Below are 54,949 nucleotides of genomic sequence, written 5' to 3' on the forward strand. Positions count from 1 at the left end.
GGGCTTGTCACCAGCAAGCATGAGAAGCTTAAATCAGAACAGACTTCCATGAACCTTGATCATTTGTCTGTAGAGAAAAAATATCCTCCAGCACGGGGCAATGTTATTCCTGGACATGGATCGGCTGTGGAAGATAAAGCAACGGAGATGAGCCGCCCTATTGCAGAAGCAGAAAATAGTTTCGGAGAAGGGACCGTTATACCGAACTGGCGGAATGCCTTCCTTGCGGCAGAGGACGGGGAAACGGGAACCGAGACGAATGCGACTGATGGTTCAGCGGAAGAAGAGGCATCGCATGATATCGACAAGAAGCAGCAAGAAATTACATCATCCTGCGCAAGTGTTGAAACGGTCCCGAGTCCCAATGCTAAGGAATCCAGGGTTCCGCCGCTCTACCCCATCGGGCAAATGCACGGTACGTATATTCTTGCCCAGAATGACAGGGGTCTGTACATCATAGACCAGCATGCTGCCCAGGAGCGGATCAAATATGAGTATTTCAAAGACAAAGTCGGAGAGGTAGCTTCTGAGCTGCAGGAGTTGCTCGTACCGCTTACGCTCGAATATTCAGCTGATGAATGCATTAAAATCAATGAGCACCGGCAAGAGCTTGAAAAGGTAGGCGTTTTCCTTGAGCCATTTGGACTTAACAGCTTCATCATACGTTCACACCCCCAGTGGTTTCCGGGCGGGAAAGAGAAGCAGCTGATCGAAGAGATGATTGAACAACTGCTTGCAATGAAAAAGGTCGATATTAAAAAGCTCAGGGAAGAAGCAGCGATCATGATGAGCTGCAAGGCTTCAATCAAGGCGAACCACCATTTGCGCAATGATGAAATCCAGGCATTGCTGGATGAATTGAGGCGATCGTCGGATCCTTTCACCTGTCCGCATGGACGCCCAATCATCATCCATTATTCGACTTATGAGATGGAAAAAATGTTCAAAAGAGTCATGTGAAAGAAGCAGCTTTCCTCTGTGGGATGCTGTTTTTTTCTTTGGCTATGTTAAAGACAAGTGTTGATTTTTAATACCTGTTGGTTGGAACGGAAGGCACGCAGATTCCTCGTTTTGGGAATCATTCTTCTGATTGTCCCTCGGCAATGGTTGGCTAGTGCGTCCTATAACATTTGTCAGTCAGACTGATTTTTTTTAGCGACCTGATGTGTTCCTTGAAGAGCAGCAACAGGCTCACCAAAAGTCCAGCTAAGCTCCATATAAGACGGATATCTGGATTCCTATGGCAACCTTAAAAAGGATAGTCTAAATCCTGCTTTAGCAGTATAGTAGAGGGAGAAGGAAGAATGGAGGTGCTCCATTGGTTTTCTCATTGCTATTTATATTCTTGCCAATTGTCATCCTTGTTTTTATCATAGCTTATGCAACGAAAAACAAAGAAAAAGGGGGTGAAACCGTGATCAGGCATTTATACACTTATCTAGTTCTATTCGCTACACTGATGATGGTTATTGGAGGAGGAGTTTCCATTTTTATGGCAGCGGCCGATTTGGTTAGTCCATCAGGGTATTATCAAAGCTATACAGACTATAAACAAATGACCCTGAGTGGAAAAATGGAAGGCGCAAAGACAGAGATGAGCGAAGAGGAGCTTCTCAACAGCTATGAACTGTATAAGAAAGAAGAACAACAAAGGCAAAAAAACGGGGCTATCAATCAAATCATCAAAAGTCTGGGCTTCATCGTCATCCCACTTCCTGTATTCCTTTATTTCAACAGACTTAGGAAGCACTATGTAGAAGAATGACAGGTGGTGCACACATCTGTCTGGAATCAGCACTGAAACGCTCCCCTGCATTTTGTTTATCCCTAAAGTCAAAAATCTTAAAAAGCCGTGTTGATTCCTGAAGGATGGTATCAACACGGCTTTTTTTATGTTTTTTCTTCTCTTTTTAATTCTATTCCCTGGATCGGCTGCGCTATTCGTGCTGGAGTGACCGTAAATGTCACTCGTACCTTGACATTCCTTACCAGTAAGACATGATGATGCATGGTGAGTTTTTAACCTTACAACTCTATTTTACAGCTGGCTGTAACTTATGGATGTACTTCAATGCCTTTCCGGTGCCGATGGCGACTGCCTCAAGAGGGTTAGGGGCAATATGGACGGGAACAACGATTTCTTTACTTAGCCAATCCTGCATGCCATTAAGCAATGCTCCACCGCCAGTCAAAATGACTCCCCGATCCACTATATCACCGCTCAGCTCTGCTGGGCAATCCTCCAAAGTTTTACGGATTGCTTCAAGGATATGAAGAAGGGATTCCTTGATCGCTTCTCTGATTTCATATGAATTCAACTGCACTGTCTTTGGCAGGCCAGTGACAAGGTCACGGCCGCGGATTTCCATTTCCAGCTTCTCATGGTCCACGAGGCCATATCCGATTTCCATCTTGATTTTTTCTGCTGTTCTTTCCCCAATCAACACATTATATTCCTTGCGGACATACTGGATAATATCCTCATCCAGCCTATCACCGGCGACGCGGATAGAATGGCAGGCAACAACACCGCCGTAGGATATGATCGCTACTTCAGTCGTACCTCCGCCAATATCAACGACCACATTGGCCACAGGCTCATCGACTGGCAGCCCGGCACCGATGGCAGCTGCAACAGGTTCTTCGATAATATGTACTTTTTTTGCTCCGGCATTGCGGACGGCGTCATGAATCGCCCTCTGCTCTACGCTTGTTGATCCTGATGGTGTGCAAACAACGACATTAGGTTTGCGAATCGCATATCCTGCCCTTTTTGATGCTTTCTTCATGATTTGTTTAAGCATTTCTGTTGTCACGTCGAAATCAGCAATGACTCCATCCTTCAGCGGGCGTATGGCCACAATATTGCCAGGTGTCTTGCCAATCATTTCTTTCGCTTCCTTGCCGACCGCAAGCACGTTCTTTGTTTCAGTATCAATCGCTACGACTGAAGGTTCATTTAAGGCAACGCCCTTATTTTTGCTATATACAAGTGTATTGGCTGTTCCTAAATCGATTCCGATTTCTGTAGTAGATATCATCTGATTTCACCCAGTTCTCTATAAAATAGTAGTTCCACCCATAGACTTCTATTAAATTACCATGAATAAGGGGGTAAAAAGGCTTTTGTTACGGAATCGTTAACTAATTGTAAAAGTTGAGGAAAAGTTTTCAAATAATGGAGGATATCAATGTCAAAATCCGGATATAATGAAGGGATGTTCGAATCATTCGCTTTGGCTAAGCAATTGTTGCCTGTTGATTTTCTCTCCGATCACCATTGGCCTTTAACCGCGCCTAATGGTAAGATGGAGTAAAGTGCATGCTGCAATCAGGCAGGCAGGAACGTAATCAGGAAAAGGCAGTGTGAAAGGCTTTGGAAAAAAAACAAAAATTGATTGTTTTGATTGGGCCGACAGCTGTAGGCAAAACCAGTCTCAGCATTGAGCTGGCAAAACGATTCAATGCGGAAATCATCAGCGGGGATTCAATGCAAATATACAAAGGGATGGATATCGGCACTGCAAAAATCACCCAGGAAGAAATGGAGGGAATCCCTCATCACCTGCTTGATATTAAGGAACCTGAGGAAAGTTTTTCTACAGCAGAGTTCCAGGAGCTTGTCCGCGCGAAAATCGAAGAAATAAGTACCAGGGGCAGGTTGCCAATGATTGTAGGAGGAACGGGCCTCTATATTCAGTCCGCCATTTATGACTACCATTTTACAGATTCGCCCTCCGACCAGTCGTTCCGCGAAGCGCTTGAAAGGCAAGCCGATGAGGATGGACCGGAAGCTTTGCATCAAACATTGAAGGAAGCAGATCCCGAAAGCGCAGCACGCATCCACCCGAATAATATACGAAGGGTCATACGTGCCCTTGAAGTCATCCATTGTACTGGGAAGACAGCAAGTGAAGTACAGGGAGATCAGTCTCCAGAGCTTTTATATAATACAGCGCTTGTCGGTCTGACCATGGATCGTGAGCTTTTGTATGAACGCATCAATTTGCGTGTTGACAGAATGGTAGAGCAAGGGCTTCTTCAGGAAGTAAAGCATCTTTACGATAAAGGGTTAAGGGATTGTCAATCAATCCAGGCAATCGGCTATAAGGAGCTATATGATTACTTTGATGGAAATGTGACTCTCCAACAAGCAATAGAAAATTTGAAGCAAAATTCACGCCGATATGCCAAAAGGCAGTTGACCTGGTTTCGAAACAAGATGAAGGTGGAATGGTTTGATATGTCAGAGTCAGAAGACATTGAAAAAAAATTCGCTGAAATTTCAAAGTTCATTGAAGGAAAGCTTGAGATAAAAGCGAATACATAATTATAGAGATAAAAGAGGAGGATCCGCCCATGAAACAAGTGAACATTCAGGACCAATATTTAAACCAGCTTCGGAAAGATAATGTCAATGTTACCGTATTCCTGCTGAATGGATTTCAATTGAGGGGACAAATTAAAGGTTTTGATAACTTCACCGTTCTATTTGAATCCGAAGGAAAACAGCAGCTCGTTTTTAAGCATGCAATCTCAACTTTCGCACCGCAAAAAAATGTCCAGCTTGATTTCGAAAGCCAATCTTGATGAAAGCATGGTGCCCGGCCCACTGCGTTGAATACGCGGGGCCGGGCACTTTTTATTTTTGCCGGGATTAGCGCTGTTTTTGAGCTTCAATTTTAAAATGAATGACAGCCCGGGGGGATACATATAAATTAAGGAGTGTGGAATAAAGTTCTAAACACATAAACAGCATCGATGCGTATACTGTTTTTTAGAATGAGAGGTGAAATCTTTGGACCAACCGCTTCGGAAGAAAAACAACGGTCAAATCAGCATTGTACTGAATGCTCAGAGACGGAAAACGACAATGAAGGAATTGCCCGATTCGCAGCTGGTTCCAAAGTCAATCCCGCAGGAGCATGCAGCACTGAAGGAGATAGAAACCGAACTAGAGTCGCTTGTAGGGATGGAAGAAATGAAGAAGATGATCAAGGAAATTTATGCCTGGATATATGTAAATAAAAAACGGGAAGAATTGGGGCTTAAGGCTGGAAAGCAAGCGTTGCACATGATGTTCAAAGGAAATCCGGGAACGGGCAAGACCACAGTAGCTAGAATCATCGGGAAACTGTTCCAGAAAATGAATGTCCTTTCGAAAGGGCATTTGATCGAGGCGGAAAGGGCGGATCTTGTCGGCGAGTATATTGGGCATACTGCACAAAAAACAAGGGACTTAATCAAAAAAGCGCTTGGAGGCATCCTGTTCATTGACGAAGCTTACTCATTAGGCCGAGGAGGGGAGAAAGACTTCGGCAAGGAAGCCATCGATACGCTTGTCAAACATATGGAGGACAAACAGCATGAATTCATCCTCATACTGGCAGGGTATTCAAGGGAGATGGAATTTTTCCTTACACTTAATCCCGGTCTTCATTCACGTTTTCCTCTTGTGATCGATTTTCCGGACTACTCGATTGATCAGCTAATGGAAATTTCCGACCGCATGCTTAAAGAAAGAGAATACAGCCTAAGCCATGAAGCTGAAAGGAAATTCCGCGATCACCTTATGCAGGTGAAATCTTCACATGGCAAAACGGGTTTCTCAAACGGCCGGTATGTCCGGAATGTCATTGAAAAATCAATTCGGGCGCAGGCGATGCGGCTGTTGATGCAAAACCAATATGACCGGCATGAGTTAATGACAATCCGCAGCAATGATCTTATTTTTTCTGAGGAGTAGAACTGTTAACTGAAATGCTTCTTTTTCCACAAGGCTGTGTTAAAGCTGAATGTTGTTTTTTAAAGAGTTGATTGGAACGGAAGGGACTGACTCCTCGAAAATGCTAATGCATTTCCTTCGTGCGTGGGCGAATTCGCCGGAGCCTTTCAGTGTCCTGCGGGATGCAGCGGCAAGGTGGAGACCCCGCAGGCGCCCTTAGCGCCGAGGAGATAGGGAAGCTGAAGCGCTTTGGTCAGCCCCGACAAGCGCTGGCCGACTAAGACCGCCGCGTCCTGCGGCAACGTCGGCACTAGGACGTCCTGTCCGTCGAAGGGCCTGACAGTGAAGTCACTCTTTGACTTCATTGGCAGGAGCGAAGCGACTCGGACGGGCTAGTCGCTGAAGCTGGACCAGCTCCACTGACGCCCAGCGGAAAGCATGTCCCCGGAGTGGAAATCAACACCCAAGCCAATGTAAAATAATCACCATCCGTCTCGACGGCAGGGCAGGAGTTAGCTTCAAAAATTCTCCTGCCTTTTAGCGTTACTCAACCATTCTTGAGTTTACATAGCCGAGAAGGATCACATAATCAATTACCAATATGGGAAATGAAACTTGGGTTCTGGATGATTAAAGAAAACAGCTCCCAGCATAGCCATACCCATCACGGAATGATAGGAACCAACTAATTGGCAAGCTTATCTTTGTCTTTTACACGTTGCTGGTGATATCAAGACAATAGCCAAGTCTGCTTTTTTACACCTGCCAGGTAAGCTAAAACAAACTATCAACAGATTATGGAGGGGATCTATTTTTCATTTGTTGCTCGGCGTTTGTAGTAGAGAATGGGAGCAGGGAAGCTTTTAATAAGGTGTATACAGGTTATTCCACTCCTTGTGACAGATGAAAATAACGTCAGCTAAAGAGTTGACATTGTTTTAAGTGGATGCTAATATACCCTTAGGGGTATAAAATTTACTTAATTGGAGGAATTTGAAAATGAACGATATCACAGTCTACACAACGAATACTTGTCCTTATTGCACAATGCTGAAAAATTTCCTGGATGATCAAGGCCTGCCATACAAGGAGGTCAATGTCCAGCAGGATCCAATTGCTGCACAGCGACTGGTGGATGCAACTGGACAAATGGGCGTTCCGCAATCAAATGTTAACGGCCGTTGGGTGCTAGGATTCGATCCTAATACCATCATGTCCTATGTAAGAAAGTAACCTGCGATCTTGTATATTGGGATGGTAAGGAAAAGAGAATGGGCTTCCGAAAAAACGGAAGTCCATTTCTTTTGTTTCATTCCGCTTCAATCGAGCCTATTTTCCTGACCGGAAGCTGCCATTTGAAGGTGTAGGACATGACGCGAAATGCCGTGATGACGGTAAACAGTACATATAATTCAACGGGGCTGTCCGCCATGCCGAGGCCAATCATCAGTCCAGCCAGCACAGCCCATACGGCATATATATCCTTCTTAAAGACAATCGGCTTCCGTCCAGCCAGCAAGTCGCGGATGATGCCGCCTCCGCTTCCGGTCAATACCGCCGCTACTAACACAGCGCTGAGCGGATGGCCCATTCTCGAAGCATACATTGCGCCCTGGATGGCAAACGCCGCCAGCCCGATCGCATCAAAGAAATTGCCCCAGCGCTGCCAATGCCTCAACAGGTTGCCGGGAAAAATAAAAACGATTGTAATCGACAACAACGCAAGATGAAAGAATAATCCTTGGTCCCAAAGCGCGGAAACCGGCACGCCAATTAGCAGGTTGCGGATTGCCCCGCCCCCAAAAGCAGTGACAATCCCAAGTATATATACTCCAAAAATATCATATTCTTCTTCCATTGCAATGATAGCGCCGCTAATCGCGAATGCTACCGTTCCAATCATGCTGAGTACTTCCCATGTCATTTATGTCATTGCTCCTCTTGTGAAAATCGTCCATGGATACTAAAATAGGAAAATGGAAACATATTGATTTTATCATGGCTATTCTATTATACAAGTTTGATTGAAGCATTTTGCCGAATTTTTGTTTGTTCCCGTTATTTGATATGATGTGTGTAGCTGAAAAACGAAAGAAGGGGTCTAGTTGGAACAAGAAAAGTTGCTTGAAAAAGTAATCCTTGTCGGCTGCCAGACGACGGAAGAGGATGACCTCCGGTTTCAATATTCCATGGAAGAACTCACCTCGCTCACAGAAACAGCAAAGGGGAGGGTTCTTGTCCAGGTTGTCCAGAAGCGCCCGAAAATCCACCCGGCTACCTATATCGGAAAAGGAAAGGTGGAAGAAATCCAGGCGCTCGAGGCAGAACTGGAACCAGACCTGATCATATTCAATGATGAATTAACACCAAGCCAAAACCGGAATCTCTCGAGCAGTCTGAAGGCGAGGATCATCGACCGTACCCAGCTGATTCTCGATATTTTTGCTCAAAGAGCCCGTTCGAAGGAAGGAAAGCTGCAGGTAGAACTTGCTCAGCTGCAGTACCTCCTCCCGCGCCTCGGCGGAAAAGGAATCGAGATGTCCCGTCTTGGCGCCGGAATTGGTACGAGAGGCCCTGGGGAAACAAAGCTAGAGGCTGACAGGCGGCACATCCGGAGGCGAATAGATGATATCAAAGCCCAGCTGGCGGTGATCGTCCAGCACCGGGATCGGTATCGCGAACGGAGGAAGAAAAACAAAGCGTTCCAGATTGCGCTCGTCGGCTATACGAATGCTGGGAAGTCCACGCTGTTCAATCGGCTGACCGAGGCGGAGTCGTATGAAGAAAACCAGTTGTTCGCCACACTTGACCCAATGACAAGAAAATCGATCCTTCCCAGCGGTTTTACCGTACTGATGACCGATACGGTTGGGTTCATACAGGATTTGCCGACGACATTGATTGCAGCCTTCCGTTCCACATTAGAGGAAGTAAGGGAAGCGGACCTGCTGCTCCATATTGTCGATATGTCAAACCAGGACTATTTTTCGCATGAACTTACGGTCAACCGCTTGCTTGAAGATCTCGAAGTTCACCATATTCCGCAAATCACAGTTTATAATAAACGGGATATCGCACATCAGGATTTTGTGCCGAGCGCTAGAAACGAGACATGTTTCATCAGCGCTTTCAATGAGGAAGATAGGAAAAGTTTGCTTGTCAAAATCGAAGAAGCCATCATCAACATGATGGAGCCTTTCAATGTCATCGTCCCTTCCGATGAGGGAAAGCTGCTGGCACAGCTTAAGAATGAAACGATCCTGCGCGAGCTTTCCTTTGATGAAGGAAGGCAAGGATATCGATGCAAAGGATACTCGTTGGCGGACCATCAAATAACAGGCCAATTAAAACGATTTTCTATTTAATAATGACTTTTGATTAGAATGGAGAGCAAGATGTTTACACAGCTAAAAAACGGACAAAGACTTCAGCAGCTTGTGGGCGAGGTCGAAGAGCAGTTACGTGAAGTCCATAAAAAGATAGATCAACGGATTGATACAAATCAGTTCAGAGTGTTGCAAAGCTTTCAGAGAAACCGTGTCAGCGACTCACATTTCATCCCCTCTACTGGATATGGTTATGATGATGCTGGCAGGGAGACCCTTGAAAAAATATATGCTGAGGTGTTCGGAGCGGAAGCAGGCCTTGTCCGCCCGCAAATCATCTCAGGCACCCATGCCATTTCCATAGCATTGTTCGGCATCCTTCGCCCTGGAGATGAACTCCTGTATATCACGGGGAAGCCATATGATACCCTTGAGGAAATCATCGGCATCCGCGGAACCGGGAACGGCTCGCTGAAGGAGTTTGGAATTTCCTATAACACGGTGGACCTAACTGAAGGGGGAGGAATAGACTGGGATTCGGTCAGGAAAGCGATCAAGCCCAATACGAAGATGATCGGCATCCAGCGCTCGAAAGGCTACGCAACAAGGCCGTCCTTCACCATCGCAGAAATTTCCGAAATGGTGCGCTTCGTCAAAGAAATCAAGAACGATGTCGTCGTCTTTGTTGATAACTGCTATGGAGAGTTTGTCGAAGAAAGAGAGCCTTGCCATGTCGGGGCGGACTTGATCGCAGGCTCCCTGATCAAAAATCCGGGCGGGGGAATCGCCAAAACTGGAGGCTACATTGTTGGCAAGGCAGAACATGTACAGTCATGTTCCTACAGGATGACGTCTCCTGGGATAGGAGCGGAAGCCGGGGCATCACTCTACTCGCTCCAGGAAATGTACCAGGGGTTTTTCATGGCGCCGCATATCGTGGCCCAGGCTCTGAAGGGAGCAGTGTTCACAGCAGCCATACTGGAACGGCTTGGAATGAATTCTTCACCGAAATGGGATACGGAACGAACAGATTTGATCCAGTCCGTCCAATTCGATGACCGTGACAAAATGATTGCTTTTTGCCAGGCTATCCAGTTCGCTTCACCAATCAATTCACATGTCACTGCTTATCCAGCCTACATGCCCGGCTATGAAGATGATGTAATCATGGCCGCTGGTACATTCATCCAGGGAGCGAGCATTGAATTGACGGCTGACGGTCCTATAAGACCGCCCTATGTAGCCTATGTCCAGGGCGGGCTCACATACACGCATGTCAAAGTCGCAGTATGCCTGGCGATCGATTCATTGATCGAAAAAGGTTTAATCGTTTGAAAATAGGTAAATATACAACAGGGCAGCTTGCTAAATGTCCTGTTCTTTTTTGTTCATTTCATGTTAGGTTTCCTAACATATCCTTGACATGAAATTTAACATTGAAATATAATAAACATAATTTAAGGGGGAAGGAGGAGAAATCAAATGGGCGGAAGTGAAATTCGCCGGAATATGCCGCTTTTCAGTATCGGCATTGTCATGCAGCTTACCGATTTGACCGCGAGGCAAATTCGTTATTATGAGGAGCATGAGTTGATTTCTCCGGCAAGAACCGAAGGCAATAAGCGACTTTTTTCCTTGAACGACATTGACCGGCTCCTCGAAATCAAGGATTTGATTGACCAGGGAGTCAACATGGCCGGAATAAAGCAAATTTTTAATGTCAAGCAACAGACGGCGCTTTCAGCTTCTGAAAAAAAGCAAGCTGAAAAAACGAACCAGGAAATCTCCAATGCGGATTTGCGGAGGCTGCTGCGCAAAGAACTTCTTCAGGCAGGCCGCTTTCACAGATCCCCAAGCAGCGGGGACATGTCAAGGTTTTTTCATTAAAACTCTAGGAGGAATCATTGATGGCAAAGTACACGAGGGAAGACATTGTACGATTATCAAAAGAAGAAAACGTAAAATTTATCCGGCTGCAATTCACCGATATCCTTGGCACGATAAAGAACGTCGAAATCCCAATCAGCCAGCTTGAAAAAGCCCTGGATAACAAAATGATGTTCGATGGTTCTTCAATCGAAGGCTTCGTTCGAATTGAAGAGTCAGATATGTACTTGATTCCGGATTTGGACACATGGGTCATCTTCCCGTGGACAGCGGAAAAAGGAAAGGTAGCCCGTTTGATCTGTGACATCAAGAATGCGGACGGAACCCCATTCGAAGGCGACCCGCGCAGTAACCTGAAGCGAATCCTGAAACAAATGGAAGAAATGGGTTTCACAAATTTCAACCTTGGGCCGGAACCCGAATTCTTCTTATTCAAGCTTGATGTGAACGGAGAGCCGACACTTGAGCTAAATGATAATGGAGGGTATTTTGACCTCGCGCCGACAGACCTTGGAGAGAACTGCCGCCGCGACATTGTGCTGGAGTTAGAGGAAATGGGCTTCGAGATCGAAGCTTCCCACCATGAGGTAGCGCCAGGACAGCACGAAATCGACTTTAAATATGCAGATGCCCTGACGGCATGCGATAATATCCAGACTTTCAAGCTTGTTGTTAAAACAATCGCCCGTAAGCATGGACTTCACGCAACATTCATGCCAAAGCCGTTGTTTGGCGTGAGCGGTTCGGGAATGCACTGCAATATGTCATTGTTCCACAACGGCGAGAATTCTTTCTACGATCCATCCGATGAAAAGCTTGGACTCAGCGAAGTGGCTTACCAGTTCATCGCGGGCACACTCAAGCACGCAGCTGGATTCACGGCAGTAACGAACCCGACTGTCAATTCGTACAAGCGACTTGTTCCAGGCTACGAAGCCCCTTGCTATGTTGCCTGGTCAGCAAGAAACCGTTCACCGTTGATCCGCATCCCAACATCGCGTGGCATGAGTACCCGCGTAGAAGTCAGGAGCGTTGACCCGGCAGCGAACCCTTACCTTGCGATGGCTGTATTGCTGAAGGCTGGCCTTGACGGCATCGAGAAAAAAATGACGCCTCCGGCAGCTGTTGATCGGAACATTTATGTCATGGACAAAAACGAGCGAATCGAAGAAGGCATCGATGATCTTCCACCGACACTCGCGGCGGCCCTTGACCACCTGCAGAAGGACGAAGTCATTTGCGAAGCGCTTGGCGGCCACATCCTCGAGCACTTCCTCGAAGCGAAGGAAATCGAATGGGATATGTTTCGTACACAAGTCCATCCTTGGGAGAGAGAGCAATACATGCACTTGTATTAATCGGCTTAAACCCTTGATACCATTGGTATTGAGGGTTTTTTGCTTTTTTCAGGTATCCAGGAACCATCCAATTCCTGAGTTCATTAGCTGGCAGGGAGTGGAATTGGCTTTTCAAACAACAAGTCAGCCCTTTACATAATTCCGTTTTCGTAAACTTGAGACTGTATTTTTCCGTTTGGGTTATAAGGTAAACGATCTAAGAATCCAGAAGAGCAGATTGGACGGAAGGGGCCTTCCGGAGAGTATTAAAGTGAATATTATCCGTAAGCAGGGGTGAAGATCAGATGCTCGAATTAGAAAAATCTTTTTTAAAAACAAATTAATGAAAAACACAAATGATACAATTTTGAAATATAATTGAAATAAAAATGAAACATTTATGGTGAAATATAAAACTTTTATTTCTTCTGAATCGTCTAAAAGGTGATAGACAGTTAGGGGAGGAAGAGAAATTGAAAAAGAAACATTTTGTCATTATCTTTATGTCACTTTTCTTTTTGGCAGCGGGTGCATTCCACTATGACGGTTCGGAAAATCACGCCGAGGCAACTAAAGATCCAGTTAATACTGTGAATGAGAAAGCAAAAGGGGGTGAAGTTACTGAAACGAACCAAATTGAACCCGTTGATTTGTCCACCTCTGATGCAGTCACGGAAGTACCAGAAAATCTTTCTGATCCATTGCCTGAGAAAACAGATGAACAAGCTATGCTAGGAAAAGGAAATCCAGTTTCAGTAAATGAAGAAGGAACTTCAGAAGACACCATAACGATTGGTGAGTCGGTATACCATTTAGTTATGGATGAAAAGAAGTATCCGAATTTAGCCGACCGAATCAGAGTGGTCAGGGAATATGGCAGCAAGCTTTATGGTATTCCTAATTCAGATGTATTCGCAGTAATAAAAGATGGAAAGCCAATCATGCACATGAGCACAGGAGTTGCTAAAGCACCTGCAGAACATGCTCATCTTTTGAAGGAAGACACAACTGGCTATTATCCGGGTGTTGCGGAAAATATAGATTTTGTAGTGAAAACAGGAGCAAAGGTTTCCGTGGAATTCGGATCAACCGGCGAAGCATACACCGTTTATAAGGATGGGAGAGGATGGATAACCCTTTCCTGGTAAAATGTAATGAAAGCCCTTCTCGTGGAGAGAGGCTTTCAATCTTTCACTTCTTTATCCTTCATAGCACAATCTGGTAACTTAAATTCCATCGGGCCTCTTTCTCATCAATTCATCCAGGGAGAAAAAGATAATTGAGCAAATGAACCCAATAGGGGCCAACACAATCGCCCCAAAACCTAAATGAATACCTCCCGAGATCCAAAAACGCCAACTGCTGGACTTTGTGGAAACGAATTCAGCAAGCACTGAAACCGGCAGTCCATACAGGAAATTTCCGATTAAGCTGATAAGCAAGAACAGAAAAAAATCAGTAAAAAAGCTAGATACAGGTACATGATCCATACGCCCACTCTGGATGTAAACATCCAGATAAAATCCCGCTGCAAACAGCACAGAAGTCAGAAAAGCAACTTTAACCTTCCTCATTCGGCCTTTCAATAGTATCCTCCGAAAAAAAGGAAACAGGAAAAGTATTGCAATGATAGCCAGGAGCAATTTTACCAGCAGAACAGTGTCCGAGACGAGCACAATCATTAAAAACACAAGCATGCTACACACTAAAATATAGGAATTGCCTTTAAACATACCATGCCTCCCGTTTCCATCATTGTTTTGTATTCTCTGAACAGGAAAAGATCCTTTTCAATTGGACACACCTCTGATTAAGTCATCAATTCTACCATTAAATCATAGAGGAACATTGTTAATATTTAGTTAGGCTGGATTGTCTATGCTGATTCATATAAGAAGTTTTTTGACTTATTCAGCCAGTTATGTCCATGCAATGGACAATCGTCTGCTTCTGTTTGTTCTGCCAGAGATCGTGTCCTGTAGATAGTTCATTCGGCGATCTTCGGGAATAGGGAATAAATTATGGGTGCCCGCCATGTAAAACTAAACTATAGAAGCTGCTCGAACAGTGGTAATATGTATAATTCCATAAGAATGTGCTCCTTCCGACAGTTCCATTGAAGCCACTAGCTCACCGGTCACTTTATTAAGAATACCATTTCAGAGTCCGGAATGGCAGGGGGAGTATAAAGCAGTGCCATGCTCTATATATCGAACAGGGATTTTAAAAAGGGCATCACAGCCAATAGGGAACGATTGCCCTGAATCGTTCCTGTTTTGCCTTATCACTACCCCCCAAGGGCACGTTTCGCCCCCAATCCTTTCCCTTTCAATAACATTTCACTTTGGGGACAATCTGCCCCCAGTCTTTGCAGCTCCGTAACTCCTATCCTGCCACGGCTCCCACTGCTCTTAGGAATTATCCAATGGATCCTTTCAAAAAATAAGCTGCCATAATGAAGCCGTCTTTCATGCTTTCCATTATGAAACCGCGGCTATTTTTTCGAAAAGCGATACCTAACCCCTTTAAAACCCCATTCAGCCCCTTTTTTATCCAATAATTGGATTAAAAACTCCTCATTTAGCACTAAATTAGCCGGAAGTATTAAAATATTCAGAAAAAATAATTGACTTTTCACTATATCCACGGTATCTTTGTTTTAAAATATATAACACTTTTATCGTGTTACGGTAATATAACGTTATATAAAAATAAGTAGCTGGGAGGTCGAATGCATGATTTTACATGAAATTGAAACGAAAAGCCGCGACTTCATTGAAGAAATCCAATTACAACGATTGAAAAGAGTGGTTGAAAGAGTTACCCGGGACGTACCATTTTATCGGGAAAAATTTGAAAACGCCAACATTTCACCAGAAATGATTCAGTCACTCGCTGATTTGGAAGCGCTGCCTTTTACCGAGAAGAAGGATTTACGCGATAACTATCCATTCGGTCTATTCGCCGTTTCCCCAAGCCAGCTGGTCAGGATCCATGCTTCCTCGGGAACAAGCGGCAAGCCGACAGTCGTCGGCTATACGAAAGGGGATATCGACATTTGGAGTGACCTGGTTGCCAGGTGCATCGCATTGGCTGGCGGGGAGCCAGGGAAAGTTCTCCATAACGCATACGGATACGGCCTCTTTACTGGTGGCCTTGGCATCCACTACGGCGGAGAAAAATTGGGAATGGTGACGATTCCGGTATCTGGGGGGAATACCCAGAGGCAAATCATGCTGATTCAGGATTTCAAGCCAGAGGTCATTTGCGGGACACCTTCTTATATTCTTAACATTGCAGAGACGATGGAGGAAATGGGGATTGATCCCCGGACAACGTCCTTGAAATATGGAGTATTTGGAGCTGAGCCATGGTCAGAGGAATTGAGGAATACATTGGAAGAGAAGCTTGCCATCAAGGCATGCGATATTTACGGGTTAAGTGAAGTGATCGGGCCAGGTGTCGCAAATGAATGCCATGAAGCCCAGGCTGGACTCCATGTTGCTGAAGATCATTTTTATGTTGAAGTGATCGACCCGAAAACAAAACAGCCAGTACCGGATGGCGAAGAGGGAGAACTTGTATTCACAAGCTTGACGAAGGAAGCGTTTCCAGTAATCCGGTACCGCACCGGAGATATTGGTTCGTTGACCAGAGAGAAATGCAGCTGCGGGCGGACGACGGCGAGGATGTCAAGAGTGAAGGGACGTATTGACGATATGCTGATCATAAATGGCGTCAATGTATTCCCATCGCAAATCGAGCATTGCCTCCTTCCTGTTCCTGAGATCGCTCCGCATTACCAGATTCATATATTACGGAAACGGACGCTGAAGGTTCTGGAACTCCATGTTGAAATGAATGACGACTTCTTCAGGTCGATTAATGAGGATCCAATTTCCGATACTGTCTATCTTCTGGAAAAGCGAATCGAGGGGCTTCTTAAGAGCCAATGCCTGGTCACAATGGAGGTAAGGGTGCACCGGCCTAAGACGATTCCTCGTTCGGAAGGAAAAGCAGTCAGGATCATCGATAAGACGAAAGAACCGATTAAATCCTAAGGAGGTTGACAGCATGGCAAATGCTATTTCTTTTGATCAGCATACAGAAGAAGCGAAGTATGGACAATTCATGGAACGAATCGAAGCTGGCGAGAAGATCACGGCGGATGACTGGATGCCGGATGATTACCGGATGGCCCTGATCAAGCTGATTTCGATGCACGGGATAAGTGAAATTATGGGAGCCCTCCCTGAAAAAGAATGGGTGCCCAAGGCTCCATCGTTAAGAAGGAAACTTGGAATCATGGCAAAAGTGCAAGACGAGATGGGCCACGGACAACTGCTCTTGCGGGTGGCGGAAGATTTGATGAAGCCGCTCGGGAAATCGAGGGAGAATATCCTCCAGGACCTGCTGACCGGAGATTTAAAGTTCCACAATGTATTCCATATGGAAGCAAGGACCTGGGGGGACGCTGGACTGATCGGCTGGCTTGTGGATGGTGCGGCAATCATCACCCAAACGAATATGCTTGACGCATCATACGGCCCTTATGCAAGAGCGCTGAAACGGATTTGTGCGGAAGAAGTTTTTCACGCCCAGCACGGCGAGGCCATTATCATGGCATTGGCGGAAGGGACGGACGAGCAAAAGACGTTGATCCAGGATTCGTTAAACCGCTGGTGGGAAGCATTGCTTATGTTCTTCGGTCCTGGAGATGCGTCGACAACAGGCGCCTCCAAGCAGGATACGACAATCAAATACAGGATCAGGACGAAAACGAACGAAGAGCTTCGCCAGGATTTCTTTACGAAATATATCCCGCGTGTCCTGTCTCTTGGTCTGACAATCCCGGATGAAACGATGCATTTCAACCAGGAAACAGGCATGTGGGAGTACCAGCAGCCTGATTGGAATAAGTTCAAGCAAATCATCAAGAATAACGGGCCAAAATCAAAAGAACGGCTGAGGCTGCGTGAGATATCCTATACCAACAATAAATGGGTCATCGATGCTCTCGGTAAAAGAGGATAGCAAGCGGCCGCAAGATCACGCCAATCCGTTCAATATTTATTAAAAGAAATGCGAGGGTGCCTAGCCCTTATAGTGGCAAGGCACCCTGAGTAAAGGAGTGATAGGATGTCGGGGAATGGTTTTTATCAGGAGTTTGAGGTGTTCAGCAAGCGGACGGATACTTCTCCAATGCAGTACCAGTTTTCGCTGCTTGCGCCGAATCATGAGCTTGCGCTTGTGATGGCACAGGAAAACTTCATGAGGAGGGAGCCTGTTGCTGACATTTGGGTCATCAAGCGGGATGATGTAAGGAAAATGTCGCTGGATGAACGCCAGACATTGAAGCGGCTGGACAACAAGGATTACCGAAATACGAAGGGTTATGGATATTTGAAAAAGAAATGGCGTCATTACGAACAGGAAATGTTTGATGAAAAAGAAATTCTTTCATGGGGAGGGAAGCTGCAAAAATGAGATATACGCTAGAAGATGCTATGAAAGAAGAGTCATATCGAAAGGCGTCCGCTGAGTTGCTCTTCCAGCTGGCAGATGACGATTTCATCCTGGCTTACAGAGGGTCTGAGTGGCTTGGACTTGCTCCCCATATCGAAGAAGATGTCGCGTTTTCATCGATCAGCCAGGATACAATGGGGCATGCGGCAATATTTTATCAGCTTCTTCATGATTTAGGAGAAGGGGACCCAGATGGACTGGCACATGCGAGACCATCAGCTGCCAGGAAAAACGCAATCCTTCTTGAAAAGGTCAATGGAACGGGGACTTATTTGGATGAACCGCATTATGACTGGGCATTCACAGTCGTAAGAAATTATTTCTACGCCCAGGCGAAGAAGGTTAAAATCGATTCGCTTAAGAACTCCTCATACTTGCCTTTAGCAGAGGCGGCAGTAAAGGTGAACATGGAGTTGTACTATCACCTTATGCACTGGAAAACCTGGTTTGCTCAGCTGGTGAATGCCGGCGGGGAAGCAAAGGATAGGATGGAGGCAGCAATGCAGACTGTTTTTGCTGACCTTGAAGGGCTATTCTCCCTCGGAAACAAAAAAGAAGAGTTTGCTCGTTATGGATTGATCGCTTCCGAAGAAGAACTGGAAGCGCGCTGGCGACAGCAGATGTCACCAGTTTTTGAATCACTCTGCCTGGAGATGCCTGAACAATTCAAAATGGAAAGCGGAGATGGCCGGAATGGCGTCCACACGGCAGATTTGGCTGCCGCACTGGATACGTTGAGTGAAGTGTATAGGCTTGATCCTGCGGCAAGCTGGTGATGCAGGATGCTCACTGAAAAGATCATGCAAGCGCTCCAGTCTGTCAAAGATCCCGAGATTGACAGTATCTCAATCATCGAGCTGGGGATGCTCGAAGAACTGGAAGTGACCTCAGAAGGAATTACGATTAAACTGCTTCCGACCTTTATGGGCTGCCCGGCTCTCGACATCATCAAGAACAATGTTGTCAAGGCACTGCAACCCATTGAAGGAGCAGGAAAGATAAATGTCCAATTCATCTTCCACCCGCCCTGGACTTCTGACCGGGTTTCCGAGATTGGGAGAGAGAGATTGAAAGAGTTTGGAATTGCCCCGCCTCCGAGGCATATTGAGGAAACCGGTGAATGGCAGGCGGATTGCCCATATTGCGGCTCGACCTATACGACGATGGAAAATCTGTTTGGACCAACAGCCTGTCGCAGCATCCTATATTGCAAGTCATGCAAAAATCCATTCGAGGCAATGAAGCCCGTCTCGACAATGATGTGAATACCATAAAATTTTCACGAAAAAGGAGAGTTACAGATGGTTAAACTAATTGCGCTTTATAAGCACCCACAAGACAAAGAGGCATTTGACAAGCATTATTTTGAAACACACGGACCGCTAACGGCAAAAATTCCCGGCCTCCGCAAGATGGAGGTAACCAGGATCACAGGAAGTCCAATGGGCGGGGAAGGCAAATATTATCTGATGTGTGAGATGTACTATGACAACCATGAAGCGCTCCAGGCTGGAATGAAATCCGCTGAAGGCAAAGCTTCCGGAAAGGACTTGATGAGCTTTGCCGGTGATCTGGTCACATTGATGATCGGTGAGGAAAAGGATGAATAGGGATTACGAACTGATCGAGGTATCACTAAAAGATCATATTGGGCTGATTGAACTCAATCGCCCGAAGGTACTTAATGCGCTGAACCGACAGATGGTTTCCGAAGTCCTTGCTGCCATGGAAGAATTGGACCGTGACAAGCAAATAAAAGTCATTGTACTAGCGGGCAAAGGCAGGGCATTTGCAGCAGGGGCGGATATCGACGAGATGCTTGATGCCGACGCGATCAGCCTTGAAACACTTAACCAGTTTACTGATTGGGACCGGTTGGCGTGGATCAAGAAGCCGATCATCGGGGCCATCCACGGATTTGCCCTTGGCGGGGCCTTTGAACTGGCACTTTGCTGTGACATGCTGTTTGCTGCCGAAAATGCCGAGTTCGGTTTCCCGGAGGTTAATCTTGGCATCATGCCAGGTGCCGGGGGAACTCAGAGACTGACAAAGCTTGTCGGCAAAGCGAAAGCAATGGAATGGGTCATGTCCGGCAAGCGGATTACAGCTAAGGAAGCGTTGCGATACGGCGTTATCAACTCGACTTTCTCTGAGGAGGTCCTGATGGAAGAAACAATGAAATTCGCGGCAACCATCGCAAACCAGGCACCGCTTGCAGTCAGGCTGATCAAGGAATCCATTTTGAAGGCTGTCGATTATCCTTTATATGAAGGAATGCAATACGAGCGCAAGAACTTCTATTTGCTTTTTGCATCAGAAGACCAGAAAGAAGGCATGCGGGCTTTCAAGGAAAAACGGAGGCCTGAATTCAAAGGGAGATAAGGGGGTACATAGCTTTGTTTGAAACCGTGTTATATGAAGTGCGGAATCAGGTGGCATATATTACCCTGAACCGCCCCGAGAAATTGAATGCCTTCACGGAGCAGCTGAACAACGAACTTCAGGCTGCTTTCAAGAAAGCCTCCCGTGATGAAAACGTCAGGGCATTGGTCATAACAGGCGCCGGGCGGGCATTCTGCTCCGGAGAAGATCTGGCTGGCGTCTCGGAAGAAATGGACCATGGCGAGGTGTTGAGGAAACGGTATAATCCAATGCTGCTCGAACTTAATCGCTGTGAGAAACCAGTGGTTGCTGCTGTGAATGGAGTAGCGGCTGGTGCCGGGATGAGCCTCGCATTAGCCTGCGATTTCCGGATTGCCTCCGAGAAGGCAAACTTCGTAGAAGCATTCATCCACGTCGGCCTTGTCCCGGATGCGGGGAACTTGTATTATTTGCCGCGAATCATCGGGCAGGCAAAAGCGATGGAGCTGGCAGTCTTTGGCGAAAAAATCCCTGCGGAAAAAGCAAAGGAACTCGGCCTCGTAACTGAGGTCTATCCATTGGAAGGCTGGGATGGAGCGGTGGCTGTCTTTGCCGAGAGATTAGCAAAAATGCCGACAAAGGCAATAGGCTTGATAAAAAGAAGCCTGAAAGCGAGCTGGCAGTCAGACCTTGCTGAGTTTTTGGAAAGGGACGCACAAGGGCAAAGGATTGCTGGCCAGACAGCCGATCACATAGAAGGTGTCAAGGCCTTCATTGAAAAAAGGAAGCCTGTGTTCAAGGGAGAATAATAACAATCAATCAATCTATCAAAAAAGGAGATGTTACGCGTGACAACAGTTAAAGAACAAAAATTCGAACCGATGGCAGTAAAACGCGAGACATATCAGCTGATCATTAACGGAGCACGCCAGGATAGTGCCAATGGTGAGACCTATAAGGTTTTCAACCCGGCGACAGGCGAGGAAGTCGCTACTGTGGCAAAAGCATCAATTGAAGATGCGGAAATGGCCGTTCAGGCAGCAAGGAATGCATTTGACTTCGGAAAATGGCGCCATTTTCCGGTTAACAAACGGTCACGTACACTGAACAAGATTGCTTCCATCATGAGGTCCCGTTTTAATGAACTGGTAGAATTAGAGATTCTCGATACCGGAAAGTCACTTGCTGCTGCACAGGGACAGGTCATGCAGGCAATAGAAGATTTTGAGTTTTATGCCGGAGCGATTGTCAGCCACCGAGGAGCTGTCAATAGCTTGCCGGGGGCATTCCAGAATATCACTGAAAAAGAACCTGTTGGTGTCTGCGCACAAATCATACCCTGGAACTATCCGCTGATGATGGCAGCCTGGAAGATCGCCCCTGCCATTGCCACAGGCTGTTCCATCGTTGTAAAACCTGCATCGCTGACACCGTTGACCGCGATTGTCCTGGGGGAAATCTGCATCGAGGCAGGAGTTCCTGAAGGGGTAGTAAACGTCATTCCAGGTTCCGGTTCCGTAATCGGGAATTATCTGGTAGAGCATGAGAAGGTGGACAAGGTTGCTTTCACTGGATCGACGCCAATTGGCAAGGATATCATGGCAAGAGCTTCGCAAACACTGAAGCGAGTGACGCTCGAGCTTGGCGGAAAGTCACCTAGCCTAGTTTTCGAGGATGCTGACATTGATGCAGCGGTAGACGGATCTCTATTCGGGATTTTCTATAATACCGGGCAATCATGTGAAGCCCGTTCCAGGATCTATGTCCACGAGAATATTTATGATGAATTCCTTGAAAAATTCGTTGCAAAAACAAAGCAGCTAAAGCTTGGGGATCCTTTCGACAAGGAGACACATGTCGGTGCTGTCATTAGCCAGGATCAGCTGGATGTCATCGATGGGTATGTTCAATCGGCCCGGGAAGATGGAGCGCAGGTGTTGACTGGAGGAAAGACAGCCAAACCTGAAGGTTTCGAGAATGGCTGCTGGTATGAGCCGACAATCATCGCCGAAACAAACCATAGCATGAAGGCGGTCAGGGAAGAAATCTTCGGTCCGGTTGTCGTCGTCATGAAGTTCAGCGATGAAAAAGAAGCTGTCAAGCTTGCGAACGACAGTGAGTATGGCCTCGGTTCGGCAATCTGGACGAAGGATTACGGACGTGCAACACGGGTTTCGAAGCAGATCCAGGCTGGAATCGTCATGGTCAATTGCCCGTTCTCCGCATTCCCGGGAACTCCGTTCGGCGGCTATAAACAGTCAGGATTCGGACGTGAGCTCAGTATCGAAACACTCGATCTCTATACAGAAACGAAGAGCATTGTGTCATATTATGGCAACCGCCCGCTGAACCCGTTTAATCTTTAAAAAAACGTGGCGAGCCCTCATTATTGCGGGTGCTCGCCTTTCATGTTTTAAAAGGAGGACATTATAATGAGGAAACTTGTCGTGATCGGTTCCGGAGTCATGGGCCGAGGGATTGCTTATGTCAGCTGTCTAGGGGGCTTCGATACTGTATTGATCGATGTCTCGAAAGAGCAGCTCGTGAATGCTGAACAGGAAATCAACAGCACGTTCGATAAAGGAATGGCAAGGGGCAAAATCAGCCAGGAGGAGATCGAGTCGGCCAAAGAAAGGCTGAACTATTCATCTGATCTCGCTTTGGAAGCGGAAAACGCGGATTTAATCATTGAAGCAGTACCGGAAAAATTAGAAATAAAGAAAAAGATTTTCGAGGCCATCGATCAGCAAGCGCCAGCCCATTGCCTGTTCGCTACGAACACGTCGACCATGAGCCCGACCGAAATTGCGTCATTCACAAAAAGGCCAGAGAAGGTCATTGCCATGCATTTTTTCAACCCTGTCCATAAAATGCCGCTTGTCGAAATTATCCGCGGTCTGGAAACAAGCGATGAAACGGCCAAAGCAATCGAGCAGGCAGCAATCCGAATGGGGAAGGAAACGGTCACCGTCAATGAGTTTCCTGGCTTTGTGACAAGCAGGATCAGTGCGCTAGTCGGGAATGAAGCATTTTATATGCTGCAGGAAGGTGTCGGTACAGCTGAAGAAATCGATAAAGCAATCAAGCTGGGGCTTAACTATCCAATGGGCCCGTTCGAGCTTGGTGACCTTGTCGGTCTTGATACCCGGCTTAACAATTTAAAATATCTTCACGAAAAGCTTGGCGAAAAATATCGCCCGGCACCGCTTCTCGAGAAGTATGTAAAAGCAGGGCGCCTCGGAAGGAAAACGGGCCGAGGGGTCTATGACTACAGACAAACAGCGGAAACTGCAGCGGCAACAAAGTAGAAGGGAGAAGGACCATGAGAGAAGCAGTGATCATCGATGCGGTCAGGACGCCGATTGGAAGGTATAATGGCAGCTTGAGGCATATCAGGCCTGACGATTTAGGCGCGATTGTCATTAAGGCACTAGTCGAACGGAATCCAGACGTATCACCCGGGCAGATAGAGGAAGTTGTCTTTGGGAACGCGAATCAGGCAGGGGAAGATAACCGCAACGTTGCCAGGATGTCAGGTCTCCTTGCTGGCCTACCCGTAGAGGTTGCTGGGACAACGGTCAACCGTCTTTGCGGATCGGGACTAGATGCGGTTAATTACGCAGCAAGGGCCATCATGGCAGGGGAAGGAGATATTTTCATTGCTGGCGGCACAGAATCCATGACAAGGGCTCCGTTGGTCATGGCCAAGCCAGAGAAAGAGTTCCCGCGAGGCAATATGCAAATGTTCGATACGACAATCGGCTGGCGTTTCATCAACGAGAAGCTCGAGGAAATGTATGGCACGGACAGCATGCCGGAAACGGCCGAGAATGTCGCCAAAAAATACGGCATCAGCAGAAACGCCCAGGATGAATTCTCGGCTGAAAGCCAACTCCGTGCCCAAAAGGCAATGGAATCCGGCAGATTTGAAAAAGAAATCATTCCCGTCATATATGAAGATAAAAAAGGTAACAAGGTTGTTGTCGATACCGATGAGCATCCGCGTCCAGGAACGACTGTTGAAAAATTGGCCAAACTCAAGCCGCTGTTCAAGGATGGTACGGTCACCGCTGGCAATGCATCCGGAGTGAACGATGGAGCGTCAGCGCTCCTTCTGATGAGCCGTGAAAAAGCAGAAGAGCTTGGACTGAGGCCGCTCGCAAAGTATATCGTTTCCGCGACTGCCGGGCTGGAACCATCGATCATGGGAATGGGTCCTGTATATGCAGTTCAAAAAGCGTTGAAAAGAGCTGGCCTGTCAGTAGAAGATATGGACTTGGTCGAATTGAACGAAGCGTTTGCGGCGCAATCGCTGGGATGCATCCAGGAGCTGGGGCTCGATCAATCAAAAGTCAATGTCAATGGCGGCGCAATCGCATTTGGGCATCCACTTGGAGCCAGCGGAGCCAGGATCCTGACAACCCTTTTGCATGAAATGAAAAAACGCGAGTCAAGGTACGGACTCGCGACAATGTGTGTCGGTGTTGGCCAGGGAATCGCGACCATCATCGAAAATATAAGGGAGAATTAGAGCAATGGAATATATCAAATTCGAGAAACAGGGTCATATTGCATATATTACAATCAACCGGCCAGACTCCCTGAATTGCTTCAATTATCAAACCCTTTGTGAGCTCGGCGAAACTGTTGGGAGTCTCCATACCGATCCTGATGCCAGGGTAGTGATTTTTACTGGAGAAGGGGAAAAAGCATTCAGCGCTGGAGCAGACTTGAAGGAACGCAAATACTTGAGTGAGGCGGAGGTCAGGCGCAACGTCAAGAAAATCAGGGATGTTTTCAGTGCGATTGCTGAATTGCCACAGCCTACGGTCGCTGCTGTCAATGGCTTTGCCTTCGGGGGAGGCTTTGAATTGATGCTTGCCTGTGATTTTAAGATCGCAGCCGAGGGCGCCATGATGGGAATGACAGAAGTCAGCTGGGGAATCATTCCAGGCGCTGGAGGTACACAGCGCCTCACAAGACTGATTGGCGAGATGAAGGCGAAGGAACTCATCCTGACAGCGAGGAAAATCAACTCAGAAACAGCATTCGACCTGGGAATCCTGACAGCAGTCGCAGCGAAAGAGGAAGTCATGCCAACAAGCATCAGACTGGCAGAAGAGATCCTCCAGAACGCCCCGATTGCGGTCAGACAGGCAAAGTACGCCATCCAGCATGGCAGCAGCACCGATTTGAACACGGGGCTTGCAATCGAATCGAAAGCATATGAAGTAACGATCCCGACAAAGGACCGCGTTGAGGCATTGAATGCTTTCAGCGAAAAACGAAAGCCTGTATTCACAGCTGAATAAAATGGGAATCCATAGGAGCTGTTTCCTATGGATTTTCTCATGAAAGCAATTTACTTATGCAAAATAGTGATAATATTGTAAACTATTCTATAACGGTTTATTTCCGTTCAATAATATTGAATGAGGATGACAACACCTTGAATACAAGATCAATGATTTTCACATTGTATGGCGACTATATTTCCCACTATGGAAGCAAAATCTGGATTGGAAGCCTGATTCGTCTGCTGAACGAATTCGGCCATAATGACCAGTCGGTCAGGGCGGCCATATCCAGGATGAACAAACAGGGCTGGGTACAGGCAGAAAAAGTCGGCAACAAGAGCTACTATTCGCTGACTCCGCGAGGCCAGAAACGGATCGACGAAGCCGGTAAGAGGATTTTTAAATTGAAGCCGGAAAAGTGGGATGGCAAATGGCGGATCCTCATGTACTCGATTCCGGAGGAAATCCGGAATGTCAGGGACGAACTGCGCAAGGAATTGATCTGGAGCGGTTTCGGCTCTATGTCCAACAGCTTTTGGATTTCTGCCAACAATCTTGAACGGCAGGTGCAGGACCTGATCGAAAAATATGATATCGAACAATATGTCGATTTCTTCATAGCCGAATACAAGGGTCCCCATGAGAACAGAAGGCTGGTGGAAAAAAGCTGGGACCTCAAGGAAATAAATTTGAAATACCAGGACTTCATCAGCGAATATAGCCAGAAGTACATCATAGATAAAAACAAGATCCTAAAGGGGAGCATGTCGGATGCTGAATGCTTTGTCGAACGGACTAAGCTTGTGCATGAATACCGGAAATTCCTGTTTGTCGATCCAGGCCTTCCCGAAGAACTGCTTCCGGAAAAATGGCTCGGCAGCCATGCAGCATCGCTTTTCAGTGAATATTACAAGGAGCTGGCAGAGCCGGCGTCCCGCTTCTTCGAATCAGTATTCAAGGAAGGCAATGAACTGAAGAACAAAGACGTCAATTATGATGTCATGGACCATCCATATATCCTGGAGTAAAAGCAGGGTGGCACGGACAGCCACCTTGTTTCTTGGCTGTTTTGAACTTGAAAGGGGATGCACTCCTCTTTCTAATCGAACTTTCATTTTTCCTTGTCCAGCCTTTCAATGTAAAGCCGCAAATGCGGAGAACAGGAATCGCATTTTGAAGGACAGCCGGGATTGAGCCAATATAAGATGCGTGAAATACAGAGGAGATTATGGTAGGGTGAGAGAAACGAAAACAAAAGGAGAGATGGGTGTGGGCGAAAAGGAGACTTTGAAAAAAGAAATCATCGATGCTTTCTATTTCAGGCATGCAACAAAGGAGTTCAATCCTGAAAAGAAAATTCCCGAGGATGATTTCCGTTTTATCCTTGAAGCGGCCAGACTTTCGCCAAGTTCGTTCGGCTTTGAGCCATGGAGGTTCCTTGTAGTACAGAGCGAAGGACTTAGGGAAAAAATCAAGAACACGGCATGGGGAGCCTATGGCAAGCTTCCAGAAGCAAGCCATTTTGTTGTTATACTGGCAAGGACGAAACTGGATACGAAATATGATTCAGCCTATTTGCAGGATCATTTCAAAAATAAGAAACAGATGCCGGCCGAATTCATGGAAAACTACCTTAAAAGGATCGAGGAGTTCCAAAAGACGGATTTTGATCTCCTGGATGGGGATCGCCCGCTGTTTGATTGGGCAAGCAAGCAAACGTATATTGCGCTCGCCAACATGATGACAGTCGCTGCCCAGATTGGTGTCGATTCATGTCCTATCGAAGGCTTCAACAGGGAACAAATGAATCAGTTGCTGGCAGAGGAAGGTTTATTAGAGGATGGGCATTTCGGGATCTCTGTAATGGCAGCCTTTGGTTACCGCGCGAAAGAGCCGAATAAAAAAACGCGCCGTCCATACGAAGATGTCGTGAAGTGGGTTTAGAAACAGGCAAAGGAAGAGCTGAACACTCTTCCTTTTTATATTGGGGGCATTTGCACAGATAGGAAGCCGAATGGGTCTGCCAGTGAAAACTGGCGGCCAGCAGAGCCCAAACACCAGAGTAGGGGATCCACTGTGAAGAGAGATGTGTTCCGGCAACCGTTGTGCTAAAGTTGTTTTAATTGCCCTCGGTATTCTTTGCCCTTCTGTACGTATGTATCGATCGACAGCTGGATCAACTCGAGATCTTTCCCGCCAATTTCCCTGAGAACTTTCCCTGGAGCGCCGACAACAAGCGAACGAGGCGGGATTTTCTTGCCTGCAGGAATCAGCGTATTGGCGCCAATAATGCATTCCTCGCCAATTTCAGCTCCATCAAGAATCGTGGAGCCCATTCCGATAATGCATCTTTTCCGGATCGTGCAGCCGTGAAGGATCGCATTATGGCCAACGGTCACCTCGTCTTCGATCACGAGCGGAGAGCCTTCATAAAGATGGCATGTGACATTATCCTGGATGCTGCAGCGATCCCCAATGGTGATCGTATCCTCATCGCCGCGTAAAACCGCGTTGAACCATACACTGGAATGTTTCCCGATTTTCACATCCCCAATGATATAACTGCCAGGAGCCTGGAAAACTGTCTGATCCACAACAGGCTTTTTATCCAAATACGAAAGTTTCAAATAAGTTCACTCCTTCTCTTCTGATGCATTTCTTAATTGTCTTAAAATTAAAATTAGTATAACATTAATTTAACGAAGGGGGAATTTTTGTGAATGGAATAACATCAATTCTTGGCATAAAGTATCCCATCATCCAGGGAGGGATGGGGAATATCAGCAATGCAGAACTGACTGCCGCCGTATCGGAAGCTGGGGGGCTGGGGACGATCGGTGCCGGAACGATGGCAGTTGAAGAAGTCGAGAAAATAATCGTTGAAACGAAAGCGAGGACCAAGAAGCCTTTTTCAGTGAATGTGGCATTAAGTGTTTCGCCTGACGCTATTGGTATACTTAAGCTGGCTGTGAAGCATGGAGTCCCTGTCGTCACACTGTCTGCAGGGAATCCGGCTCCCTTCATCCCTCAGTTGCATGAAGCAGGGGTCAAAGTGATTGCGGTCGTCGCCTCTGTCAAGCAGGCGAAAAAAGCAGAGGCTGCCGGAGCGGATGTTCTTGTTGCTGAGGGATATGAGGCAGCTGGCATCAACTCGAACCTCGAAACAACAACACTTGCGCTCATCCCGCAAATCATCAGCCATGTCAGCATCCCTGTCGCGGCTGCGGGAGGAATCGGGGATGGCAAAGGTCTTGCAGCAATGCTCGCATTAGGAGCGTCAGGGGTCCAGATGGGAACTCGGTTCATCGCTACCCGGGAAGCCCCTTTCCATGAAGTATATAAACAAAAATTGCTTCAGGCATCCGATCATGGTACAGTGGTTGTCGGCCGGTCTGTTGGCAGGATCCGCAGGCTGCTGAATACTCGTTACGCAGAAAAGCTGCTTGCAGCAGAAAAACAGGGAATCACATTAGACGAATTTGCCGAATTGACTTCAGAAGACCTGCACCGCAAGGGAGCGCTTGAGGGAAGTGAAGACAAGGGATTCATGAATGGCGGGCAAATTTCAGGGTTGATTGCAGATGTTCCTTCCGTCCAGGAGCTATTGGAGCGCATGGTGCAAGAGGCAGAAGAACGCTTGGAGACTGCGGCAAGATTAATATAGAAATTGGGCATGTTCCTTTAGGGAGCATGCTTTTTTGAACCTCAGGGAACAATTCGGTTACCAGCCGATGGCGTTGGGCAGGGGCTAAAACAAAAAGGCTGCCATCGATTCCTCGGTACCTGCCAGAGAAAGAACTCTCAATATCTCAACATACTAAATTTTCGGAATATTATTGACACTATAATAGGCTGATGGTAATATAACGTTATATTTACGGTGTTAATAGGAAATATCATACATTTGTAAACGTTTTCAAAAGTTGTTCGGCCCGGCTGTTTCTTCGAAGATTGTTGAGCCGGTTATAAAAAAACAAGGGGGATCTATATGAAAAAATCAGTGAAAGCACTATCTTTAGCCCTAGCCGGTGCCCTGTTGCTGGCCGGCTGCGGAGGCAAGGAAGAATCAACCGATGCCGCTGCAAAAAAAACATACAAAATTGGCCTCACCCAATTTGCGGAGCATCCATCACTTGATGCAGCCACAGACGGATTCAAAAAAGCGCTTGAGGATAAAGGATTCAAGGAAGGGAAGAACGTTAAGTATGACTTCCAGAATGCCCAGGCAGACATGAACAACACGGCATCCATTGCCAATAACTTTGTCGGTGACAAAGTGGATTTGATTTTTGCCAATGCCACACCAAGCGCTGTTGCAGCATTGAATGCTACAAAGGATATCCCGATTGTTTTTACCTCTGTGACGGACCCGGTTGGTGCGGGGCTCGTTGAATCATTTGACAAGCCTGGTGAAAACATCACTGGTACAACCGATAACCACCCGGATGCAACCAAGAAGACTATCGAATTCATGGCGAAGGAAGTCGGCGCCAAGAAAATTGGTGTGATCTACAATGCTGGAGAGCAAAACTCTGAAGTCCAGCTGAAAGAAGTACAGAAATTGGCTGAAGAAAATGGCGCAAAAGTCGTGAAAGCGTCCATCTCTACTTCTGCGGAGGTCAAGCAGGCTGCTGAATCATTGGTTGGCCGTGTTGATGCGATTTATGTCCCAACAGACAACACTGTCGTGTCAGCGCTGGAATCCGTCATTTCAGTCGCAAACGGCAAGAAGATCCCGCTGTTCGTCGGAGAGCTGGATTCAATGAAACGCGGTGCAGTAGCAGCAAGCGGCTTCAACTATTATGATATCGGCTACCAGTCAGGATTGATGGCTGCGGAAATCTTATCAGGCAAAAAGAAGCCAGCGGATATTCCTGTGGAGCTTCCGGATTCTTTAACACTGACAATCAACAAAAAAGCTGCAGAAGCTCAAGGGGTTGAAGTGAAGGAAGAATGGGGAGAAAACGCAGAGTTTTACGAAGAATAATAGAAAGGATGATTCATCTTGTTTACTGCAATATTCGGAGCATTTGAGTCAGGAATCATATATGCAATCATGGCTCTTGGCGTATACTTATCCTTTCGGGTTCTCGATTTTCCGGATCTGACTGTGGACGGCAGTTTCGTGACAGGAGCAGCGGTCGCATCGATTATGATCGTGAATGGTTCCAATCCATTCATGGCAACAGCGGTCGCCCTTGCCGCCGGCTTTGCCGCCGGCTGTCTGACAGGGGTTATCCATACTGTAGGAAAGGTAAACGCCCTTTTGTCTGGAATCCTGATGATGATTGCATTGTATTCAATCAACCTCAGGATCATGGGAAAATCAAATGTGCCTCTCCTAAACACTGAAACGGCGATGACCGCTGTAAGGGATTTCTTTGAAAGCACTGGCATTGATTCTTTCCTGAACGGGGTTTTGGCAGCTGTAGGGCTTGGAGACAGCCTGCCAAGAACGTGGGGGATCCTATTATTCATGCTGATTGTGACCTTTGCCATTAAATTCATCACGGATGCGTTCCTGAAGACAGAAGTTGGCTTGGCGATAAGAGCTACCGGTGATAACAAGCGGATGATCCGCAGTTTTTCATCAAACACGAACCTGATGATCATTTTGGGACTTGGCATCTCGAATTCGATGGTGGCTTTTTCCGGGGCATTGATTGCCCAACAGGGAGGATTCGCCGATGTTGGCATGGGCATCGGGATGATTATCATTGGCCTTGCATCAGTTATTATCGGCGAAGCGCTGTTTGGAACAAAAACCATCGCTCGGACGACACTCGCTGTCATTGGCGGATCGATCATTTATCGAATTGTCGTGACGATGGCATTAAGGGTGGAATTCCTCGAACCGGGTGACATGAAGCTGATTACGGCAGTGATCGTCATTCTCGCCTTGACGACGCCAAAAATGATCGACAGCTACAAAGAGAAAAAGCGGAAGGTTAAAAGACAGCTTGAAAATCTGCAGGTCGTTCCTGTAGCTGCAGAAAGAAAGGGTGAGGCTGGTGCTGCACTTAAATCAGATTCATAAAGTCTTCAATGAGGGGACACCCGACGAAAAAATCGCCCTGGATAATATCAATCTCACATTGGAACCAGGAGATTTTGTTACCGTCATTGGCAGCAATGGGGCAGGAAAATCAACGCTCATGAACATCATTTCCGGTGTGCTGCTGCCGGATCATGGCCATGTATCACTCGATGGAAAAGATGTTACGTATATGTCGGAATACAATCGTTCGAAAATGATCGGACGCGTCTTCCAGGATCCGATGGCAGGTACGGCTCCTAGTATGACCATCGAGGAAAACCTGGCTATCGCCTATTCAAGGAACAAGCGCAGGACACTTGCGCGCGGGGTGACAAAAAAACGGCGCGAACTTTTCAAAGAGGTGCTGGAATCCCTGCATTTAGGGCTTGAAAACAGGTTGAACGCAAAAGTCGGCCTGCTCTCCGGCGGGGAACGCCAGGCGCTGTCGCTGCTGATGGCAACCTTTACAGAGCCTTCCATCCTTCTTCTTGATGAGCATACAGCTGCCCTCGACCCTTCAAGGGCGGAACTGATCACACAACTGACGAAGGAGATTGTCAGCAAGTATCAGTTGACGACTCTGATGGTTACCCATAATATGCAGCAGGCACTTGATCTTGGCAATAGGCTGATCATGATGGACAAAGGACAGATCATTTTTGAAGTGGATGAAGAACAAAAAGAAAAACTGGCGATCGAGGACTTGCTAAACGAATTCCAGCGTATCCGAGGAACGAAGATGGCAAACGACCGGGCTCTTCTCAGCTAAAAAAGGATTAACCAGTATTGCTGCTGGTTAATCCTTTTTTATTTCGTTTTCCAATTCCGGTACGAGACCCGCTATACAAAGAGACTATGGATTTGGAGCACGGCAATTTAAGTGGAAAGAATGGTTCCGGTCAAATTTAACATAGCCAAAAGCAAATTTCAGCAGGATGGGGAGGGTCTTAGAAAAGATGATAAGCATATGATTTTAAGAAAATACCAAAATTTCTTACAATTCATTGACCATTTATTTAACGAAATGTTATGATAACGTTAAATTAACGTTATACATATTTACAACGTAGAAAGGTGGGATACCATGTATGAGGGCTTGAAAACTGGACAGATTGCTTCGGTCGAGCTCACAGTCACGCCTGAAATGTTTGCCAGTTTTGAAGGAAAGCTCATCCATCCAGTATACTCCACAGTATCGATGGTGTATCACATGGAATGGGCATCGAGGAAGATTATTCTCCCTTATTTAGAAGACCATGAAGAAGGCATGGGTGGTGCTGTGGCAGTCAAGCATATTGCACCTTGCCCTGAAGGGGCCAAGGTAACAATCACAGCCACGGTGACCGCAGTCCAGGAAAATAATGTCATAACTAATGTAAAAGCAGAGAGTGGAGGAAGGCTTGTTGGCGCTGGAGAAGTGAGGCAAGTGATCCTGCCAAAATCAAAGATTGCCGAAATAATAGGATCTGGCCAAAAAAAAATTCACAAAAATGAAAGCGCTAACATGATTTAACGGAATAAAGGAGGAAAGCTATATGGGAACACAAATACATGAAATAAAGGAGACAGGCTCAATGGACATGTTCGATAAAATCAGGGAGCATGAGCAGGTTGTATTTTGCAATGACGAGGCCACAGGACTGAAGGCGATCATTGCGATTCACAGCACAAGGTTAGGACCTGCTTTAGGAGGGTGCCGCATGTACCCTTATGAATCAGTTGACGATGCACTTGAAGATGTTCTCCGCCTGTCAAAAGGGATGACTTATAAGTGCGCTGCGGCTGATGTTGATTTTGGCGGCGGGAAAGCAGTCATTATCGGTGATCCGAAAAAAGACAAGAGTCCTGAGCTATTCCGCGCGTTTGGGCAGTTTGTCGAATCGATTCAGGGACGTTTCTATACTGGAACAGACATGGGCACCGATCCTGAGGATTTTGTCCATGCATTAAAGGAAACAAACTGTATCGTAGGCGTTGATGAAGTGTATGGCGGGAGCGGCGATTCATCCGTCCCGACTTCGCAGGGTGTCATTTATGGCCTACAGGCGACGAGTAATGCGCTATGGGGAACAGATGACCTTTCCGGAAAATCCTATTCCATCCAGGGACTTGGCAAGGTTGGTTTTAAGGTTGCTGAATACCTGCTCGAAAACGGCGCGGACCTGTATGTAACTGATATCAATCGGGTGGCCATCGATCAGATTGTCGAAAAGGCACGGTCACTTGGTGCGTCTGTCAAGGTCGTCAATAGCGAAGAAATTTATTTGCAGCCAGCTGACATTTTCATTCCTTGCGCCATGGGCGGAATCATCAATGATGCCACGATTCAGCAGCTGAAGGTAAAAGCGGTCGTCGGTTCCGCGAATAACCAATTGAAGGAAACCAGGCATGGAAAGATGCTGCAGGAAAAAGGAATTCTTTATGCACCTGACTATATCGTCAACGCAGGCGGATTGATCCAGGTGGCGGATGAGTTGTATACACCAAATAAAGAACGTGTCCTAAGAAAAACAAAAGCCATCTACAATTCATTGCTTAATGTATACAACCAAGCCCGGCTTGACGGAACTACTACAGTGGAGGCCGCGAACAGATTCTGTGAAAACAGGATTGAGGCGAGGACGAAACGCAACAGCTTTTTCTCGCATATGAAACGTCCTAAGTGGGCAGTTAGAATGTAAGCTTCATAAAAAACTAGATTTGTAAAAGGGTGAGCTGATGGAAAAGCAGTTTCCGATTTTTCAAGTAATCGACCAGAATGGAAACCTTGTCTCCGGAGAGAATAAAGACTTTGTTACCGAGGAGAGGGTAAAGCAATTCTTTTCGGAAATGGTCAGGATCCGCCTGTTTGACAGGAAGGCAATCAGCCTTCAGCGGCAGGGAAGGATTGGGACTTATGCTCCGTTTGAGGGCCAGGAGGCTTCCCAGGTTGGAAGCGCACTTGCTCTTGAAAAGGATGATTGGATGTTCCCCACCTACCGTGACCACGGTGCTGCAATGGTATTCGGGCATTCATTAAGGAATATCCTCTTGTTCTGGAATGGGCGGAACGAGGGATGTGTACCGCCTGGTGGAAAGAAAATATTCCCCCCTGCCATCCCGATCGCGACGCAAATTCCTCATGCGGCTGGTGCAGCGCTTGCCGAAAAGATGAAAGGCACGAGTAACGCAGCAATCTGTTATTTTGGGGATGGCGCCACTTCGGAAGGTGATTTTCATGAAGGGTTAAATTTTGCAAGCGTCTTTAAATCACCGGTCATTTATTTCAACCAGAATAATCAATACGCGATTTCTGTTCCGATCAGCAGGCAGATGAATTCCGCGACCATCGCCCAGAAGGCTCTTGCCTATGATATGCCGGGAATCCGGATTGATGGGAATGATGTATTTGCTGTCTATATTGAAACAAAAAAGGCGCTGGAACGTGCCCGCAATGGTGAAGGGCCGACCTTGATCGAGGCAGTGACCTGGAGGTATGGCGCCCACACGACGGCGGACGATCCGACGAAATACCGTGATCAGGGCGAGAGCGCACTGAAAAGAAATGAAACGGATCCGCTGCTCAGGCTTGAACGCTGGTTGAAAAATGAAGGTGTATACGAAGAGGATTGGGTGAAGGGAATCGAAGAGGCAGCTGCTGCAGAAATAGACGGAGCTGTCAGCGAAATGGAAGGTTTCCCTGAAGCGGACCCAGCGGTGATTTTCGATTATGTATTTGAAAAACCAACGTGGACGATTGAAAAACAGAAGAAAGAGTACCTTGATCTTATCGGGGGTGAAACTCGATGAAAACAGCACTGCATACAAAAACATTGACGCTTGTCCAGGCAATTACGGAGGGTCTGGATACAATGCTTGCCGAGAATCAGGATGTCATCCTTCTTGGGGAGGATATCGGCAAGAATGGAGGAGTTTTCCGGGCTACCGATGGTCTCCAGGACAAGTATGGCGAAGATCGTGTTATTGACACTCCCCTCAGTGAAGCAGGATTTGTCGGGGCAGCAATCGGAATGGCTGTGAACAGTTTTCGGCCAGTCGTCGAAATCCAGTTCCTCGGCTTCATTTATCCGGCATACGAGCAGATCATGACACATGCATCCAGGATGCGTATGCGGACGCTTGGCCATTTTACAGTCCCGATGGTCATCAGGGCTCCATATGGAGCGGGAGTAAGAGCGCCAGAAATACATTGTGACAGCACCGAATCTCTTTTTACACATATGCCTGGCATCAAGGTTGTCTGTCCATCAAATGCCTATGACGCAAAAGGCTTGATGATTGCGGCCATAGAAGATCCTGATCCAGTGCTGTTCCTCGAGCCAATGCGAAGCTACAGGTCTTCAAGAGATGAAGTGCCAGAAGGAAAGTACATCGTTGAAATTGGAAAAGGGAAGAAGCTGGCGGAAGGCGAAGATGTCACGGTCATCGCCTGGGGGGCGATGGTCCCTGTCGCCTTGAGAGCGGCTGAAGAGATGAAGCAAAGGGGTGTCAGCTGTGAAGTGCTCGATCTCCGGACTCTATATCCACTTGATAAGGAACTAGTAATCGAGTCTGTCCAGAAAACCGGAAGAACCGTCATTGTACATGAAGCACATGCCACCGGAGGCACGGGCAGCGACCTGATTTCATTGATCAATGATGAAGCATTCCTTTACCAGAAGGCACCTGCCGAACGGGTGACAGGCTATGATGCACCGGTCCCTTACTTCGGTTTCGAGGACCATTATTTGCCAACACCGAAGAGAGTCGCAGCTGCAATCGAGAAAGTGATGAAGTTTTAGGAGGCGAACCATGGTTGAAGTAAAGCTTCACGATATCGGGGAAGGAATGACCGAAGCGGACATCAATTGTTATTTAGTCAAAGCAGGAGATAAGGTCAAAGCAGATGATCCTCTGGTAGAAGTACAAACAGATAAAATGACAGCTGAAATTCCCGCCCCCAGATCAGGTGTGATAAAAGAAATCCTGTTGAGTCCTGGCGAAACTGTCAAGGTCGGGACAACGCTGCTGATCATGGAGGACGAATCAGCAGGCCAGGAAACGGTCCAAAAGAAGACCGCTGCACAGGATACAGTAATGGGAGTGAATTTATTAAACCGGCCGATTGAGGGGATGAGGCCTGAGGCTGGAGCAGGGCGTCCATCCAGGATCCTGGCTTCCCCTTTCACGAGAAAAATTGCCCGGGAAAACAATGTCAATCTAGCAGAAATAGCGGGGTCTGGACCGGCAGGGCGGATTACCGATGAAGATGTATTGAACTATGTAAAGGTGAGGGATTCAGGATCTGAAAGATCAGGAGAAAGCGAAGGCGGTTCTTCTGGGATTCTTGTAAAGAAGGGGGCAGAACGTTCAGAAGGTGTTATTGAGAAGGAAGTTCCGAAGGATCCGGAAGCCGGTTCCGAACCACAGGGTGCGAAACACTCGCAGGGTGGTTCCGAAAACATTCAGAGCGAGGATGCGAAAGGCTCGGAAGGTACTTCAAGCGGCTTGCTTCCGTTCAGAGGACGTCGCAGGCAGATCGCCAAAAAAATGGTCCAATCTGTATACACTATTCCGCATTGCACGCATTTTGAGGAGATCGATGTGACGGAACTGATCAAATTCAGGGAAGAACTCAAGGGTGTAGGGTACTCGGTGTCGGCGACGGCCTTTTTCATCAAAGCATTGTCGATCTGCTTGATGGAGTTCCCTGTGTTCAACGCGAAGCTGGATGAAGAAAAGGAAAGCATCCAGCTCCTTAGGGAACACCATATCGGGATCGCTGTCGATACCCCTGATGGTCTGATTGTACCTGTAATCAGGAACGTAAATCAGAAAAAACTTAAGCAAATTCATCAGGAAATGAAAGAGCTGACGCAGCGGGCACTTGATGACAAGCTGACCATTAAGAATATTTCGGGCGGCACCTTCACCATCAGCAATGTCGGGCCGCTTGGAGGGAGCATCGGCGCGACCCCGATTATCCAGCACCCTCAGACTGCGCTTGTTTCTTTCCATAAAACAAAGAAGCGGCCGGTTGTTAATGAGCAGGATGAGATTGTCATCCGTTCGATCATGAACCTGTCCATGTCCTTCGATCACCGGGTGGCAGATGGCGCGACGGCTGTCGCATTCACCAGCCGGTTTGCCAGGCTGATCGAGAATCCAAAAATGATGCTGCTGGAGTTGATATAGATGGTTGTCGGCGAACTTGCACACGAAAGAGATTTAGTCATCATCGGCGGAGGGCCAGGCGGTTACCATGCAGCCATTAGAGCGGCACAGCTTGGGAAAAACGTGACACTGATCGAAAAGGACCAGCTTGGAGGCGTCTGCTTGAATAAGGGCTGCATTCCTTCGAAGGTACTCGCTCACGGAGCAGAAAGGCTGGCTGCTGCCAGGCAGGACGAAAACCTTGGAATCCATGCAGCCAGCCTGGATTTTGAGATAGGACAACTGCTAAATTACAAAAATCAGGTAGTCAAGCAGCTGCGTGACGGTGTCGAAGGATTATGCAAGGCAAATAAGGTTGAACTCATCAAAGGAAATGCCTTTTTCCTTTCTGAAGATAAAATTGGCGTTGAAAGCGAGGACCATTATGAGGTCTATCGTTTTAGTGAGGCAATTATCGCAACAGGTGGTATGCCGGTAAAATTGTCGGGGCTGCCCGACGGGAATCGGCATGTCCTTGATATTTGGTCAATTTCCGATTTGGCTGAAATTCCTGAGCATTTGATAATTTTTGGCGATGACTATATCGCATTGGAAATAGCGATGGCTTTCCAGTCATTCGGATCGGAAGTGACGCTCGTCCTGAAAGAGGAAGACTTTCAGTTTGATGCATCGATCAATCGGGAATTGAACAGGATTCTGAAAAAATCAGGCATTTCGGTTGTAAAAGCGCAGACTTTGAAGAAAGTTCTGTCTGGAGGGAATGTTACTGTGGACCTGTCGGGACCAAAGGGGATGAAAACGGTTCAAGGCTCGCACTTTTTCTATTCCATGGGCGTACAGCCTAAGCTTGAAAATCTTGGCGTCAATCGGCTAGGCATCAAACTGACGGAGAAGGGCTTTATTAGCATTGACCATACAGGCAGGACATCGATTGCCAATATCTTTGCGATCGGAGATGTGACGGAAGGGCCCCAGCTTGCCATCAAAGCGATCAAGCAGGGAAAAACAGCAGCAGAGACAATTTGCGGACGGAAAAGTGAAAATGACTTTACGTTTATCCCGCATGTCGCAAGAACCCGCCCGCCGATCGCGTACGCTGGCCTGACTGAAAAACAGGCGGCCGAGCAAGGATATGCAGTAGGAGTTGGAGAATTTTCTTTAGCGGCAAATGGGTTTGCCTCTATCCTCGGAAAAAAGGAAGGCCTAGCAAAGATTGTGTTCGACAAAGAAAGTGATTTGCTGCTGGGCGTCCATTTAATCGGCAATGGCGCGGTCGAATTGATTTCACAAGGGATTCAGGCGCTTGAAATGGCAGCCCGCGAAGAAGATATTAAATTCCCATCTTATCCCCACCCGAGCATGAACGAAGCCCTTTTGGAAGCAGCTGAAGCCTTCAAAGGAGAAGCTATCCACAGTATCCCGAAGAAGCAGAAGGTGAAGGTATGAGTTCGGGCAATCCGGAAAAACGGAACGGACTTGAAAAAAATGTTGCTTCTGGTGGGACTGATACTAAAATCATCTGGTAGAGTACAAAACCTGATGGGGATCAAAATGTTTTAATGAATTCCATTTTTTTCGCTTGAATAGCCGTAACTGCCTTTGCCTTGTTTTTCTGAAAGGAACGGCCATGTCCTATGCTTTCCAAAAAGCGCTGTTATGGCGAAAAAGGAAGGTCTTCACCACATAAAAGCATTATAGCTTTAACTCGAACTCTTGAGATGGTGGGAACTTATAGCCTAAAATAATTTTTAATATTTCAAATATTTAAACAGGAGGGAATCGAATGCAAGAAAATGTTATGGTATCGAATCAATCACAGGAGGATTTTTTTCCGGTAAGAGACGTTGATTACTTGGAGCTATACGTTGGGAATGCGAAGCAAGCCGCCCACTTTTTCCAGACAGCCTATGGATTCAAGGTCGTTGCTTACTCCGGCCTCGAAACTGGCAACCGTGAAACGGTCTCCTATGTACTGCAGCAAAGGAAAATCCGCCTGGTCGTGACGGGTTCTTATACAGATTCAAGCCGGGTTGCCGAGTTCGTCAAATCGCATGGGGACGGAGTGAAGGATATCGCCCTAGCAGTTGATGATGTGGAAGAAGCGTACGAAGCAGCCGTCAGCCGCGGCGCCATTGGGATCCTGCCGCCTTTTAAGCTTTCCGATGAGAATGGTCCATTGAAAAAAGCGGTCATCGGTACATACGGTGATACGATCCATACACTTGTTGAGAGGAAAGATTATAAAGGCGTATTCATGCCAGGTTTTACAGAGCACCAAACCTCTATCCCAGTAAGAGATGCTGGTTTCATCGGCATCGATCATGTCGTCGGCAATGTGGAGAGGATGGAGGAATGGGTGAATTACTATGCGAATGTCATGGGCTTCAAGGAAATGAAGCACTTCTCCGATAAGGACATCACGACAGAGTATTCAGCGCTGATGTCTAAGGTCATGCACAATGGCGGACGCATCAAGTTCCCAATCAACGAGCCAGCCGAAGGAAAACGCAAGTCGCAAATCCAGGAATATCTTGAATTTTATAATGGACCTGGCGTCCAGCACCTTGCCATCCTGACTGAAGACATTGTCAGTACAGTAGAAACGCTGCGCAGTAACGGCGTTGAGTTCCTGAGCACACCGGATTCTTACTATGACATGCTTTCGGAACGCGTTGGCGAGATTGACGAGGAAATCGATAGGCTTCGGGAGCTTAGCATTTTAGTAGACCGGGATGATGAAGGCTATCTGTTGCAGATTTTCACAAAGCCAATCGTCGACCGCCCGACCTTATTCATTGAAGTCATCCAGCGCAAAGGTGCGAGAGGATTTGGGGAAGGAAATTTCAAGGCGTTGTTCGAATCAATTGAACGCGAGCAGGAAAAGCGCGGCAACCTTTAGAGCCGGACAAAAGGGGGCGTAACGCTCCCTTTTCCTCTCTTCCTTAGAATCAAACAGTTTTAGGGAAAGATTAGCTCTAAAGTTATTAGGAGGATTCAGATGACAATCAAAGCAAGAACGGAACTTGAAGGAATCACGCCGTATTCTCTCGGCCAGACGATTGAAGAAATCAAGGAACAATATGGGATTCAGACAGTCAGGAAGCTGTCGGATAATGAGAATGTGTATGGTACTTCTTCAAAGGTCAGGGAAGCGATCAGGATAGCGGCAGCGAACCTGAATTTCTATCCCGATGGATTGACGGCCAACCTTGTAGAAAAATTGGCTGTTCACTACGGAATGGAGAAAAAGCATTTTATCGTCTCGAATGGCTCGGAGGAGCTCATCCGTCTCCTCGCAAGAGCGTATATTGATAAAAATGATGAAGCTGTCATGGCTGAGGTAACTTTTCCTCGTTATAAAACGAATGTCCTGATCGAGGGCGGCAAGGTTGTTGCTGTGCCGCTGGCAGATGGAAGGCACGATCTGGAGAAGATGCTCGATGCCATTAACACAAAAACGAAGATGGTGTTTGTCTGCAATCCCAATAACCCTACTGGGACGATTGTCGGGAGGCAGGACTTGCGTTCATTCATCGACAAGGTGCCAAAGAATGTGCTCATCATCATGGATGAAGCGTATTTTGAATATGCGGATTCTGATGAATACCTGGATACGATGCCGCTACTGAGCCAGTATGGAAACCTGGTCATCCTTCGTACGTTTTCGAAAATATACGGACTGGCAAGCCTTCGTGTGGGCTATGGCATCATGCGGGAGGAAATCGCAAGGGAACTCCATAAAGTAAGGGATGTTTTCAATGTCAACCAGTTGGCTCAAGCAGCCGCAGCAGCAGCCCTTGACGATCAGGCATTCATCCGCGATTGTGCAGCAAAAAACAGTGCCGAAAGACAGTTTTTGATGGAAGGGCTAAAGGATCTGGGAATCGGCAGCTTTCCTTCCGAAACCAATTTTTTGTATGCGTATACAGACAGACCAGTGGTCAAGGCTTTGACTGAAAATGGCGTCCTTGTACGCGAAATGCATTACTCGGGCTGGAAGGAAGCTTTCAGGATTACGCTTGGAACAAGGAAGGACCATGAATTCATTTTACGAATCATCAGCCGGATTTTCCATGAAAGGGCGGTGTAAGCCTTGGAAATCAAACCAGAAACACTGCAATGGAAGGACGCCTATAAACTGATGGTCGGTTCGATCCTTCCGAGGCCAATTGCGTTTGTGTCCAGCCAGGATGAAAACGGGGATGACAATCTGGCCCCATTCAGCTTTTTTACCGCTATCAGCGCCGACCCGATGATGGTCTGCTTCTCCCCGATGCGAAGAGGAACAGACGGTGCGAAGAAGGATACGCTGAAGAACATCGAAGCGACGAAGGAGTTCGTCATCAATATTGTCGGTGAGGATATCGTCCAGCAAATGAACGATTGTGCTACCGAGTTTACTCCAGACATCGATGAGTTCGCGGCATCAGGACTGTCCAAGGAAAAAAGCGCCGCGGTCAAGCCGCCGAGGGTGAAAGAATCGAAGGTCCATCTTGAATGTGTTCTTGACAGGGTAGTTGATTATGGCGACCATGCGGGGGCTGGCAGCCTGGTTATCGGCAAAGTGGTCCATGTCCATGTCCATGACGAACTTTATGGGAATGGCCGGATCGATACGGAAAAATTGAATCCAGTCGGAAGAATGGCTGGAGCGACCTACACCCTTCCTATGGCAAATACGTTTGAACTGCAAAGGAAATAGGTGATAGCATGAAATTCATTACATTCATGAAAAAAGATGGGTCGGTAAGCGCCGGCTGGCTCAATTCGATAGGAATGGCGGTCGACATGCATGAAGCATCGAACGGAAAGCTACCGGACAATATGCTTCAATTTATAGAAAACCATGAAGAGTATATGGAATTCATTGAGGAACATAGAGGGTTGATCGAAACAGGGAATGGCTGCTATCCACTTGAAGAGATCAAGCTGAGGGCGCCGCTGCCGAATCCGAAAAGCGTCCGCGATTTTTATGCGTTCGAGCAGCATGTCAAAACGGCACGTGAAAACCGGGGTCTTGAAATGATTCCAGAGTGGTACGAAATCGCGGTTTTCTATTTTACCAACCACCTGGCAATCAAGGGACCGGAGGAAGAAATAGAAAGGCCATATGCGTGTGAATGGCTTGACTATGAGCTTGAAATTGCCTGCGTCATTGGCAAGGAAGGCAGGAACATCAAGGCTGCAGAAGCGGACAGCTACATCTTTGGCTATTTTATAATGAATGACTGGAGCGCCCGTGACCTGCAGCGCAAGGAAATGAAAGTGGGTCTGGGACCAGCGAAAGGAAAGGACTTTGCCACATCGTTCGGCCCTTACTTGCTCACGAAGGATGAGCTGGAATCCCACAGGTCAGGCAAGGGATATGACCTTGAAATGACGGCAAGGGTGAATGGCGTTGAACTATCCCGTGGCAATATGCGTGATTTGTACTATTCGATCGGCGAAATGATCGAACGTGCATCCGCAGGAACAACATTGTACCCTGGTGAAGTCATCGGCTCTGGCACAGTGGGAACAGGCTGCATCCTTGAGCTTGGAACCGATGTGCACCGCTGGCTTGAACCTGGTGACGAAGTCGAACTCGAAATAACGAAGCTTGGTATCCTGAAAAATAAAATCATTGATGCATAGGAAGAAGGTGTGAAGATGTATTACCGACAGCTCGGGAACATACCGAAAAAGCGGCACACGGCATTCCGGAAGGAGGATGGTTCGTTATACAGGGAACAGGTAATGGGGACAAAGGGCTTTTCAGGTACCCAGTCGATCCTGTACCACCATCATATGCCGACAGAAGTTGTCAAGAGCGAATTGATCGGCAGCTATCTGCCTGAGTACGAGGAGCAAGCATCCCTTAACCACCGGCATTTTCTGACTGAACGGATCGAAAAAACGGGTGACGGCCTGAATGGAAGGGAGTATATTCTCGGAAACGATGACCTTTTGATTGGCTTTGCCAGCATTTCTGAACCGATGAAATCATTTTACAGGAACGGCGATGGCGATGAAATGCTGTTCATCCATCACGGTTCCGGAAAGGTTGAAACGATGTTCGGATCGCTGGCCTACCGCCCAGGCGACTATGTCATCATCCCGATCGGCACGATTTACCGGCTGGTTCCAGACACATCTGAACCGACAAAGGCGCTTGTCGTTGAATCGTTCAGCCAGATTACGACTCCAAGAAGATACCGTAATGAATACGGCCAGCTGTTGGAACACAGCCCGTTTTGTGAACGGGATATCCGCGGGCCTGAAAAGCTGGAAACATATGCAGACAAGGGCGAGTATGAAGTGATTACGAAAACACGAGGCCATCTGCACAGGCACGTACTGAATCACCACCCTCTCGATGTCGTCGGCTGGGATGGGTATCTGTATCCATGGGCCTTCAACATTGAAGATTTCGAGCCAATCACAGGAAGGATCCACCAGCCTCCCCCGGTGCATCAGACCTTCGAAGGGAATAACTATGTTATCTGTTCATTCGTTCCAAGGCTGTATGACTACCATCCGGATGCGATTCCGGCTCCATACTATCACAGCAACGTCAACAGCGACGAGCTTCTCTATTATGTAGAGGGAAATTTCATGAGCCGGAAAGGGATCAAGGAAGGATCGATTACCCTCCATCCAAGCGGAATTCCTCATGGTCCGCATCCGGGCAAGACGGAAGCAAGCATCGGCAAAAAAGAGACGCTTGAGCTGGCGGTCATGATCGATACCTTCAGGCCGCTGAAAATAGTCAAGAAGGCGAAAGAGATTGAAGATGAAAGATACATGTATACATGGATCGAAAAATGACCAGACTGGCACACCTTGAAATTTGGTGTGCCTTTTCGCATTGTGTTGCAAATTCTCCGGAAGAAAGGGAACACTATCAAAATCGAACACATATAGGAGGACTTGAAGGTGACTTTATCCATATTTGCATTAGGCGGCATAAATGAAATCGGCAAGAATATGTATGTTGTCGAAGATGAAGATGATTTGATCGTCATTGACTGTGGCGGGAAGTTCCCTGATGAAAGCCTGCTTGGGATTGACTTGATCATCCCGGAATTGACTTATCTTGAGGAGAACAGGGATAAGATAAAGGCCTTGATCGTTACCCATGGACACGAGGACCATATTGGAGGAATCCCTTATTTTTTCAAAAAATTGAAAGTCCCGGTCTACGCTACGAATTTCACTCTTGGTTTGATCGAATTGAAGCTGGCTGAACACAAGCTTTTGCGTGAAGCTAAATTAATGAAGATTGATTCTGGATCGACTCTGGAATTCGGAAAAATAAAGGTATCGTTCTTTAAGGTGAATCACAGCATTCCGGATTGTCTCGGAATTGTTTTCGATACGCCTGAAGGGAAGATCGTCCACACCGGAGATTTCAAATTCGATCTCACTCCTGCAAGCGGCGATCATTCAGAGATTCATAAAATGGCGGAAATCGGACAGCAGGGTGTGCTTGTATTGTTGTCAGAAAGTACGAATGCAGAACGGACAGGCCTGACCCCATCAGAGCGGATCGTATCCACCCATATGGAGGAGGCTTTCCTGAAAGCAGATGGAAAGATCTTTGTATCGACGTTCGCATCCAATGTCACACGCATCCAGCAGGTAGTCGAGGCAGCGATCCTCACTGGAAGGAAACTCGCGTTACTTGGCCGGAGCATGGTGAATGTTGTCCAGGTCGCGATTGAACGAGGGTATCTGAAGGTGCCGGAAGGAATGCTGATTGAAGCGCATGCTGTGCAACAGTTAGACCCCGAAAAAGTAGCCATTCTTTGTACAGGGAGCCAGGGAGAACCGATGGCAGCGTTAGCGCGTCTCTCGACAGGAAACTTCCGTGATGTTTCCATTTCTCACGGCGACACCGTCATCCTGGCCGCTTCCCCGATTCCCGGGAATGAAAAAGATGTTTCGCGTATCATTGACAATCTGTACAAGCTTGGTGCCAATGTTATATATGGCTCTGGCAGCACAACCGGGATGCATGTTTCGGGGCATGGGTACCAGGAGGACTTGAAGCTTATGCTTACGTTGATGAAACCGAACTATTTTATTCCGATACATGGAGAGTACCGGATGCTGCATCATCATCGTCTGCTTGCAGAATCAGTCGGCGTTGAAAAGGGGCATACCTTCATTATTCAAAATGGGGATGTTGTTGATATCGAAAATTCGATGGCCCGCCAGACGAGGAGCATTCCAGCCGGCGATACGTATGTAGACGGAATCAGTGTCGGCGATGTCGGCGAAGTTGTTTTACGGGACAGGAAACAGCTTTCAGAGGATGGCATGATCGTCATTGTCCTGACATTAAGCAAAGCGGAACGAAAGATCCTCTCAGGACCCGATACAATCACAAGAGGGTTTGTATTTGTCAAAAATTCAGATGAGCTGTTGAAGGAAATCAACTCCATCGTCACAAAAACCGTATCCGACCTTCAGGAAGACGGGGTCTATAAATGGAATGTCATAAAACAGGGAGTTAAGAAAGCAGTCGGTCAGCAACTATACGCCAAGATAAGGCGGAAACCAATGATCTTGCCAATCATCATTGAACTCTGATGAAGGGAGGACAAAGTGCATGGGTCATCGAGATCCATGCACTTTGTTCTGCATGAATCCTAGCTAAGATAGTGTCTAATGGGAGATTCGGAAAAGGCGATGAGGGCACGGAAGGTCAGACTGCGACTGTGATGACGACTTTCATTATAGAAAAGGCAATGTAAGCATGAGTATTTTTGGCAAAATTTGGGGAAACGGGAGAATCCGGCACATAATTAGGAGAATATGATGGCTGATTCGGAGATTCCGGGCATCATCTGGGAGAATATCGAGGTTGAACGGGAGAATAGGCCATTTGATTGGGAGATTATGAAGGTGGCTCGGACGGATTCGAGTATTATTAGGAAGAGTACGAGGATCAATCGGCCCTATAAATGAAAAGAATGCTTCCCTTGCGTACCCTGTTTCCCAGTTGCAGCGGAAAAGTAAAAGATTATCCGGTTTTTTCAGTGTTTTTTTAAAAAGTAAAAGTGAATCCGTCGTTTATCGGAATTTGGCAATGATTTACATATCACCCTCCTGAGTAGCTGAAATGACAGACTGTTAAAGTTGCCAATAAGCATTAAAAGGAGAAATTTGTATTTTGTGGAGAAAAAAATATTGAATATAACACTAAATGGTGTTATGATGCAAAACGACACTAAAAGGTGTTATTATATCTTGGAGGTCATTCAATGAATACAATGCCTGAAATCCGAAAAAAGATTGTACTAAATGCTCCTATTGAAAAAGTCTGGAAGGCCGTTTCTACGTCCGAAGGGATTGCTGCATGGTGGATGCCGAATACATTTACACCCGAAGTCGGCCATGAATTTTTGCTGCATACAGGACAGTTTGGTGATTCACCTTGTAAAGTGACCGAAATAGACCCTCCAAATCGGGTTGGATTCGATTGGGGCAAAGATTGGCATCTTGAATTTGAATTGAAGCAATTAGGGGAAAAAACAGAATTCACGCTGATCCATTCAGGATGGGATCCTGAAAAAACAACTGAATTCGGCCAGCCTCACTCAATTGTCCAGGGAATCATGGACAGCGGCTGGGATAAGATTGTAAACGAAAAATTGCCATCCTACCTAGAGGTTTAATATGGGCGCAGCAGAAGCAAAATATGATGTTTTCCAGGCTGTAGCCGAACCTACACGAAGGAAGATCTTAAAATTGCTTTCAAAAGAGGAAATGCCAATTGCTGCCATTACGGATAACTTTCCAATCACGCGGAATGCCATCAATAAACACTTGTTTGTACTGTCGGAAGCGGGCCTGGTATCGAGCAGGAAGGCAGGCAGGGAAACACGCTATCGCCTGGAGCCAGAACCATTGAAGGAATTGCAGGAGTGGCTGTCCTTCTTTGAAGTTTACTGGGATAATAAGCTGCAAAATCTCAAGGATTACCTGGAATCTGATGGAGGGAAATAATCATTCGCCTAGAAAAGTACGATATGATGGGGAAGCACGGTATTTGACCGTGCTTCTTATTGTTCAGGCTTAACAAAACAAGGTGGAAAGGCTACACTAATACTAAATTGATCGCGGACCAGGAAGGAGCAGCCCATGGAGATCGAACTGAATCATAAGAAAATCAAAGAGTTATGCGGGCCTGTTTCCTACAAGAAAGGTCAAGCTTTTTGCCATGGCGGAAAAGTCAGGCATGTGAAAGATAATGAAAATCAAGTGGCAGCGATTGTAACGGGGACAGAGGCATTTGAAGTCATAGTCAAAAAAGAAGCAGATGGGCAATTCAAAACGAAGTGTTCCTGCCCTGTGCTGGCATCCGTTGAATACGAATGCCAGCACGTCGCAGCCGTGCTGCTTTCCATCCTTGATCAGCAACAGGCGATGAATGAAGGAAGCGACAACCCCAGCACCATGACAAATCACTTGCTGACTATCTTCGATAGCAAGCAGCAATGGCCGAGCGGCAGCCAGTTGTATTTCGAGACAAGGAGAGTGCTGCAAACACAGTTTAAGATCAAGCCGTTCGATATCGGTGAAGGCTATAAGCTATTTGGCACTTCTATAAACATAAGTGCAGAAACTGTACTTGATCTATCCGGGTTTTTGTATGATGTCCATGCTGGGCAAAAGAGCATGTTTTCACAGAGATTCCAGTATGACCCCGAGAAGCATTGTTTCGATCACGGCACAAACCTTGTCATAACCAAACTGATTGAAATGGTTGCAGACGGCAAACAGGGGATGAGCGAAGATGGCGCGTGGATCCTGATCCCACCGTCATATTGGGAACAGCTGCTTCCGCTGCTGAAAAATACGCGCGTTATGCTAGAATACAATGGACATTCGATAGACGGCATGGGTGATACAAAGAAGGAGTTGCCTCTGCGATTCACCATTCAAGAAGCTGAGAATGGAAGCGGCTATTTATCGATAGATGGAATGGACCAAATTCTTATCATGAAGCCTTATGGTTCCGTTCTTTCTAACGGAAAACTGATCAAACTTCAAACGGAAGACTGCGACCGATTATTTGAATTGAGAAAGCTTCTTGATGCCTCAAGAACAAATCATATCCTGATTGGAAAAGAGCAGGCAGGCGTTTTTATGGAAAAAGTGATACCGGGCCTGAGAAAGATTGGAGAAGTCAAGGTGGAAGGAGATTTCCGCCAGCGGTTCAAGAGAACACCACTTGTTGCCAGGCTATATCTTGACCGGGTAAAGAATAGGCTGCTCGCTGGACTTGAGTTCCATTATGGAAATATCATGCTCAATCCGCTGGAAAACATGGAGTTCCCCTCTGGCACGATGGTTTTGAGGGATGTGGACAAGGAAGAGATGATCCTCGAATTGATGGAGGAAAGTTCCTTTGCCAGGACGGAAAGCGGTTATTTCCTGCAGAATGATGAATTGGAGTATGAATTTTTATATCATATGGTGCCAAAGCTTGAGAAGTTTGTGCGAATCTATGCCACCACGGCTGTGCGGAATCGGATATTTAAAGCGCCGGCACCGCCTAGAATAAATGTAAAGGTGAAAAAGGAGCGGACCAACTGGCTTGAATTCAAATTTCAAATCGAAGGAATACCTGAACAGCAGATTCGTGAATTGCTTGAAGCGCTTGAGGAAAAGCGGAAATACTTCCGCTTGCGAAGCGGTTCTCTCATGTCCCTTGAGACAAGGGAGTTCGAGGAAATCCAGAGATTCCTGAAGACCGGCCCAATCCAGGCGGAAGATTTGGAAAAAGGGTTGAACGTGCCGCTTGTTCGGGGAATGGGATTCATCGAAGCTTCTGAAGATCAAGGCATCTTCATGCCAGAGGAGTCGTTCCGTCAGTTCCTTGATGAAATAAACAGCCCGGGAAGCTTTGAATATGAGGTTCCGCAGAATCTGGCTAACATTTTAAGAGACTATCAGGTACAGGGCTACCAATGGATGAAGAAGCTTGCCAGCTATGGGTTCGGAGGGGTTCTTGCTGACGATATGGGACTGGGGAAGACCTTGCAAAGCATTGCCTTTATTTCTTCCGAATTACCTGTTATCCGGAAAATGCAGCTGCCAGTGCTTATTGTTTGTCCTTCTTCGTTAACGTATAACTGGCTTGGCGAATTCATGAAATTCACCCCTGAAATCCAGGCAGCAATAGCGGATGGCCAGAAGAGCGAAAGGAAAGGGATATTGGATGGAGCAAAGAATTTCGATGTCATCATCACTTCCTACACCTTATTGCGGCAGGATATCCAATTATACGAAAAGCTGCCATTCCATACAGTGTTTTTCGATGAGGCACAAGCATTCAAGAATCCGCTGACTCAGACTGCGAAGGCTGTCATCAAGCTTCAGGCTAAGAACAGGTTCGCACTTACCGGGACGCCGATCGAGAACGCAATCGAGGAATTATGGTCAATCTACCGGGGGGTTTTTCCTGAGTTATTCCAGGGATTGAAGGAATACAGCCAGCTTTCCAGAAAAACTATTTCCAGAAGAATCCGCCCTTTCATGCTGCGGCGTGTGAAGGAAGATGTCCTCGAAGAACTCCCTGGTAAAATGGAGTCTATCCATGTATCCGAACTCCTACCTGAACAAAAAAAACTGTATGCTGCCTATTTAGCTAAACTAAGGCATGAGACATTGAAGCATCTAGATAAAGAAACAATCCGAAAAAACAGGATTAAAATCCTTGCGGGGTTGACAAGATTGAGGCAAATCTGCTGCCACCCGGCTCTGTTTGTCGAAGGATATAAAGGAAGCTCAGCGAAATTTGAACAGCTTCTTAAAATTGTGGATGAATCAAAGCAGACAGGCAGGAGAGTATTGATTTTCTCCCAGTTCACCAAAATGCTGAACCTGATTGGCAGGGAACTGGCGTTTCGGGGAATCCCTTACTTTTATCTTGATGGACAAACTCCGCCAGAAGAAAGAGTCACCGCATGTGCCAGATATAATGCAGGCGAACGGGATTTCTTTTTGATTTCGTTGAAAGCGGGTGGCTCAGGCTTGAATCTGGCAGGAGCCGACACAGTGATTCTCTATGACCTGTGGTGGAATCCGGCCGTAGAGGAGCAGGCGTCAGATCGTGCCCACAGGATGGGACAGAAAAGCACCGTCCAGGTCATCAAGCTTCTCTCAAGCGGTACGATAGAGGAAAAGATGAATGACCTCCAGGAGAAGAAGCGAGGCATGATTGAGGAAATCATTGAAGAACGGAATTCGGCAATTTTGACTGAGGATGATATAAGGGAAATTTTGATGATATGAAAAGGAGTAGATGAATATGGGAAACCAAGGGCTGAAAATTGGCGTTCGGGCGCCTGAATTTACATTGCCGTCAACTAGCGGAAAGCAATTGAGCCTATCGGACTTTGAACAACAGCCAGTGATCATCGTTTTCCTGCGCGGAACATGGTGACCGAACTGCAGGAAACAGCTGGTCCAGCTGAATGAATTCTATGACATGCTGTATGATAAAGGAATCCAGATCATCGCGATTGCGGGACAGAAACTCAAGGGCATACAAATGTACGTGGAAGCTGAAGGAATCAAGATTCCAATACTATCGGATGAATCAAGGGAAGTGATCAAAGCTTATGAGGTGTTTGTTCCGATTAAATGGGACAGCTTCAGGATAGCAGCTCCGAGTACGTATATTCTCGATAACAGACATACGATCGTATACAGCTATATCGGTGAATCCCAATTCGACCGTCCAGCGATTGAGGATATCCTGGAAAAGATCGATTCAGGACTGTAAACCAATCAAATGTTGGAGGACTTACGGGGAGTAGCGGAATCAAATAAAGACGGACAGGAGAGCAGCAGCTGTTCGCCTGTCCGTCTTATAAAGTGTTTTGATCCGTTACCTGGTTTTGCCCAGCTCCTGGCCCATCAGTCCACGGACAGGGACTGAGCCTTCGCGAAGGGATTACTGCCTTTAGCCTGCTCGATTTGTCTCTTGCTCTGTGCCATGTGTGCCGGAGTCCATGCTGCAAGAGGAAGGGGCAGTTTCAGGCACCATCCCTTTTCATAAAAAGCCTTGCAATTTTCTCATTTTACTGATTCATTTTCTAAATAAGCTTTTAGCGTCTGCTGAAGGGTGCCTCTTGTTTCCGCCTTTTCGGAAAAAGAAATGCCAGTTTGGATCATTTTCGTCACAAGCTCAGGACGCATACCGGAAATTACGGCTTTCGATCCCATCATCGAAATGCCCTTCAGGACTTTCTGGAATTGATCGATTACGTTCATTTCCATGGTCGCGATTCCCGAAAGGTCGATGACAAGTGTCTGGATCTTTATTCTTGAGATTTCCATCAGCACTTTCTCTTCAATGATTTGCATCCGATATTCATCAATCATGCCAATCAATGGCAACACCGCCACTGAAGGGCTGACAGGAATGATTGGAACCGACAAATGCTCGACAAGCTTCCTTTGTTGATTCAACAGTTCTTCCCTGTATCTACTGTAACTAATGAAAAAAGTATTCAGAAATTGATCGATCCGGTCATTGATCGTTTTTTCCAGTTCGAAAAAATCCTCACGGTTGTGCTCAACTTTTGACATCTTGTCGTATTGATATAAAAAGCGCCATAAAGTCCTGCGGATCGCTTGAACCCACTCTAATTTGAAGGCTACCGTCAGTGAATGCTCTGCCCAGGCTACACCCTCCTGTTCAGCGAAAGCAATTAGCTCGTCTTCCTGTTGATTTATAACATTAACAACTAATTTCTCTGCGTTTTTTAAAAGGTCTATATTGCCTTTCTGTAAAATCTCGTGGATTTTGGCAGCGACATTCACAGCTTCAGAGAGCAGTTCTTTTTCAAAAAGGTCACGATTGGCGCGAATGAATTCTGTCACCTCTGAGCTGTTATTATAGATCTCTTCCAAATTATGTACACCCCTTTATAAAATCTCGTTGCCTACCTATTCCTGTTAGTATTCACTTCGAGCACAGTGGAATCCTTCAATGAAAGATTATTAATAAAAAATAGAATATGGATAAAGTAAACTTATTATAACATCCCTATAGTAAAATGTGATTCTAGAAGCCCTGGCAAGCTGTGAAGCTTCGAAGCCGGCAACGCGAGAAACTAAAAGGTGGGGCCGCGTTCGCCAGGACAGTCGGGAAGGATGGATGCTGTAATCATTTCCTTTTGTCCGCTTATCCGTCACTGCCTGGATCGACCGTTCCTTCTGGAAGAGTCATAGATCCTTTTTACTTCCCATAAATGCTGTGTTCATCCTTTTCGGCTAGGTATGCCCTCATGAAAAAATCAAAAATCTCCTGTCAAGCTGGGCTAAACTAACGCAACGGGGGACCATCGGCTTTTAAAATGAAGCAGGATTTGGTAAAATGTTCTGAAAATGAAGAAGCAATGAAAACAGCATGGTTAATGTGGCACCATTGATTTTTTTCCGGTTTTCTGCGCATCATTGGTTGGATTCACTTGAAGAAGAGGGGGAAAATAAACTAAAAAGCCGATCAGGCTTGATCGGCTTACATTATTCAGGATGCCTGTGTAATCGGCTCTGTTTGTTTTTCAGGATTGAAGGCACCTTCCCATTTGGCGATAACGATGGCAGCAAGGGAATTTCCAACAACGTTCACAGCTGTCCTGCCCATATCAAGGATTCGGTCGATCCCAGCGATGAAAGCAAGACCTTCAATTGGCAAACCTGCTGTTCCAAGTGTCGCCAAGAGAACGACAAACGAAACGCCGGGCACTCCAGCAATTCCTTTTGAAGTGACCATCAATACAAGCATCAGTGAGACCTGTTCGTAGATTGTCATATCGATACCATACATCTGTGCGATGAAAATGGCAGCAAGTGCCTGATATAGTGTTGAGCCATCAAGGTTAAAAGAATAACCAGTTGGGATGACGAAAGAGGTAATATGTTTAGGTGCGCCTTCTTTCTCCATTTTATCCATCAGTCTTGGCAGTACCGTTTCCGAGCTTGCTGTTGAGAATGCCAGGATCAGTTCATCCTTCAGAGTCGCAATCAATTTGAAAATATTGTAGCCTGCCAGTTTTGCGACCGATCCCAATACAACAAGCACGAAGAAAATCATCGTCCCGTAAACTGTCAGGACAAGCTTGCCGAGCGGGATCAGCGATGCCAGTCCGAATTTGGATACTGTTACACCGATAAGCGCAAATACGCCGAATGGAGCGAATTTCATGATTTGATTGGTTGCATAGAACATGGCATCGGCCGTTCCCTGGAAAAAGGAGATGACAGGCTTTCCTTTTTCGCCAATCGCCGATATCCCGAGACCAAAGACAAGAGAGAAGAAGATGATGGCCAGCATATCACCTTCAGCAATGGCTGAAATCGGGTTTGTTGGTACAATTTCGACTATTGTCTGGACCATTGACTTGGTCTCTTGTTTTTCCGCTGTATCTACATAACTCGCGATATCTGTTTTATCCAGCTCGCTCATATTCACGCCAGTTCCAGGATGGAATATATTCGCGGCAAGGATGCCGACGACAATCGCAATCGTCGTGATGACTTCAAAATAGATGAGTGTTTTTCCGCCGAGCTTTCCAAGCTGCTTAATATCGCCAACTCCGGCAACGGCAACAATGATGCTGGCAATTACAATCGGTACGACAATCATTTTAATCAAACGGAGAAAAATATCTCCAATCGGCTGCAGGTATGAGGCAACGGCCGGGTTGCCATAAAATACTGCGCCAATGATAATCCCAAGCAAAAGCCCGAGAAAAATCTGTCCTGCTAAACTGATTTTTTTCATTACTAATCTCCTCACCTTTCAGTAAAATCCATGCTGTGTAAGCGGGTGTGCTGGCAAGGGAAACATCAGTTTTTTCTCAGCAAAAAAAGACACCGGATGTGTCTTTTCACAGAGATCATGATCATCTGTTCCCATAGGACGCTTACGAGGTTAGCTGACGGGTTAGGACTCGGAAACGCAAAGCCCTTTCAAAAATGAATTCACCCCATGCGGAAAACCGCAGATTGGTTCCCCCGTTCTTTAACAAGATTAAGCGGAAATTATACTAGTAAATATTATATTAATATCTTAAATTTGTAAATGGAAAAACAACAAAAAATACGTTTTTAGGTGTTTTTTTGAAAATAAAGCTATATTGAAATATTTTGAATAAAACAAAAAACATTCCCCTTTTTTAGACAAAGGCTGTGTTAAAGCTGAATGTTGTTTTTTAGAGAGTTGATTGGAACGGAAGGGACTGACTCCTCGAAAATGCTAATGCATTTCCTTCGTGCGTGGGCGAATTCGCCGG

At 46.6% G+C, this 54,949-nt stretch carries 52 protein-coding genes and 1 riboswitch (1 of these 53 running past the window's edge); of the genes, 46 read left to right on the forward strand and 6 right to left on the reverse strand.

Going from position 1 to position 54,949, the window contains the following annotated elements:
* Positions 1-960, forward strand: partial view of a DNA mismatch repair endonuclease MutL gene (gene mutL / locus JJQ88_RS01260; protein WP_210363913.1) — the end only. The gene continues 996 nt to the left of window position 1, outside the view; only the last 960 of its 1,956 coding nucleotides appear in the window; its start codon lies off the left edge, out of view; the stop codon is at positions 958-960.
* Between the two features lie 358 nt (positions 961-1,318).
* The gene (locus tag JJQ88_RS01265; protein WP_210363914.1) at positions 1,319-1,765 is read left to right on the forward strand and encodes a hypothetical protein; all 447 of its coding nucleotides are present in this window, start codon (positions 1,319-1,321) and stop codon (positions 1,763-1,765) included.
* Between the two features lie 268 nt (positions 1,766-2,033).
* Here the strand turns inward: JJQ88_RS01265 and mreBH are convergent, their stop codons facing one another.
* Positions 2,034-3,041, reverse strand: coding sequence for a rod-share determining protein MreBH (gene mreBH / locus JJQ88_RS01270; RefSeq protein ID WP_210363915.1), 1,008 nt, complete (start codon positions 3,039-3,041; stop codon positions 2,034-2,036).
* A 335-nt stretch (positions 3,042-3,376) separates the two neighbouring features.
* Here mreBH and miaA point away from each other — a divergent pair, with 335 nt between their 5' ends.
* The 4 genes from miaA (at position 3,377) to JJQ88_RS01290 (ending at position 6,958) form a co-directional block, all read left to right on the forward strand.
* Entirely contained in the window at positions 3,377-4,330 is a 954-nt protein-coding gene (gene miaA, locus JJQ88_RS01275) for a tRNA (adenosine(37)-N6)-dimethylallyltransferase MiaA (RefSeq protein ID WP_210363916.1), read from the forward strand.
* A gap of 29 nt (positions 4,331-4,359) precedes the next feature.
* The gene (gene hfq / locus JJQ88_RS01280; protein WP_210363917.1) at positions 4,360-4,590 is read left to right on the forward strand and encodes an RNA chaperone Hfq; all 231 of its coding nucleotides are present in this window, start codon (positions 4,360-4,362) and stop codon (positions 4,588-4,590) included.
* A 208-nt stretch (positions 4,591-4,798) separates the two neighbouring features.
* Positions 4,799-5,746 carry a stage V sporulation protein K gene (gene spoVK / locus JJQ88_RS01285; protein WP_210363918.1) on the forward strand — a complete coding sequence of 316 codons (948 nt, stop codon included), beginning with the start codon at positions 4,799-4,801 and terminating at the stop codon, positions 5,744-5,746.
* A gap of 978 nt (positions 5,747-6,724) precedes the next feature.
* The gene (locus tag JJQ88_RS01290) at positions 6,725-6,958 is read left to right on the forward strand and encodes a glutaredoxin family protein (RefSeq protein ID WP_210363919.1); all 234 of its coding nucleotides are present in this window, start codon (positions 6,725-6,727) and stop codon (positions 6,956-6,958) included.
* 76 nt (positions 6,959-7,034) lie between these two features.
* Here JJQ88_RS01290 and JJQ88_RS01295 read toward each other — a convergent pair whose 3' ends face one another.
* Positions 7,035-7,649, reverse strand: a complete 615-nt coding sequence (locus tag JJQ88_RS01295) for a trimeric intracellular cation channel family protein (protein ID WP_210363920.1) — start codon at positions 7,647-7,649, stop codon at positions 7,035-7,037.
* A 181-nt stretch (positions 7,650-7,830) separates the two neighbouring features.
* Between JJQ88_RS01295 and hflX the strand changes: the two genes are divergently transcribed.
* The 5 genes from hflX (at position 7,831) to JJQ88_RS01320 (ending at position 13,423) form a co-directional block, all read left to right on the forward strand.
* Positions 7,831-9,090 carry a GTPase HflX gene (gene hflX, locus JJQ88_RS01300; RefSeq protein WP_210363921.1) on the forward strand — a complete coding sequence of 420 codons (1,260 nt, stop codon included), beginning with the start codon at positions 7,831-7,833 and terminating at the stop codon, positions 9,088-9,090.
* Positions 9,091-9,120: 30 nt separating this feature from the next.
* Entirely contained in the window at positions 9,121-10,386 is a 1,266-nt protein-coding gene (locus JJQ88_RS01305; protein ID WP_210363922.1) for a methionine gamma-lyase family protein, read from the forward strand.
* 147 nt (positions 10,387-10,533) lie between these two features.
* Positions 10,534-10,938, forward strand: a complete 405-nt coding sequence (locus tag JJQ88_RS01310; RefSeq protein WP_210363923.1) for a MerR family transcriptional regulator — start codon at positions 10,534-10,536, stop codon at positions 10,936-10,938.
* A gap of 20 nt (positions 10,939-10,958) precedes the next feature.
* A complete protein-coding gene (gene glnA / locus JJQ88_RS01315) occupies positions 10,959-12,296 on the forward strand; it encodes a type I glutamate--ammonia ligase (RefSeq protein ID WP_210363924.1) in 1,338 nt (445 codons plus the stop codon).
* Between the two features lie 452 nt (positions 12,297-12,748).
* Positions 12,749-13,423, forward strand: a complete 675-nt coding sequence (locus tag JJQ88_RS01320; protein WP_210363925.1) for a hypothetical protein — start codon at positions 12,749-12,751, stop codon at positions 13,421-13,423.
* A gap of 78 nt (positions 13,424-13,501) precedes the next feature.
* On the opposite strand, the gene JJQ88_RS01325 is transcribed toward JJQ88_RS01320, so the two are convergent.
* Positions 13,502-14,008 (reverse strand): hypothetical protein, encoded by a 507-nt coding sequence (locus JJQ88_RS01325; RefSeq protein WP_210363926.1) that lies wholly within the window; start codon positions 14,006-14,008, stop codon positions 13,502-13,504.
* 1,002 nt (positions 14,009-15,010) lie between these two features.
* Between JJQ88_RS01325 and JJQ88_RS01330 the strand changes: the two genes are divergently transcribed.
* The 14 genes from JJQ88_RS01330 (at position 15,011) to JJQ88_RS01395 (ending at position 27,403) form a co-directional block, all read left to right on the forward strand.
* The gene (locus JJQ88_RS01330) at positions 15,011-16,336 is read left to right on the forward strand and encodes a phenylacetate--CoA ligase family protein (protein WP_210363927.1); all 1,326 of its coding nucleotides are present in this window, start codon (positions 15,011-15,013) and stop codon (positions 16,334-16,336) included.
* 13 nt (positions 16,337-16,349) lie between these two features.
* Positions 16,350-17,309, forward strand: coding sequence for a 1,2-phenylacetyl-CoA epoxidase subunit PaaA (gene paaA, locus JJQ88_RS01335; protein ID WP_210363928.1), 960 nt, complete (start codon positions 16,350-16,352; stop codon positions 17,307-17,309).
* A 105-nt stretch (positions 17,310-17,414) separates the two neighbouring features.
* Positions 17,415-17,762: a 1,2-phenylacetyl-CoA epoxidase subunit PaaB gene (paaB, locus tag JJQ88_RS01340; RefSeq protein WP_210363929.1), complete on the forward strand. Its 348-nt coding sequence runs from the start codon at positions 17,415-17,417 to the stop codon at positions 17,760-17,762.
* Positions 17,759-18,577: a 1,2-phenylacetyl-CoA epoxidase subunit PaaC gene (gene paaC, locus JJQ88_RS01345; protein WP_246860843.1), complete on the forward strand. Its 819-nt coding sequence runs from the start codon at positions 17,759-17,761 to the stop codon at positions 18,575-18,577. Before paaB ends, paaC begins: the two co-directional genes overlap by 4 nt.
* A 6-nt stretch (positions 18,578-18,583) precedes the next feature.
* Positions 18,584-19,066 carry a 1,2-phenylacetyl-CoA epoxidase subunit PaaD gene (paaD, locus tag JJQ88_RS01350; RefSeq protein ID WP_210363930.1) on the forward strand — a complete coding sequence of 161 codons (483 nt, stop codon included), beginning with the start codon at positions 18,584-18,586 and terminating at the stop codon, positions 19,064-19,066.
* A 36-nt stretch (positions 19,067-19,102) separates the two neighbouring features.
* Positions 19,103-19,411 (forward strand): EthD family reductase, encoded by a 309-nt coding sequence (locus JJQ88_RS01355; RefSeq protein WP_210363931.1) that lies wholly within the window; start codon positions 19,103-19,105, stop codon positions 19,409-19,411.
* Positions 19,404-20,183 carry an enoyl-CoA hydratase-related protein gene (locus JJQ88_RS01360; protein ID WP_210363932.1) on the forward strand — a complete coding sequence of 260 codons (780 nt, stop codon included), beginning with the start codon at positions 19,404-19,406 and terminating at the stop codon, positions 20,181-20,183. Before JJQ88_RS01355 ends, JJQ88_RS01360 begins: the two co-directional genes overlap by 8 nt.
* 14 nt (positions 20,184-20,197) lie before the next feature.
* Entirely contained in the window at positions 20,198-20,971 is a 774-nt protein-coding gene (locus JJQ88_RS01365) for an enoyl-CoA hydratase-related protein (protein WP_210363933.1), read from the forward strand.
* A 39-nt stretch (positions 20,972-21,010) separates the two neighbouring features.
* Positions 21,011-22,528, forward strand: coding sequence for an aldehyde dehydrogenase family protein (locus JJQ88_RS01370; protein WP_210363934.1), 1,518 nt, complete (start codon positions 21,011-21,013; stop codon positions 22,526-22,528).
* A 63-nt stretch (positions 22,529-22,591) separates the two neighbouring features.
* Complete coding sequence (locus JJQ88_RS01375; RefSeq protein WP_210363973.1) at positions 22,592-23,470, forward strand: 3-hydroxyacyl-CoA dehydrogenase; 879 nt, start codon at positions 22,592-22,594, stop codon at positions 23,468-23,470.
* A 14-nt stretch (positions 23,471-23,484) separates the two neighbouring features.
* Positions 23,485-24,693, forward strand: coding sequence for a 3-oxoadipyl-CoA thiolase (gene pcaF / locus JJQ88_RS01380; protein WP_210363935.1), 1,209 nt, complete (start codon positions 23,485-23,487; stop codon positions 24,691-24,693).
* Between the two features lie 4 nt (positions 24,694-24,697).
* Positions 24,698-25,474 carry an enoyl-CoA hydratase-related protein gene (locus tag JJQ88_RS01385; protein ID WP_210363936.1) on the forward strand — a complete coding sequence of 259 codons (777 nt, stop codon included), beginning with the start codon at positions 24,698-24,700 and terminating at the stop codon, positions 25,472-25,474.
* A gap of 137 nt (positions 25,475-25,611) precedes the next feature.
* On the forward strand, positions 25,612-26,487 hold the full coding sequence (gene paaX / locus JJQ88_RS01390; RefSeq protein ID WP_210363937.1) for a phenylacetic acid degradation operon negative regulatory protein PaaX: 876 nt from the start codon (positions 25,612-25,614) through the stop codon (positions 26,485-26,487).
* A 235-nt stretch (positions 26,488-26,722) separates the two neighbouring features.
* Positions 26,723-27,403 carry an NAD(P)H-dependent oxidoreductase gene (locus tag JJQ88_RS01395; RefSeq protein WP_210363974.1) on the forward strand — a complete coding sequence of 227 codons (681 nt, stop codon included), beginning with the start codon at positions 26,723-26,725 and terminating at the stop codon, positions 27,401-27,403.
* Between the two features lie 164 nt (positions 27,404-27,567).
* Here the strand turns inward: JJQ88_RS01395 and JJQ88_RS01400 are convergent, their stop codons facing one another.
* On the reverse strand, positions 27,568-28,086 hold the full coding sequence (locus JJQ88_RS01400; protein WP_210363938.1) for a gamma carbonic anhydrase family protein: 519 nt from the start codon (positions 28,084-28,086) through the stop codon (positions 27,568-27,570).
* Between the two features lie 89 nt (positions 28,087-28,175).
* Here JJQ88_RS01400 and JJQ88_RS01405 point away from each other — a divergent pair, with 89 nt between their 5' ends.
* The 21 genes from JJQ88_RS01405 to JJQ88_RS01505 all read left to right on the forward strand — a co-directional run bounded on the left by JJQ88_RS01405 (position 28,176) and on the right by JJQ88_RS01505 (position 51,429).
* A complete protein-coding gene (locus tag JJQ88_RS01405; protein ID WP_210363939.1) occupies positions 28,176-29,123 on the forward strand; it encodes an NAD(P)H-dependent flavin oxidoreductase in 948 nt (315 codons plus the stop codon).
* Between the two features lie 324 nt (positions 29,124-29,447).
* The gene (locus JJQ88_RS01410; RefSeq protein WP_210363940.1) at positions 29,448-30,446 is read left to right on the forward strand and encodes an ABC transporter substrate-binding protein; all 999 of its coding nucleotides are present in this window, start codon (positions 29,448-29,450) and stop codon (positions 30,444-30,446) included.
* An 18-nt stretch (positions 30,447-30,464) separates the two neighbouring features.
* Complete coding sequence (locus JJQ88_RS01415) at positions 30,465-31,496, forward strand: ABC transporter permease (RefSeq protein ID WP_210363941.1); 1,032 nt, start codon at positions 30,465-30,467, stop codon at positions 31,494-31,496.
* Positions 31,471-32,265, forward strand: coding sequence for an ABC transporter ATP-binding protein (locus tag JJQ88_RS01420; RefSeq protein WP_210363942.1), 795 nt, complete (start codon positions 31,471-31,473; stop codon positions 32,263-32,265). Before JJQ88_RS01415 ends, JJQ88_RS01420 begins: the two co-directional genes overlap by 26 nt.
* Positions 32,266-32,580: 315 nt before the next feature.
* Positions 32,581-33,009, forward strand: coding sequence for a thioesterase family protein (locus JJQ88_RS01425; protein WP_210363943.1), 429 nt, complete (start codon positions 32,581-32,583; stop codon positions 33,007-33,009).
* Positions 33,010-33,070: 61 nt separating this feature from the next.
* A complete protein-coding gene (locus JJQ88_RS01430; RefSeq protein ID WP_210363975.1) occupies positions 33,071-34,177 on the forward strand; it encodes a Leu/Phe/Val dehydrogenase in 1,107 nt (368 codons plus the stop codon).
* 37 nt (positions 34,178-34,214) lie between these two features.
* Positions 34,215-35,285, forward strand: a complete 1,071-nt coding sequence (gene pdhA, locus JJQ88_RS01435; RefSeq protein ID WP_210363944.1) for a pyruvate dehydrogenase (acetyl-transferring) E1 component subunit alpha — start codon at positions 34,215-34,217, stop codon at positions 35,283-35,285.
* Positions 35,282-36,277 (forward strand): alpha-ketoacid dehydrogenase subunit beta, encoded by a 996-nt coding sequence (locus tag JJQ88_RS01440; protein WP_210363945.1) that lies wholly within the window; start codon positions 35,282-35,284, stop codon positions 36,275-36,277. Before pdhA ends, JJQ88_RS01440 begins: the two co-directional genes overlap by 4 nt.
* A 10-nt stretch (positions 36,278-36,287) precedes the next feature.
* On the forward strand, positions 36,288-37,670 hold the full coding sequence (locus JJQ88_RS01445) for a dihydrolipoamide acetyltransferase family protein (protein ID WP_210363946.1): 1,383 nt from the start codon (positions 36,288-36,290) through the stop codon (positions 37,668-37,670).
* Positions 37,671-39,095: a dihydrolipoyl dehydrogenase gene (lpdA, locus tag JJQ88_RS01450; protein ID WP_210363947.1), complete on the forward strand. Its 1,425-nt coding sequence runs from the start codon at positions 37,671-37,673 to the stop codon at positions 39,093-39,095.
* A gap of 337 nt (positions 39,096-39,432) precedes the next feature.
* Positions 39,433-40,548 (forward strand): 4-hydroxyphenylpyruvate dioxygenase, encoded by a 1,116-nt coding sequence (gene hppD / locus JJQ88_RS01455; protein ID WP_210363948.1) that lies wholly within the window; start codon positions 39,433-39,435, stop codon positions 40,546-40,548.
* A gap of 99 nt (positions 40,549-40,647) precedes the next feature.
* Positions 40,648-41,739 carry a histidinol-phosphate transaminase gene (gene hisC / locus JJQ88_RS01460; protein ID WP_210363949.1) on the forward strand — a complete coding sequence of 364 codons (1,092 nt, stop codon included), beginning with the start codon at positions 40,648-40,650 and terminating at the stop codon, positions 41,737-41,739.
* A gap of 3 nt (positions 41,740-41,742) precedes the next feature.
* Complete coding sequence (locus JJQ88_RS01465; protein ID WP_210363950.1) at positions 41,743-42,351, forward strand: flavin reductase family protein; 609 nt, start codon at positions 41,743-41,745, stop codon at positions 42,349-42,351.
* 8 nt (positions 42,352-42,359) lie between these two features.
* Positions 42,360-43,283 carry a fumarylacetoacetate hydrolase family protein gene (locus tag JJQ88_RS01470; RefSeq protein ID WP_210363951.1) on the forward strand — a complete coding sequence of 308 codons (924 nt, stop codon included), beginning with the start codon at positions 42,360-42,362 and terminating at the stop codon, positions 43,281-43,283.
* A 9-nt stretch (positions 43,284-43,292) separates the two neighbouring features.
* Positions 43,293-44,456 carry a homogentisate 1,2-dioxygenase gene (locus tag JJQ88_RS01475; protein WP_210363952.1) on the forward strand — a complete coding sequence of 388 codons (1,164 nt, stop codon included), beginning with the start codon at positions 43,293-43,295 and terminating at the stop codon, positions 44,454-44,456.
* Positions 44,457-44,615: 159 nt separating this feature from the next.
* Entirely contained in the window at positions 44,616-46,223 is a 1,608-nt protein-coding gene (locus JJQ88_RS01480) for a ribonuclease J (RefSeq protein WP_246860868.1), read from the forward strand.
* Between the two features lie 228 nt (positions 46,224-46,451).
* The gene (locus JJQ88_RS01485) at positions 46,452-46,601 is read left to right on the forward strand and encodes a hypothetical protein (RefSeq protein ID WP_210363954.1); all 150 of its coding nucleotides are present in this window, start codon (positions 46,452-46,454) and stop codon (positions 46,599-46,601) included.
* A gap of 296 nt (positions 46,602-46,897) precedes the next feature.
* Positions 46,898-47,311 carry an SRPBCC family protein gene (locus tag JJQ88_RS01490; protein WP_246860847.1) on the forward strand — a complete coding sequence of 138 codons (414 nt, stop codon included), beginning with the start codon at positions 46,898-46,900 and terminating at the stop codon, positions 47,309-47,311.
* 1 nt (position 47,312) lies between these two features.
* A complete protein-coding gene (locus JJQ88_RS01495; protein ID WP_210363955.1) occupies positions 47,313-47,642 on the forward strand; it encodes an ArsR/SmtB family transcription factor in 330 nt (109 codons plus the stop codon).
* Positions 47,643-47,777: 135 nt separating this feature from the next.
* The gene (locus JJQ88_RS01500) at positions 47,778-50,936 is read left to right on the forward strand and encodes a DEAD/DEAH box helicase (protein WP_210363956.1); all 3,159 of its coding nucleotides are present in this window, start codon (positions 47,778-47,780) and stop codon (positions 50,934-50,936) included.
* 16 nt (positions 50,937-50,952) lie between these two features.
* Positions 50,953-51,429 (forward strand): peroxiredoxin family protein, encoded by a 477-nt coding sequence (locus JJQ88_RS01505; RefSeq protein WP_210363957.1) that lies wholly within the window; start codon positions 50,953-50,955, stop codon positions 51,427-51,429.
* A 293-nt stretch (positions 51,430-51,722) separates the two neighbouring features.
* Here JJQ88_RS01505 and JJQ88_RS01510 read toward each other — a convergent pair whose 3' ends face one another.
* A complete protein-coding gene (locus JJQ88_RS01510) occupies positions 51,723-52,562 on the reverse strand; it encodes an STAS domain-containing protein (protein ID WP_210363958.1) in 840 nt (279 codons plus the stop codon).
* Between the two features lie 619 nt (positions 52,563-53,181).
* Positions 53,182-54,438, reverse strand: a complete 1,257-nt coding sequence (locus JJQ88_RS01515; protein WP_210363959.1) for a cation:dicarboxylate symporter family transporter — start codon at positions 54,436-54,438, stop codon at positions 53,182-53,184.
* Between the two features lie 123 nt (positions 54,439-54,561).
* Positions 54,562-54,704: riboswitch (cyclic di-AMP (ydaO/yuaA leader) on the reverse strand.
* Between the last annotated feature and the right edge of the window lie 245 nt (positions 54,705-54,949).

Origin of the sequence: Bacillus sp. REN3 (assembly GCF_017912555.1) — a bacterium.
Classification (GTDB): Bacteria; Bacillota; Bacilli; order Bacillales; family Cytobacillaceae; genus Mesobacillus.

Excerpts from the sequence above, each read along its gene's own strand:
- mreBH (WP_210363915.1), bottom strand. The coding sequence starts at position 3,041 with ATGATATCTACTACAGAAATCGGAATCGATTTAGGAACAGCCAATACA.
- JJQ88_RS01395 (WP_210363974.1), top strand. The coding sequence starts at position 26,723 with ATGGGTGTGGGCGAAAAGGAGACTTTGAAAAAAGAAATCATCGATGCT.
- JJQ88_RS01410 (WP_210363940.1), top strand. The coding sequence starts at position 29,448 with ATGAAAAAATCAGTGAAAGCACTATCTTTAGCCCTAGCCGGTGCCCTG.
- JJQ88_RS01295 (WP_210363920.1), bottom strand. The coding sequence starts at position 7,649 with ATGACATGGGAAGTACTCAGCATGATTGGAACGGTAGCATTCGCGATT.
- hppD (WP_210363948.1), top strand. The coding sequence starts at position 39,433 with ATGCAAGAAAATGTTATGGTATCGAATCAATCACAGGAGGATTTTTTT.
- paaD (WP_210363930.1), top strand. The coding sequence starts at position 18,584 with ATGCTCACTGAAAAGATCATGCAAGCGCTCCAGTCTGTCAAAGATCCC.
- lpdA (WP_210363947.1), top strand. The coding sequence starts at position 37,671 with ATGGTTGTCGGCGAACTTGCACACGAAAGAGATTTAGTCATCATCGGC.
- JJQ88_RS01490 (WP_246860847.1), top strand. The coding sequence starts at position 46,898 with ATGAATACAATGCCTGAAATCCGAAAAAAGATTGTACTAAATGCTCCT.
- JJQ88_RS01310 (WP_210363923.1), top strand. The coding sequence starts at position 10,534 with ATGGGCGGAAGTGAAATTCGCCGGAATATGCCGCTTTTCAGTATCGGC.
- JJQ88_RS01480 (WP_246860868.1), top strand. The coding sequence starts at position 44,616 with ATGTATGTTGTCGAAGATGAAGATGATTTGATCGTCATTGACTGTGGC.
- hisC (WP_210363949.1), top strand. The coding sequence starts at position 40,648 with ATGACAATCAAAGCAAGAACGGAACTTGAAGGAATCACGCCGTATTCT.
- JJQ88_RS01495 (WP_210363955.1), top strand. The coding sequence starts at position 47,313 with ATGGGCGCAGCAGAAGCAAAATATGATGTTTTCCAGGCTGTAGCCGAA.
- JJQ88_RS01305 (WP_210363922.1), top strand. The coding sequence starts at position 9,121 with ATGTTTACACAGCTAAAAAACGGACAAAGACTTCAGCAGCTTGTGGGC.
- JJQ88_RS01500 (WP_210363956.1), top strand. The coding sequence starts at position 47,778 with ATGGAGATCGAACTGAATCATAAGAAAATCAAAGAGTTATGCGGGCCT.
- paaC (WP_246860843.1), top strand. The coding sequence starts at position 17,759 with ATGAGATATACGCTAGAAGATGCTATGAAAGAAGAGTCATATCGAAAG.
- JJQ88_RS01440 (WP_210363945.1), top strand. The coding sequence starts at position 35,282 with ATGAAAACAGCACTGCATACAAAAACATTGACGCTTGTCCAGGCAATT.
- JJQ88_RS01470 (WP_210363951.1), top strand. The coding sequence starts at position 42,360 with ATGAAATTCATTACATTCATGAAAAAAGATGGGTCGGTAAGCGCCGGC.
- JJQ88_RS01430 (WP_210363975.1), top strand. The coding sequence starts at position 33,071 with ATGGACATGTTCGATAAAATCAGGGAGCATGAGCAGGTTGTATTTTGC.
- JJQ88_RS01360 (WP_210363932.1), top strand. The coding sequence starts at position 19,404 with ATGAATAGGGATTACGAACTGATCGAGGTATCACTAAAAGATCATATT.
- paaA (WP_210363928.1), top strand. The coding sequence starts at position 16,350 with ATGGCAAATGCTATTTCTTTTGATCAGCATACAGAAGAAGCGAAGTAT.
- JJQ88_RS01445 (WP_210363946.1), top strand. The coding sequence starts at position 36,288 with ATGGTTGAAGTAAAGCTTCACGATATCGGGGAAGGAATGACCGAAGCG.
- JJQ88_RS01485 (WP_210363954.1), top strand. The coding sequence starts at position 46,452 with ATGGCTGATTCGGAGATTCCGGGCATCATCTGGGAGAATATCGAGGTT.
- pcaF (WP_210363935.1), top strand. The coding sequence starts at position 23,485 with ATGAGAGAAGCAGTGATCATCGATGCGGTCAGGACGCCGATTGGAAGG.
- paaB (WP_210363929.1), top strand. The coding sequence starts at position 17,415 with ATGTCGGGGAATGGTTTTTATCAGGAGTTTGAGGTGTTCAGCAAGCGG.
- hfq (WP_210363917.1), top strand. The coding sequence starts at position 4,360 with ATGAAACAAGTGAACATTCAGGACCAATATTTAAACCAGCTTCGGAAA.
- JJQ88_RS01355 (WP_210363931.1), top strand. The coding sequence starts at position 19,103 with ATGGTTAAACTAATTGCGCTTTATAAGCACCCACAAGACAAAGAGGCA.
- JJQ88_RS01330 (WP_210363927.1), top strand. The coding sequence starts at position 15,011 with ATGATTTTACATGAAATTGAAACGAAAAGCCGCGACTTCATTGAAGAA.
- glnA (WP_210363924.1), top strand. The coding sequence starts at position 10,959 with ATGGCAAAGTACACGAGGGAAGACATTGTACGATTATCAAAAGAAGAA.
- JJQ88_RS01325 (WP_210363926.1), bottom strand. The coding sequence starts at position 14,008 with ATGTTTAAAGGCAATTCCTATATTTTAGTGTGTAGCATGCTTGTGTTT.
- JJQ88_RS01515 (WP_210363959.1), bottom strand. The coding sequence starts at position 54,438 with ATGAAAAAAATCAGTTTAGCAGGACAGATTTTTCTCGGGCTTTTGCTT.
- JJQ88_RS01425 (WP_210363943.1), top strand. The coding sequence starts at position 32,581 with ATGTATGAGGGCTTGAAAACTGGACAGATTGCTTCGGTCGAGCTCACA.
- pdhA (WP_210363944.1), top strand. The coding sequence starts at position 34,215 with ATGGAAAAGCAGTTTCCGATTTTTCAAGTAATCGACCAGAATGGAAAC.
- JJQ88_RS01290 (WP_210363919.1), top strand. The coding sequence starts at position 6,725 with ATGAACGATATCACAGTCTACACAACGAATACTTGTCCTTATTGCACA.
- JJQ88_RS01385 (WP_210363936.1), top strand. The coding sequence starts at position 24,698 with ATGGAATATATCAAATTCGAGAAACAGGGTCATATTGCATATATTACA.